The 57,671-nt window shown below is 48.0% G+C and carries 50 protein-coding genes, 2 tRNA genes, 1 other RNA gene and 1 pseudogene (1 of these 54 running past the window's edge); 42 read left to right on the top strand and 12 right to left on the bottom strand.

Translation table 11 applies throughout. The annotated features are described in order from the left end of the window. Both MUB35_RS22160 and MUB35_RS22155 read right to left on the bottom strand, forming a co-directional pair. Positions 1-285, bottom strand: partial view of a hypothetical protein gene (locus tag MUB35_RS22160; protein WP_033142000.1) — the 5' portion only. The gene continues 162 nt to the left of window position 1, outside the view; 285 of the gene's 447 nt are visible here — the first part of the coding sequence; its start codon is at positions 283-285; its stop codon lies off the left edge, out of view. A gap of 15 nt (positions 286-300) precedes the next feature. Further along, the gene (locus MUB35_RS22155) at positions 301-513 is read right to left on the bottom strand and encodes a helix-turn-helix transcriptional regulator (RefSeq protein ID WP_033142001.1); all 213 of its coding nucleotides are present in this window, start codon (positions 511-513) and stop codon (positions 301-303) included. Between the two features lie 289 nt (positions 514-802). Here MUB35_RS22155 and MUB35_RS22150 point away from each other — a divergent pair, with 289 nt between their 5' ends. The 11 genes from MUB35_RS22150 (at position 803) to MUB35_RS22100 (ending at position 16,064) form a co-directional block, all read left to right on the top strand. Then, positions 803-1,303 (top strand): RNA polymerase sigma factor, encoded by a 501-nt coding sequence (locus MUB35_RS22150; RefSeq protein WP_118743647.1) that lies wholly within the window; start codon positions 803-805, stop codon positions 1,301-1,303. Between the two features lie 17 nt (positions 1,304-1,320). Beyond that, positions 1,321-3,561, top strand: a complete 2,241-nt coding sequence (locus MUB35_RS22145; protein ID WP_244806857.1) for a beta-propeller domain-containing protein — start codon at positions 1,321-1,323, stop codon at positions 3,559-3,561. 129 nt (positions 3,562-3,690) lie between these two features. After that, positions 3,691-5,082 carry an asparagine--tRNA ligase gene (gene asnS / locus MUB35_RS22140; RefSeq protein ID WP_033142003.1) on the top strand — a complete coding sequence of 464 codons (1,392 nt, stop codon included), beginning with the start codon at positions 3,691-3,693 and terminating at the stop codon, positions 5,080-5,082. Between the two features lie 12 nt (positions 5,083-5,094). Then, entirely contained in the window at positions 5,095-6,150 is a 1,056-nt protein-coding gene (locus MUB35_RS22135; protein ID WP_033142004.1) for a metallophosphoesterase family protein, read from the top strand. Between the two features lie 6 nt (positions 6,151-6,156). Further along, on the top strand, positions 6,157-7,785 hold the full coding sequence (locus MUB35_RS22130) for an ATP-binding protein (RefSeq protein ID WP_244806856.1): 1,629 nt from the start codon (positions 6,157-6,159) through the stop codon (positions 7,783-7,785). A gap of 134 nt (positions 7,786-7,919) precedes the next feature. Continuing rightward, on the top strand, positions 7,920-9,923 hold the full coding sequence (locus MUB35_RS22125) for an alpha-amylase family protein (RefSeq protein ID WP_244806855.1): 2,004 nt from the start codon (positions 7,920-7,922) through the stop codon (positions 9,921-9,923). Between the two features lie 120 nt (positions 9,924-10,043). Then, positions 10,044-11,810, top strand: a complete 1,767-nt coding sequence (locus tag MUB35_RS22120; protein ID WP_227246574.1) for a sensor histidine kinase — start codon at positions 10,044-10,046, stop codon at positions 11,808-11,810. After that, a complete protein-coding gene (locus MUB35_RS22115; RefSeq protein WP_244806854.1) occupies positions 11,807-12,883 on the top strand; it encodes a response regulator transcription factor in 1,077 nt (358 codons plus the stop codon). Before MUB35_RS22120 ends, MUB35_RS22115 begins: the two co-directional genes overlap by 4 nt. Before the next feature lie 113 nt (positions 12,884-12,996). Beyond that, a complete protein-coding gene (locus MUB35_RS22110) occupies positions 12,997-14,331 on the top strand; it encodes an extracellular solute-binding protein (RefSeq protein ID WP_244806853.1) in 1,335 nt (444 codons plus the stop codon). 17 nt (positions 14,332-14,348) lie between these two features. After that, positions 14,349-15,230 (top strand): carbohydrate ABC transporter permease, encoded by an 882-nt coding sequence (locus MUB35_RS22105; RefSeq protein WP_033142009.1) that lies wholly within the window; start codon positions 14,349-14,351, stop codon positions 15,228-15,230. A 3-nt stretch (positions 15,231-15,233) separates the two neighbouring features. Then, positions 15,234-16,064 (top strand): carbohydrate ABC transporter permease, encoded by an 831-nt coding sequence (locus MUB35_RS22100; protein WP_244806852.1) that lies wholly within the window; start codon positions 15,234-15,236, stop codon positions 16,062-16,064. Between the two features lie 49 nt (positions 16,065-16,113). Here the strand turns inward: MUB35_RS22100 and MUB35_RS22095 are convergent, their stop codons facing one another. The 4 genes from MUB35_RS22095 to murC all read right to left on the bottom strand — a co-directional run bounded on the left by MUB35_RS22095 (position 16,114) and on the right by murC (position 21,272). Then, complete coding sequence (locus MUB35_RS22095) at positions 16,114-17,307, bottom strand: ribose-phosphate pyrophosphokinase (protein ID WP_033142011.1); 1,194 nt, start codon at positions 17,305-17,307, stop codon at positions 16,114-16,116. Positions 17,308-17,310: 3 nt separating this feature from the next. Then, positions 17,311-18,300, bottom strand: a complete 990-nt coding sequence (locus MUB35_RS22090) for an ATP-binding protein (protein ID WP_054353095.1) — start codon at positions 18,298-18,300, stop codon at positions 17,311-17,313. 96 nt (positions 18,301-18,396) lie between these two features. Beyond that, entirely contained in the window at positions 18,397-19,491 is a 1,095-nt protein-coding gene (locus MUB35_RS22085) for a DnaD domain protein (protein ID WP_320070954.1), read from the bottom strand. Positions 19,492-19,892: 401 nt separating this feature from the next. Continuing rightward, positions 19,893-21,272, bottom strand: a complete 1,380-nt coding sequence (gene murC, locus MUB35_RS22080; protein WP_244806851.1) for a UDP-N-acetylmuramate--L-alanine ligase — start codon at positions 21,270-21,272, stop codon at positions 19,893-19,895. 239 nt (positions 21,273-21,511) lie between these two features. Here murC and MUB35_RS22075 point away from each other — a divergent pair, with 239 nt between their 5' ends. The 7 genes from MUB35_RS22075 to MUB35_RS22045 all read left to right on the top strand — a co-directional run bounded on the left by MUB35_RS22075 (position 21,512) and on the right by MUB35_RS22045 (position 26,889). Further along, positions 21,512-22,786 carry a glucose-1-phosphate adenylyltransferase gene (locus MUB35_RS22075; RefSeq protein ID WP_033142015.1) on the top strand — a complete coding sequence of 425 codons (1,275 nt, stop codon included), beginning with the start codon at positions 21,512-21,514 and terminating at the stop codon, positions 22,784-22,786. Beyond that, the gene (gene glgD, locus MUB35_RS22070; RefSeq protein WP_033142016.1) at positions 22,783-23,898 is read left to right on the top strand and encodes a glucose-1-phosphate adenylyltransferase subunit GlgD; all 1,116 of its coding nucleotides are present in this window, start codon (positions 22,783-22,785) and stop codon (positions 23,896-23,898) included. The genes MUB35_RS22075 and glgD overlap by 4 nt, the downstream gene beginning before the upstream one ends. An 87-nt stretch (positions 23,899-23,985) precedes the next feature. Continuing rightward, positions 23,986-24,273 (top strand): septation regulator SpoVG, encoded by a 288-nt coding sequence (spoVG, locus tag MUB35_RS22065; RefSeq protein ID WP_033142017.1) that lies wholly within the window; start codon positions 23,986-23,988, stop codon positions 24,271-24,273. 371 nt (positions 24,274-24,644) lie between these two features. Then, complete coding sequence (locus MUB35_RS22060; protein ID WP_033143854.1) at positions 24,645-25,679, top strand: veratrol--corrinoid protein metyltransferase; 1,035 nt, start codon at positions 24,645-24,647, stop codon at positions 25,677-25,679. Positions 25,680-25,730: 51 nt separating this feature from the next. Beyond that, the gene (locus MUB35_RS22055; RefSeq protein ID WP_244806850.1) at positions 25,731-26,342 is read left to right on the top strand and encodes a GTP-binding protein; all 612 of its coding nucleotides are present in this window, start codon (positions 25,731-25,733) and stop codon (positions 26,340-26,342) included. 2 nt (positions 26,343-26,344) lie between these two features. Beyond that, complete coding sequence (locus MUB35_RS22050) at positions 26,345-26,545, top strand: hypothetical protein (RefSeq protein WP_244806849.1); 201 nt, start codon at positions 26,345-26,347, stop codon at positions 26,543-26,545. A gap of 32 nt (positions 26,546-26,577) precedes the next feature. Then, positions 26,578-26,889 (top strand): hypothetical protein, encoded by a 312-nt coding sequence (locus MUB35_RS22045; protein WP_033143851.1) that lies wholly within the window; start codon positions 26,578-26,580, stop codon positions 26,887-26,889. On the opposite strand, the gene MUB35_RS22040 is transcribed toward MUB35_RS22045, so the two are convergent. After that, entirely contained in the window at positions 26,886-28,265 is a 1,380-nt protein-coding gene (locus MUB35_RS22040) for an RsmF rRNA methyltransferase first C-terminal domain-containing protein (RefSeq protein WP_227246570.1), read from the bottom strand. The genes MUB35_RS22045 and MUB35_RS22040 overlap by 4 nt on opposite strands. A gap of 226 nt (positions 28,266-28,491) precedes the next feature. Between MUB35_RS22040 and MUB35_RS22035 the strand changes: the two genes are divergently transcribed. Further along, positions 28,492-29,514, top strand: a complete 1,023-nt coding sequence (locus MUB35_RS22035; RefSeq protein ID WP_052099732.1) for a LacI family DNA-binding transcriptional regulator — start codon at positions 28,492-28,494, stop codon at positions 29,512-29,514. Between the two features lie 235 nt (positions 29,515-29,749). Beyond that, the gene (locus MUB35_RS22030; protein ID WP_033143850.1) at positions 29,750-30,697 is read left to right on the top strand and encodes an AEC family transporter; all 948 of its coding nucleotides are present in this window, start codon (positions 29,750-29,752) and stop codon (positions 30,695-30,697) included. A gap of 67 nt (positions 30,698-30,764) precedes the next feature. On the opposite strand, the gene MUB35_RS22025 is transcribed toward MUB35_RS22030, so the two are convergent. Then, positions 30,765-30,838, bottom strand: a tRNA-Pro gene (locus MUB35_RS22025). Between the two features lie 175 nt (positions 30,839-31,013). Here MUB35_RS22025 and MUB35_RS22020 point away from each other — a divergent pair. Further along, entirely contained in the window at positions 31,014-33,356 is a 2,343-nt protein-coding gene (locus tag MUB35_RS22020) for a hypothetical protein (RefSeq protein WP_033143849.1), read from the top strand. Here the strand turns inward: MUB35_RS22020 and MUB35_RS22015 are convergent. Next, on the bottom strand, positions 33,315-34,010 hold the full coding sequence (locus tag MUB35_RS22015; protein ID WP_033143848.1) for an anaerobic ribonucleoside-triphosphate reductase activating protein: 696 nt from the start codon (positions 34,008-34,010) through the stop codon (positions 33,315-33,317). The two genes, MUB35_RS22020 and MUB35_RS22015, sit on opposite strands and share 42 nt — an antisense overlap. A gap of 147 nt (positions 34,011-34,157) precedes the next feature. On the opposite strand from MUB35_RS22015, the gene MUB35_RS22010 reads away from it, so the two are divergent. From MUB35_RS22010 to MUB35_RS22000, 3 genes are all read left to right on the top strand, one after another. Further along, a tRNA-Ser gene (locus tag MUB35_RS22010) sits at positions 34,158-34,245 on the top strand. A gap of 649 nt (positions 34,246-34,894) precedes the next feature. Then, positions 34,895-35,392 (top strand): tRNA adenosine(34) deaminase TadA, encoded by a 498-nt coding sequence (gene tadA / locus MUB35_RS22005; protein WP_033143847.1) that lies wholly within the window; start codon positions 34,895-34,897, stop codon positions 35,390-35,392. Beyond that, entirely contained in the window at positions 35,373-36,230 is an 858-nt protein-coding gene (locus MUB35_RS22000) for a homocysteine S-methyltransferase family protein (protein ID WP_033143846.1), read from the top strand. The genes tadA and MUB35_RS22000 overlap by 20 nt, the downstream gene beginning before the upstream one ends. Before the next feature lie 156 nt (positions 36,231-36,386). Here MUB35_RS22000 and MUB35_RS21995 read toward each other — a convergent pair whose 3' ends face one another. Together MUB35_RS21995 and ffs are read right to left on the bottom strand one after the other, a co-directional pair. After that, a complete protein-coding gene (locus MUB35_RS21995; protein ID WP_033143845.1) occupies positions 36,387-37,001 on the bottom strand; it encodes a DedA family protein in 615 nt (204 codons plus the stop codon). A 72-nt stretch (positions 37,002-37,073) separates the two neighbouring features. Next, an RNA gene (gene ffs / locus MUB35_RS21990) (signal recognition particle sRNA large type) lies at positions 37,074-37,336 on the bottom strand. Positions 37,337-37,586: 250 nt separating this feature from the next. Between ffs and MUB35_RS21985 the strand changes: the two genes are divergently transcribed. The 10 genes from MUB35_RS21985 to MUB35_RS30915 all read left to right on the top strand — a co-directional run bounded on the left by MUB35_RS21985 (position 37,587) and on the right by MUB35_RS30915 (position 46,647). Further along, positions 37,587-38,054, top strand: coding sequence for a hypothetical protein (locus MUB35_RS21985; RefSeq protein WP_033143844.1), 468 nt, complete (start codon positions 37,587-37,589; stop codon positions 38,052-38,054). A gap of 168 nt (positions 38,055-38,222) precedes the next feature. Beyond that, a complete protein-coding gene (locus MUB35_RS21980) occupies positions 38,223-39,302 on the top strand; it encodes a 6-phosphofructokinase (protein ID WP_033143843.1) in 1,080 nt (359 codons plus the stop codon). A gap of 19 nt (positions 39,303-39,321) precedes the next feature. Continuing rightward, complete coding sequence (gene dnaX / locus MUB35_RS21975; protein ID WP_033143842.1) at positions 39,322-40,956, top strand: DNA polymerase III subunit gamma/tau; 1,635 nt, start codon at positions 39,322-39,324, stop codon at positions 40,954-40,956. Positions 40,957-40,968: 12 nt separating this feature from the next. Continuing rightward, positions 40,969-41,325 (top strand): YbaB/EbfC family nucleoid-associated protein, encoded by a 357-nt coding sequence (locus tag MUB35_RS21970; protein WP_244806848.1) that lies wholly within the window; start codon positions 40,969-40,971, stop codon positions 41,323-41,325. A gap of 29 nt (positions 41,326-41,354) precedes the next feature. Then, on the top strand, positions 41,355-41,954 hold the full coding sequence (gene recR, locus MUB35_RS21965; protein WP_033143840.1) for a recombination mediator RecR: 600 nt from the start codon (positions 41,355-41,357) through the stop codon (positions 41,952-41,954). A 10-nt stretch (positions 41,955-41,964) separates the two neighbouring features. Further along, positions 41,965-43,071, top strand: coding sequence for a LacI family DNA-binding transcriptional regulator (locus tag MUB35_RS21960; RefSeq protein ID WP_033143839.1), 1,107 nt, complete (start codon positions 41,965-41,967; stop codon positions 43,069-43,071). Between the two features lie 231 nt (positions 43,072-43,302). Further along, the gene (gene fsa / locus MUB35_RS21955) at positions 43,303-43,956 is read left to right on the top strand and encodes a fructose-6-phosphate aldolase (RefSeq protein ID WP_033143838.1); all 654 of its coding nucleotides are present in this window, start codon (positions 43,303-43,305) and stop codon (positions 43,954-43,956) included. Positions 43,957-44,027: 71 nt separating this feature from the next. Beyond that, the gene (locus tag MUB35_RS21950) at positions 44,028-44,867 is read left to right on the top strand and encodes a transketolase (RefSeq protein WP_033143837.1); all 840 of its coding nucleotides are present in this window, start codon (positions 44,028-44,030) and stop codon (positions 44,865-44,867) included. Further along, positions 44,855-45,793: a transketolase family protein gene (locus tag MUB35_RS21945; protein WP_033143836.1), complete on the top strand. Its 939-nt coding sequence runs from the start codon at positions 44,855-44,857 to the stop codon at positions 45,791-45,793. Before MUB35_RS21950 ends, MUB35_RS21945 begins: the two co-directional genes overlap by 13 nt. A 140-nt stretch (positions 45,794-45,933) precedes the next feature. Continuing rightward, complete coding sequence (locus tag MUB35_RS30915) at positions 45,934-46,647, top strand: HD domain-containing protein (RefSeq protein WP_227246554.1); 714 nt, start codon at positions 45,934-45,936, stop codon at positions 46,645-46,647. A 26-nt stretch (positions 46,648-46,673) separates the two neighbouring features. Here MUB35_RS30915 and yyaC read toward each other — a convergent pair. Beyond that, positions 46,674-47,195: pseudogene (yyaC, locus tag MUB35_RS21935) on the bottom strand (spore protease YyaC); the annotation flags it as partial. A gap of 164 nt (positions 47,196-47,359) precedes the next feature. On the opposite strand from yyaC, the gene MUB35_RS21930 reads away from it, so the two are divergent. From MUB35_RS21930 to MUB35_RS21895, 8 genes are all read left to right on the top strand, one after another. After that, the gene (locus tag MUB35_RS21930) at positions 47,360-48,688 is read left to right on the top strand and encodes a LysM peptidoglycan-binding domain-containing protein (RefSeq protein ID WP_244806847.1); all 1,329 of its coding nucleotides are present in this window, start codon (positions 47,360-47,362) and stop codon (positions 48,686-48,688) included. A gap of 53 nt (positions 48,689-48,741) precedes the next feature. Beyond that, entirely contained in the window at positions 48,742-49,905 is a 1,164-nt protein-coding gene (locus tag MUB35_RS21925; RefSeq protein WP_033143832.1) for a DUF5711 family protein, read from the top strand. Positions 49,906-50,013: 108 nt separating this feature from the next. Further along, complete coding sequence (locus MUB35_RS21920) at positions 50,014-50,700, top strand: CvpA family protein (protein ID WP_244806846.1); 687 nt, start codon at positions 50,014-50,016, stop codon at positions 50,698-50,700. 13 nt (positions 50,701-50,713) lie between these two features. Then, entirely contained in the window at positions 50,714-51,724 is a 1,011-nt protein-coding gene (locus MUB35_RS21915; RefSeq protein ID WP_033143830.1) for a LacI family DNA-binding transcriptional regulator, read from the top strand. Positions 51,725-51,879: 155 nt separating this feature from the next. Beyond that, on the top strand, positions 51,880-53,100 hold the full coding sequence (locus tag MUB35_RS21910; protein ID WP_033143829.1) for an ABC transporter substrate-binding protein: 1,221 nt from the start codon (positions 51,880-51,882) through the stop codon (positions 53,098-53,100). A gap of 11 nt (positions 53,101-53,111) precedes the next feature. Beyond that, on the top strand, positions 53,112-53,966 hold the full coding sequence (locus MUB35_RS21905; RefSeq protein ID WP_033143828.1) for a carbohydrate ABC transporter permease: 855 nt from the start codon (positions 53,112-53,114) through the stop codon (positions 53,964-53,966). 3 nt (positions 53,967-53,969) lie between these two features. Continuing rightward, positions 53,970-54,800, top strand: a complete 831-nt coding sequence (locus MUB35_RS21900; RefSeq protein WP_181014557.1) for a carbohydrate ABC transporter permease — start codon at positions 53,970-53,972, stop codon at positions 54,798-54,800. 21 nt (positions 54,801-54,821) lie between these two features. Then, positions 54,822-56,489 (top strand): glycoside hydrolase family 13 protein, encoded by a 1,668-nt coding sequence (locus tag MUB35_RS21895; RefSeq protein ID WP_033143827.1) that lies wholly within the window; start codon positions 54,822-54,824, stop codon positions 56,487-56,489. Positions 56,490-57,671 lie beyond the last annotated feature (1,182 nt).

Here is a 57,671-nt window from a genome sequence, read left to right as displayed (position 1 = left end):
CTTGGAGCGTATGAGAACCATCCGTTCATCGGTTTCCCTGTTGTAGGATTCCCGCAGACTTCGCTCGTCACGGAGAAGTTTGCGGTATTTTATAAGCATGAACAGAGATAAAATGGCAAGGCCCATCAGGAAGCCGGACTGGAAGTCAATGATACTGCTTACATCAGCGGGGATTTTTCCCCTGTCATCCATAATACGCTGGCATATGGACAGGACAGCGTTTAAGAGAATCACAGAGCCAAACAGGGCGATCCTGATTCTTAATGTCTTTTTATATTTTTCCATAATCTTTACTCCTCCTTATTTATCAGCGGCTTCCACATCTGAAAAGTCAAAAACTTCTTCAATGGTCAGGCCGAAGTAATGTGCTATTTTATAGGCCAGGACCAGGGAGGCGGTATATTTGCCCACCTCGATGGATGTGATAGTCTGTCTTGTGGTTCCGACTGCGAAGGCAAGCTCTTCCTGGGAGAGTTTGCGGGCTTTCCGCAGTTCACGTATCTTGGTCTCCAATTTCTGTATCAGCTCCTTTGTCTGGAATGCATAACGTGTGTACAGTCAGCGCAGGGGCGCGCAAAACGGATGGAATTGCTTTTGCATAGTTAACTTTGCAATTTTAGTATAGCTTGCTTTGCATAAAATGTCAAGTGAACTTTGCGAAAAAGATGAATAATATTTTTTGCGGTAAAATGCAACAAAAAGGTGCAAAGGGAACACTAATATTTATATAATAAAAGGGAACAACCGGCATGAGGGATGCCGTGTACGGATAAGAAGGAACATAGGAAAGAGAGGTGGCGGCATGACGGACTGTAAGCAGTTGGCGTATGAGGCAAGGCAGGGAAGCAAAGAAGCGTTTGCCCAGTTATATCAGGCAGTTTACCAGGATTTGTACCGTTTTGCGTTATATGTACTTAAGAACCCGGAAGATGCCCAGGATGCGGTGGCCGAGACAGTGGCAGATGCCTATGCGGAGATCACGAAGCTGAGGGACAGTGAGGCCTTTAAGGGCTGGATTTTTAAGATCCTGTCAAACAAATGCAAACGGAAATTGAAGGAGTATACCAGGAAGACGGAGCCGCTGTACGAACAGGAGGGGAGCGTGCGGGGAGATTTGGACCGGGACATGCAGGTGCGGGAGGCATTTTTCTCCCTCAGCGATGAGGAGCGGTTCATTGTGGCCATGCAGGTCTTCGGAGGGTATAAGAGTAAGGAAATCGGCCTTATCCTACATAAAAACCACAATACCGTGCGCTCAAGGCTTAACAGAGCGCTGAAGAAGATGGAAGAGATATTACAGTGAGAAGGGAGGCGAAGAATATGAAGGATGAGAATTTCAATGACAATCAGATGCAGGACGAGAATAACCGGCATGAAATCATACAGAAGATCAGGGAGTCTGCGGACAAGGAGAAAATCCCCGAGAGCCTGAACCCTGAGAACCTGGACCGCTTGCTGGAGCAGGGGAAAAACTCGAAGGGCAGAAACGGGAAATGGAGAGATGCCGCCGCGGACTTTGCGTTCCGTTACCGGAAGACTGCCGGGGTGGCCGCAGCCTGCGTGATCCTGGTGGTCGCCGCGGTAAACCTTATGCCCCTTATGAATCTGAACTACAGAAGCGAGAACAAAGCGGATAGTGCCCAGTCCATGGATACTTCTTCTGAGGCAGCGAAACAAGATACCGGGGCAGAAGACAGCGCTGCTTCCGGCGGGGATATGGGAGCAGAACCAAAAGACTCCAAAGATATGGCAAAAGCAGATGAGGCGGCTCCGGAGAAGAAATCAGAGGACAAAGAGACGGCAGAGGGATATATTGCCGGGAGTAGCTACGAAGAGCTGTATGAACAAATATATACGGAGACAGAAAATGCCAGGAAGGAATGGGAGCAGAAGCGGATGGTGGACACCGGAGGTTATGTGGAAGAGTCTGGCGGCAGCAGTGCTTCAAAAAATGATGCAGCAGCAAGTACGGAGGCGGCTGTCGCGGAGGATACCGCAGGCACTGCAGCGGGCTACGCAGCAGGCGGGGAGACGGATTTCTCTTCCACCAACGTCCGCACAGAAGGCGTGGACGAGGGGGATATTGTGAAGACGGACGGCTCCTATATCTATACACTGACCGGTTCCGGTACCCTTCGCATTGTATCTGCCGATGGGGGCAGTTTGTCAGTCGTAGGCCAGACATCACTGGATGACCTGACGGATTCCATACAGGAGATGTATGTGGACGGCAATACCCTCTGTGTAGTCACCAGCGGATATGATTCGGGCCTGGAATGGCAGGGGGATGAGACGTATATGGTGAACAGCAGGGATTTTATCCGTCTGTATACATATGATATCACGGATAAGAGCAAAATAACCCTGAAGGGCATGGTGGAGCAGGACGGAGGATATTATTCCACCAGAAAGGTGGGGAATTATGTGTATCTCCTCTCCCAGTTCTATCCTGTGTACAGAGAGGACGCGGAGGAAGCGCAGCCCAGGCTCTATGTGCCTTCCGTGAACAATGAACTTCTGGACAGCAGTGATGTGCTCTATCCGGCTGTGCCGCAGATGGAGAACGGACAATTGGTGATCTCCTCTGTGAACCTGGAGAAACCGGATAAGATACAGGAGAGCAAATCCCTGATCGGGGCATCAGGCAGGTGTTATGTGAGCAGGGAGAGCATTTACATTTTCGGGGAGGATTACAGGGGTGAGGAGATGCGGACCCGAATCGTGCGGTTCTCCTATAAAGACGGTGAGATACAGGCAAGGGCAGCAGGCGAAGTGAACGGGAGTATTAACGATACATTTTCTATGGATGAATATGATGGCTATCTGAGGGTGGTGGCTACCAGATACAAGGACGGATGGTGGGGAGGCAGCATGAGCAACAGCCTGTATGTGCTGGATGATAAGCTGAAGATGACAGGAAAGGTGGAAGACCTGGCAAAAGGGGAGCAGATATATTCTGCCAGGTTTATGGGGAACACCGGATACTTTGTCACATACCGGCAGATGGACCCCCTGTTTTCCGTTGACCTTTCAGACCCGGCAGATCCGAAGATCCTGGGTGAGCTGAAGATCACGGGATTCTCCGAATACCTGCACTTTTACGGGGAGAATAAGCTGCTGGGAATCGGCTGGGAGACGGACCCGGATACAGGAGAACGGAAAGGGCTGAAGCTCTCCATGTTCGATATTTCCAATCCGGCAGACGTTAAGGAGATTGACAAGATGGTGCTGAAAAATGTGGATTTCTGCCAGGCTATGGAGGACTACAGGTCAATTCTCATTGACCCTGAAGAGAATATTCTGGGGTTCAGTGCGGGAGTATATGACAGAAATTACTATGAACTGCAGGGATATTACGGAGTCTTCACCTATAATCCGGAGGAGGGATTCCAGAAGCTTTTGTATCAGAGCATAAGTAAATGGATGGACAGTTCCGGGGACGAACTGGCGTGTGTGCGCGGTATTTATATCGGCAATACATTCTACTTGTGCGGCAGCAGCGGAATCAGTGCTTTTGACCGGGAAAAAGAGTACGAAAACTGCGGAAATCTGGAGTGGTAGAGCGCCAAATACCCCTTGCATAGCAGGAAACAATGAGATATACTAATGTGGAGTGGATAAAAAATCCACTCCGCTTTTTATAAATTGATACTTTACGGTCACCGGACCGGCAAATAAAGGAGAATAAATATGCAGCTTACAACAGTAAAAGAAATTTACAGGGACAAAGAGCAGTACCTGGACAAACAGGTGACTGTGGGCGGATGGGTAAGAAGTGTCCGCGATTCCAAGACATTCGGCTTTATTGTACTCCATGACGGAAGCTTTTTCGAGACACTTCAGGTAGTTTACCATGACAGCATGGATAATTTCCAGGATATCAGCAAGTTAAATGTAGGCGCTGCCATTATCGTAAAAGGTACCCTGGTTGCAACACCCCAGGCAAAGCAGCCTTTTGAGATCCAGGCAGAGGAGATCACTGTGGAAGGGGATTCCGCTGCAGACTATCCGCTGCAGAAAAAGCGCCACTCCATGGAATACCTGCGCACCATTTCCCATCTGCGTCCGAGAACCAATACCTTCCAGGCAGTGTTCCGTGTGCGCTCCATGATCGCGTATGCCATTCATCAGTTCTTCCAGGAGAGGGGCTTTGTCTATGTGCACACCCCATTGATCACAGGCAGCGACTGTGAAGGTGCCGGTGAAATGTTCCGCGTCACCACTCTGGATATGGAAAACCTTCCGAGAACCCCGGAGGGAAAAGTGGATTACAGCAAGGATTTCTTCAAAAAAGAGACCAGCCTGACAGTAAGCGGTCAGCTCAACGGTGAGACCTATGCCCAGGCATTCCGCAATATTTATACATTCGGACCTACCTTCCGCGCGGAGAATTCCAACACCACACGCCATGCGGCAGAATTCTGGATGATCGAGCCGGAGATGGCATTTGCTGACCTGGATGACAACATGGCACTGGCTGAGTCCATGCTGAAATATATCATCCAGTATGTGCTCGAGAATGCTCCCGAGGAGATGGCGTTTTTCAACTCCTTTATCGACAAAGGACTGCTGGACCGCCTGAAACATGTACTGAACTCTGAATTCGGACATGTTACCTATACAGAGGCAATTGAAATCCTGGAGAAGGTAAATGACAAGTTTGAGTACAAAGTGTTCTGGGGCTGTGATCTGCAGACCGAGCATGAGCGTTATCTGACAGAGCAGGTGTACAAACGCCCTGTATTTGTTACAGATTACCCGAAGGAGATCAAAGCCTTCTATATGAAACAGAACGATGACAACAAGACAGTGGCAGCTATGGACTGCCTGGTTCCCGGCATCGGCGAGATCATCGGCGGAAGCCAGAGGGAGGATTCCTATGACAAGCTGAAAGCCCGCATGGCGGAACTGAACCTGAATGAGGCGGATTATGACTTCTATCTGGACCTGCGCAAATACGGTTCCACCCGTCATTCCGGATTCGGCCTGGGATTTGAGCGCTGCGTCATGTATCTGACAGGTATGCAGAACATCCGTGACGTCCTTCCGTTCCCGAGAACTGTAAACAACTGTGATTTATAAAAAGGAGAACCCATGAAATTTTTTCATGCCGCTGACATACATCTGGGCGCAGAACCTGACAAAGGTTTTCCCTGGAGTAAAGAAAGAGGCCGTGAGATATGGGACAGTTTCCGAAGATTGATAAGACAGGTCGGCGAAGAAAAAGCCGGCCTGTTTCTGATTGCAGGGGACTTGTTTCACAGACAGCCTCTGATGAAAGAATTAAAGGAAGTAAATTATCTGTTTTCAACGATACCGGATACCAAGGTGGTACTGATAGCGGGAAACCATGACTATCTGAAGCGGGAATCCTGTTATCGGCGCTTTTCGTGGGCAGAGAATGTGTTCTGTCTGTGGGGAGAGCAGGAGCCATGTGTGGAATTTCCGGATCTTGGGGCTGCGGTTTACGGGATAAGTTATGACAGGAAAGAGATCACTGACCCCTTATATCACCATATCAGGCCCCAGAGACGCCAGCCCCTGGAAATCCTGCTGGCACATGGGGGGGACAGGACACATATACCCTTTGACAGATCCGTACTGGAACGGTCCGGATTTTCTTACATTGCCCTGGGGCATATACACAAACCGGAGGTTCTGGCAAAGGATAAAATAGCCTATGCCGGGGCATTGGAACCCATAGATAAAAACGATCTGGGACCCCATGGCTATATAAAAGGCGTATATGGAAACGGGGGGATCAGAATAGAATTCGTCCCCGCAGCCGTCCGTTCTTATATCCCTCTGCCTGTAAAGGTAAAGGAGAGTACCACACAGTTTTCTCTTGAACAGGCACTGGTCAGACTCATGGAGGAGAAGGGCAGGAACAACCTGTACCGGATCCTGATAAAGGGCGAACACGCCATGGGCACAGAGTTTGATATGGAACGAATTATGAAGCTGGGAAATGTGCGTGAGGCAGTGGACCAAAGCCATACCGTCTATGACAGGGAATCTCTTATGCGCCAGTACCGCGGCAGCCTGATCGAGTCCTATGTAAAGCGGTTTGACGGCAGGGAGCTTTCAGCCACGGAAGAGAAGGCCTTTGTGTATGGCATGGAGGCTCTGATGGCGTCAAGGGAGGAATAGCGTTCTATGATCATCCGTGAACTTATTTTAAAAAATTTCGGCAGATTCCGGAACCGTTCCATACGGCTGGAGGAAGGCATCAATATTATATACGGGGAAAATGAAAGCGGGAAGAGTACGCTCCACGCATTTATCCAGGGCATGTTATTCGGTCTCAGAAAAATGAGGGGCCGGGCAGCCAGGACAGACTCCTACACCCGCTATACCCCCTGGGACAATCCATCCTGGTATGAAGGAAGTCTGCGCTTTTCCTGCGGCGGCAAAGAATTCAGGTTGGAGCGGGATTTCAGGAGAGGGGAAGAGGGGGCAAAACTGGTCTGCGAAAGCGACGGGGAACTTTTGTCTGTAAAGGACGGTGACCTGGAGATGCTGCTGGGCGGCATAAGTGAAGCTGTATACGAAAATACAGTATCCATAGGACAGATGAAGAGCCGTACCGGGGACGCCCTGCTTCTGGAACTGCGGAATTATCTGAGCAGCTATCAGGAGAGCGGTGACGGAAAGCTGAATCTTGACAGGGCGCTTTTGCTTCTGAAGGAGAAAAAGAAAGAGTGGCAGAGCCGTATGCAGATAAGGGAACAGCAGCAGGAAGCAGAGGAGAAGAAGATAAAGTTTGAAATCGCTTATCTGGAGCGGGAGACAGAAGAACTGCAGCAAAAGCTTTTGGAGGAGCAAAAGCGGGAGAAGGCAGGAGAGGAAGAACTGAGGCGGGAAGAACAGAGACAGGAAGAGCTGAGGCGGGAACAACAGAGACGGGAAGAAGCGAGACGAAAAGAACTGCATCAGGAAAACATGCCGGGAACAGGAGGAACACTGAACTGGAAAAAGGTGATTCCGGCACTCCTTGTGGGCGATGTTATCGTCTGGGGAATCCTTTTCTTTACAGCCGGGTGGAAAGCGGCATGTATATCCGCTGTATGTATACTCATAGCGGAGTTCCTGTTCATGGCATATACCTCAACTGCCTTAAAGAAAGCAGGGAAAAAAGAGGAAACAAAACATGCCGGACAGTCCATGCCGGACAATACTTCCGGCAGTCTTCCGAAAAGAAAGATCACCGGTGACAGTATCCGACTGCTCACAGCCCAGATACAGGAAAAAAGGACCAGGTTATCCAACCTGCAGGAAGAACTCTCAGAGCTTCAGATGACAGGAATCTCTGACCGACCGGAGATGGAGGAGATACGCAGCTTAGAACTTGCGGCAGAGACCATACAGAGTCTGTCCGTATCCGCACAGGAGTCTGTGGGGGAAGCTTTGAAGAACCGCATCTCAGATATTTTCTGCACCATGACCGGAGGAAAATATAAGAAGGTATCCATAGATGAGGAGCTGAAGATCGACTTGTTTACAGAAGAGCGCCATGTGCCTCTTTTTATGGCAAGCCAGGGAACCATAGAACAGGTATATCTGGCTCTGCGTATTGCTGTGGGAGATATCTTCTGCTGTGAGGAGACTATGCCGCTTCTGCTCGATGAGGTATTTGCCATGTACGATGAAGAGCGCATGAAAGAGACGCTTGGATGGCTGTACAAAGAGAAAGAACAGGTCATTATTTTTACCTGTAACAGAAGGGAGACAGAGGTTCTGAAAAGAGCAGGCATCCCCTTTCATATGGTACATCTGCAGCCATAAAGAAGGAAAATTTTGCAAAAATAAGTAAAAAATTTACCATATTTTAAATTTGATTGGAACTAATTGACTTATTTTCAAGACAATTCTATAATCAAGAAAAGATACCGAAAGCTATGAAGACAAAGGAGAAGTGTATGGAGAGAAAAGGAATTCCCTTTCGGCAGATACATCTTGATTTTCACACATCCCCTATGATCGGGGAAATCGGGGCAGAGTTTGACGCAGAGGAATTTGCGGAAACTTTAAAAAAAGCCCATGTCAATTCCATCAATCTTTTTACAAAATGCCACCATGGAATGTTTTATTATCCCACAGCGATAGGCACCATGCATCCGGGGCTGACATTCGATTTATTCGGCGCCCAGATGCAGGCGTGCCGGGAGCATGATATCCGGGCACTGGCCTACACCTGCGTGTCATGGAACGAGGACTGGGCTGCCAGGCACCCGGAATGGCTCATGGTGAATGCGGAGGGGATATGGGGGAATAAAAAGCCCTTTGACAGTTCTTATTATTCCTGGAAATGTATCTGCTATAACAACAAAGATTACCAGGAAATTTTAAAGGCGGAAATGAAAGAAGTATACGACCGGTATCATCCGGACGGATTCTGGATCGATATTGTACAGGGAAGGGGATGTGTATGTACCACCTGTTCCCGTGACATGAGAGCGCTGGGACTTGATCCTGAAAACGCAAAAGACGTGCGCCGTTTTGACAAGATATCGGAGACACGCTTTTGTGAGGTGTTTTACCGTTATTTAAAATCCCTGGACGGGAAGCTTGAAATATATTTCAACTCATTTCCCTATGAGCTGGATGACGGTTCTGACAAGCAGTGTTCATCCATTGAAAAAAGAAAATATTTTGATTTTCTGGATATTGAGTCTCTTCCGAGTGAACAGTGGGGGTATACGCATTTTCCTGTGGCAGCAAATTATCTGAACAAATATGAGAAAGACATCTGCATGATGAACGGGAAGTTTCACACTGCGTGGGGAGACTTTGGTTCTCTGCGCCATGAAAACGCCCTGGAATATGAATGCTTCCGTGCCATTGCCAACGGGGCAAGGGTATGTGTGGGCGATCAGATGCATCCCTGCGGAAAGCTGGATCCTACGGTGTATGAACGGATCGGCAGAATCTTTGGGCAGATAGAGCGTATGGAGCCGTGGCTGTACGGTACTGCAAAAGTCAGGGAGATCGCCGTACTGATCCCAACCAGGGCGGGGACAGAAGACCCCTCTTTGGGAGGAATGACTGAGGAGGGCGTATATCGTGTGCTCTCAGAGCTGCACCTTCCCTTTGATTTTGTCAATAAGGAGGATTCCCTTGAGGACTACAGGCTCCTGATCCTGCCGGACCACGCCGAGCTTGACGGGCAGTATGCAGAAACGATAGAGGCATTTGTAAAACGGGGAGGAAAACTTCTGGTATCCGGCACATCAGGGTTAGAGGACGGTAGATCCATAATACCCGGCATGCCTTTGGAACATTTGGGCAGAAGCGGGTACGATGTGCGCTACCTGAGGATGAAGGACAGCGGGATATTCCCAAAAGTCCCGGAGACGGACCATGTCCTGTATGAAGCCGGGGAGCAGGTAAGCGGAGACGGTACTGTGCTGGCAGAGATCATAAATCCATACTTTTCCCGTACATACGAACACTTTTGTTCACACAGACAGACACCGCCCAAAAGAGAGAGCGATGGGGAACCGGCTATTCTGGAGACGGCGTCAGGCATCTATATGGCATTTCCTGTTTTCCGTATGTATACGGACAGCGGTTATACAGTCTACAGGGATCTGACAGAGGGGTGCATCCGGCGTCTTCTGGAAAGGCCCCTGATTGAGACAGACCTGCCCGCCATAACAGAGCTGAGCCTCCGGTGCCAGGGAAATGATCTTATTCTGCATATGCTGAATTACGTGGTGACAGGCAAAGCGAAAATGCTGGATACCATAGAAGAAAAGTATATGGTAAAAGACAAAGCTGTCAGGATCAGAACCGCACACAGCCCGGCAGGTGTAATAAGGCTGCCGTCATGTGAAGCGGTACAGTTTCATTATGAGGACGGCTATACAGAGATTAAAATGGACTGCTTGAGCGGATACGAGGCATTTTTAATTAAACAATAACAGGGAAACAGCGTTTTGTGTTGCACAGTGTGAAGTCATCCTTTGGTATAAGGTGATTTTTACGGGCTTCACCAAACGCTGTTTTGCTTTCATAATGGAAATATTTAACAGGAGGCAGATATGAGAGGGGCAGAAAGATTTTCATACAGGAATTTAAAGCTAAACATGAAGATATTACTCATATATTTTATCGTACTTGCAGTGTTCATCCTGTTTTCTTTCTGGCTGTATAACGATTATACATGGAATATTTCAAAAAATAAAGCCAGAGAGTATACAGAACAGGTGCTGTCTGTGCAGGAGTCCTCCATTGAAAATACGATCAACAGTCTGAATAATATTTCGAGGATCATCATTGCCAACTCGTCGGTACAGAACTTTCTGAAGTCTGTGGATGAGAGTTATACAGTGCAGTCAAAAGAAGTATTCTCCCAGATCATGACTTATATGGATATATATCCGGTAGCAAAATCCATAACCATCTATGACCGTTATCAGAACAGATATGGCATCAACAACAATAAGAAGAATACCTTTGAGGGGACAGATATCTTCAGCCAGGAGTGGTTTGATGAGGTCGAAGCACTGAAAGGCGGGTTCAAGCTTATAGCCAATCTATATTACTATAATGAATACCCGGGGGAGTCCGTAATATCCCTTGTGAGGATCATCAATGATATAGAGACGCAGAAACCCATCGGTGTACTGGTGCTGGATATTCTGGAGCGCCAGTTTTTGGGAGGACAGACAAAGCCCTATGATAATATCCCCTTTCTGATCCTGGACGCTGACGATCATATCATTATATCAAGCGCGGAACGGACAGAACTTCCCCGGGAAATCCTTGATTATAACGGAAGTGAAGAGATCCATTCTGTATTAGAACTGACCAGGGGCGAGGAGTACGTCTATTCCGGCTCTAAAATGGAGAAATACGGATGGAAAATAGTGAATACAGCCTCCCTGCAGAATGTCGAGGCAGAGAGTAAGACTGCAAAATCCACAATCCTTATTATGAGTGTGTTCTGTTCCCTTATTTTTATAGCAGCATCCTTTTTCATTTCACGGTCGATCACCCATCCAGTCCAGAAACTGATAAAATCCATGAATAAGGTAAAAATGGGCAGTCTCAAAAAAGTGGATCTGGATACAGGCAAAGATGAGATCGGAATCCTGAAGGACAAATATAATGAGATGATAGAGGAGATAGATTCTCTTATCAAACGGGGTATCCAGACAGAGAAGGACAAGAGAACGTACGAACTCAGCGTCCTGTATGAACAGATAAAACCTCATTTTTTGTATAATACACTGGATACGATCGGATATCTCGTGCTGTCCGGCGATAAGGAGCGGGCCTATACGGCCATTGAAAATCTGGGGAGTTATTATCACGGCAGCCTGAGCCATGGGTCCACGGTTGTCACAGTGGAAGAAGAGATAAAGATTGTGACAGACTACCTGGAACTGCAGAGGCTGAGATATGGGGATATATTTGACTACAGAACAGAGATCCAGCCCGAGCTCAGGAAGAAAAAGGTGCTGAAACTGATTCTGCAGCCAATCGTGGAGAATTCTCTCTACCATGGAATCCGGCCCGGGGGAATGAAAGGGAGCATCTATATTAAAGTCTGCAGAGTGGATGAGGAGATGCATTTGATCGTGGAGGACACAGGTGTGGGAATGGAGCCGGAGAAGGTGGAAGAACTCTACTCCGGTGACAAACAGGAGAAGAGCTTCGGGCTGTGCGGGACTATGGAAAGAATCCGCATTTATTATTCCTATGATGACTGCTGTGAAATAAAGAGCATCAGGGGGATGGGGACTGTAATCACATTTAAGCTGCCCCTGCAGTTATGCGGGGAGAGCCAGGGGGATTTGAAATGAATGAACAGAAGATAAAAGTTATGATTGTAGACGATGAGGCGAATACCCGCAATCTGCTGAGAATCTGCCTGGATTGGGCGGCGATTGGCTGTGAGATCGCCTGGGAGGCGGAGAGCGGACAGGAGGCGCTGGATTTACTGGGGGAGAACGAAGCGGATATTCTTATCACGGATATTAAAATGCCTTTTATGGATGGGCTGGAGCTGTCCCGCCGGGTGGCTGAGGAGTATCCGGATATTAAGATCATTATGCTGACCGCATATGAGATATTTGAGTATGCCAGAGAGGGCATCCGCATGGGGGTGGCGGATTACATTGTGAAACCTGTCAGAAGGGAAGCGCTGAGACAGAGCGTATGCAAGGTAAGGGACAGCATTCTGGAGAAAAGAAATCTTCTGAAGGCACAGCAGGAATATCAGGAGAAGGTGGACGAGTGCATGGAAGAAATCTGTCTGGCTATGAAGGCGGGAGAGGAGGAGCAGGCATATCGCTATATAAACAGGATGTTTGAATGCTATCAGGGGAATTCTCCGCTGGAGATCAACGCGGCCAGGATGGATACGGTAAATTGTATCACCCGGTTAATGCGCCTGATCTGTGATTATGGTTTTGATGTATCCCAGTTTTTTCAAACGAACAGCGTACCCTTTAAGTATGTGATAAGAATGGAAGAGAAGGAGCAGATGCGGAATTATCTGCTGAATTTTACCGGCTATATTATTGCAGGATGTACAAACAGAAGGGAACTGCCGGAAAATCATGTGATCCGCCAGGTGTGCAGGGACTTGGAGGATAACTACAGGGACAGCGGAATCACACTGGCCGGGATGGCTAAAAAATATTATGTAAACTCAAGCTTTCTATGCCGGCTCTTCAAACAGGAGACGGGAGTAAATTTTTCCAATTATTTAATGCGCATCCGAATCGACAGGGCAACAGAGCTTTTAAAGGAGGGACATTATAAGATATATGAGATCGCGGAGCTGGTGGGCATACCGGATGCCAATTATTTTTCCAAGTGTTTTAAGAAGATCACAGGGGTTTCCGTGCGCGATTATCAGGAATCCATATAGTAAGTATTTTCCTTGTTTCGGTAAATTTTCTCTCTCTACATTTTTGAGGGCAGATGATAGGATAAGACTATAAAACCCGGCCGGTTAAAAATGAGATGAGAGAGGTACGGAATATGAAGAAAAGATGGAAAAAGGTGTTATGCTTTACCACGGCTGCAGCGATGGCATTGACAGCAGCAGGATGCGGAGGGGGAAGCAGCGAGGAGAAAAAAGAGGATACAAAGACCACAGCCAGCCAGGACAAGAGCCAGGACAAAGAGGAGAAGGTGCAGCTTACAGTCTGGTCGCTATACGGAACGAATCCTGATGATAAGTCAGCAGTTGCGTTCCAGGAATCCATTAAGGAGATCATGGAGGAAGACCCGACCCTGGATATACAGCTTGACTACGCAGAAAATGAGGCATATAAGACAAAGATCAAGGCAGCCGTGGCAGCCAATGAAGCCCCTGATATTTACGGCACATGGGGCGGCGGCTTTACCAAGCCCTTTGTGGAGGCGGATAAGGTACTTCAGATTGATGAATATATGACAGAGGATATTAAAGGACAGCTTCTTCCCGGGGTTCTGGATTACTTTACTTTTGATGATAAGCTTTACGGACTTCCGACTAAGATGTCGACCTGCCATCTGTTCATAAATAAGAAGATTATGGAAGAGAACAATGTGGAGATCCCCACAACCTATTCGGAACTGCTGGAAGCCTGCAAAACCTTAAGGGAAAATGGTGTGACGCCCATCTCTCTGGGGGCAAAAGACAGATGGGCCATCGGCAAGGTGTTTGATATGATGGGAGTCCGCGCATGCGGAATTGAGAATGTAACAAAGATTCTTTCGGGAGAGAGTACCTTTACAGACCCTGATTTTGAAAATGCGGCAAAGAAATTTGAGGAGATGTCAAAAGCCGGAGCTTTTACAGAGAACGCAGTGGCTATCAGCAACGACGAAGCGCTTGCGGATTTTACGCTTGGAAAAGCAGCCATGTTCTATAACGGTTCCTGGTCCTGCGGTTTCATTAACGGGGAATCCTCAACCGTAAAAGATGACGTGATCACCATACCGTTTCCTGTTATGGAGGACGGCAAGGGTACGGTGAATGAGTATGTCGGCGGCGCATCGGACGGTTTTGTCATCAATAAGGAGACAAAATATCCGGAAAAAGCATTTGAAGTGCTTCAGAAAATTTCCTATAAAATGTCTCTGAAATCCTACCAGGCGAGTCTTGACATGCCGGTTTGGGATGTAAAGGACCAGGTGAATGAAAGTAAGATAGATCCGCTGTTTAAGACCATCGCGGAGGACGCGCAGAATGCTACAGGATATATCGCATGGTGGGATACATTCTTTGAGGGCAGTGCAGCCCAGGATTACCTCTATGCTCTGATCGATTTATCCATGGGAGATATCTCTGCTGAGGAATTCTGTGAGAAGATGGATACCCTGAATTAACCGAATGGAGGGGTTATATGAACCGGTTGCTGAAAAATAAACAGGCTATATTTCTGTTTATGCTGCCTGTGGTGATACTTTTTCTGATGATCGTAGCTGCGCCGGTATTCCTGTCAGGGTATTACAGCCTGTTGGAATGGGATGGAATGGGAAAGCAGGAGTTTGTAGGGCTTGCCAATTATGTAAGGCTGTTTACGGACCAGAGCGATAAATTTTTACTGGCCCTGCGCAACAGTCTGATCATAGCAGTCCTGTCACTGCTGATCCAGCTTCCCGCCGGAATGGCATTTGCGCTGCTGTTGTCAGGGGGGATAAAGGGAGAACGGGCATACATTACCATTTTCTTTATTCCTGTCATAATTTCCGGTGTGGCAATCGGGCAGCTTTGGGGGAAAATCTACCATCCTGATTACGGACTGCTGAATACCCTTTTAAGGGGGATTGGGCTGGACGGGCTTACAAGGGCATGGCTGGGAGACAAAAAAACAGTCCTGGGGGCAGTTATCGTGCCTATTATCTGGCAGTACATAGGGTATTATATGCTGTTATTTTACTCTTCCATAAAGTCTGTATCCGCGGATATTTTCGATGCTGCGAAAATAGACGGTGCGTCAAGGGTCAAGACAGCTTTCTGTGTGACCATTCCGCTTGTGAAGCCTATGATACGAACCTGTATCATCTTTTCTCTGGTGGGGTCATTTAAAACCTTTGATATGGTCTATGTCCTGACAGAGGGCGGCCCTGCCCATGCCAGCGAAGTCCCTACAACATTGATGGTATGGACAATTTTCAAACGGAACCAGTATGGTTACGGAAGCGCTATGGCGGTCATCATTGTACTTATATGCTTCTTTCTGTATATTGGGGTTCAAAAGCTTTTCAGAGCAGAGGAGGAATAAAGGGTGAAAAGGATAAGAAAGAATAAGCCATTGATTCAGATCCTGCTGATCGTATGGGCATTGATCCAGCTTTTTCCTCTCTACTGGCTGTTTGCGTTTTCCCTGAAGAGCAATGAGGAGATATTTGGGGCAAATGTCATAGGGCTGCCGAAGGAATTTATATGGGAAAACTATCAGGTAGCCATAGTCGGCGCCAACATCGGAAGATTTTTCCTAAACAGTGTGATCGTTGTGGGAGCCAGTATTCTGATCACCAGCGCAGTTTCCCTGTTTGCTTCCTATGCCTTAAACAGAATGAGATGGAAGATGAGTAAGAACGTGTATGCGGTACTTATGCTTGGGCTTATGATTCCCATGCATGCCGCACTGCTGCCCGTTATGCTGATGCTGAAAAATTTTCATCTTCTGGGGGGATATGTGTCCCTGATCCTGCCCTATACCGCCTTTGCCGTTCCCATGACTATACTGATCTTTTCCGGTTTTATCTCGGGGATACCGGGAGAATTGGAGGAGTCGGCCTGTATAGACGGATGTAACATCTACCAGATGGTCATCAGGATCATTTTTCCGCTTATGAAACCGGCTGTTGCTACAGCCAGCATCTTTACTTTTATGAATACATGGAATGAGCTGATGTTTGCCACAACCTTTGTCAATTCCACGGAGTTTAAGACGCTGACAGCAGGTATCCAGACACTGGCAGGGCAGTACAATACAAAATGGGGGCCTATCGGGGCAGCGCTTGTGTTGGCTACATTTCCAACTATTTTTCTGTATGTACTGCTGTCAAAAGAGGTGCAGAAGAGTCTGATAGTAGGAGCAGTCAAGGGATAAAGAGAACAGGGATGGAAACCGCATCTTGCGGCCCCATCCCTGTTTCTTTTTATGCTTCTTTGTTTTCCAGTTGTTTTTTATGCTTTACCATCAGCTTATTGATCCTCTCAACCGGATTCAGCAGCTTGCTGATAGAGGCATCGTGGTTCAGAGTATCAATGAGCAGGGCAATGTATTTGCTCATATCGCAGTTTACATAATATTCCTTCTGCAGAAGCTCATCGGGCTGGTACACCAGATTGGTGGTGAGCAGTCTGTCAAAATCACCTCTCTCGAAGGCTTTGTCGAATTTTTCCATTCCGTTTGTGAAGAGTCCGAAGGTGGAGCACATGAAAATCTTACCTGCCCCTTTACTCTTCAGAAGTGCGGCAACTTCCAGCATGCTGTCGCCGGAGGAGATCATGTCATCAATAATGATCATATTCTTGCCCGCAACATCGGTTCCCAGAAACTCATGGGCAACGATAGGATTGCGGCCGTCAATGATAGTGGAGTAATCACGGCGTTTGTAGAACATACCCATATCCACGCCCAGTACGTTGGCCAGATAGATGGCACGTCCGGTACCGCCGGCATCGGGGCTGATCACCATGGTGTTGTCACTGGTTATCTCAAGGTCAGGTTCTGCCTTGAAAAGACCTTTGATAAACTGGTAGGACGGCTGTACCGTCTCAAAGCCGTGCAGAGGGATGGAATTCTGCACGCGGGGGTCATGGGCATCAAAGGTAATGATATTGTCCACACCCATGTTCACTAACTCCTGCAGAGCAATGGCACAGTCCAGGGATTCCCTGCCTGAGCGCTTGTGCTGGCGGCTCTCGTAGAGAAAGGGCATAATGACATTGATACGTCTGGCCTTTCCGCCGATGGCAGCAATGACGCGCTTGAGGTCCTGGAAGTGGTCATCCGGTGACATGTGGTTTGTGTGGCCGCAGAGGGAATAGGTGAGGCTGTGGTTGCACACATCCACCATGACATAGATATCATCGCCGCGTACGGACTCGCCCAGAATGCCCTTTGCCTCTCCGCTTCCAAAGCGGGGGGTCTGTGCTTTGACCAGGTAAGAGTCCCGTTCATAGCCTTCAAACTCCAGGTTCTTTTGCTCCTGATGTTCACGGTCCCTGCGCCATTTTACAATGTAGTCATCGACCCTGGAGCCCAGTTTTTCACAGCTTTTCAGCGGTATGATGCCAAGGCGGCCTACGGGAAGGGAATCTAAGGGAGTTGCATCTTTTGGTGACATGTTTTACTTTCCTCCTAAAAGTTTTTTTTGGATTCTTATATCATTTCCGACCAGCTTCAGCATGGTGTAATTGCTGGAAATCCTGGAGAAGATACGCTCGGAATATGTCTCCAGAAAATCATCCATGGCAAGGTTGGTGGAAATGATAGTAGATTTATGGTTCATGATGCGTTCATTGATGCAGCAGAAAAGCTGGCTTGCCACGAAATTATTGGTAAGCTCGGTTCCCAGATCGTCAATGATGAGCAGGTCGCAGTCATAGATGAACCCGGCCACATCAGAGGCGGCTGCATCCTTCTGGAAGGTATTCTTCGCCAACAGGTCGAAGAGGTCAAAGGATGAAAAATACAGCACAAAATACGCCCTGTCAATGAGTTCCTTGGCAATACAGTGGGAGAGGTAGGTCTTTCCCACACCTGTGTCGCCGTAGAAGAACAGGCCGCACGGATGCTCCTGAAAACGGTCAATAAAATCCCAGGCCTTATCCACTGCGTCCTGAGCCGTCTCCAGTGCACTGAGGCCGGTGGCGGGGTTGGTGATGTCCTGAGGATAATATTCAAAGGAAAAGTTCTCAAAGTTCTCTGTTTCAAGTATTTCCCTGATATTGGACTGTATATACAGTAAATCTACAGCGGCTTTCTTAAAACAGGAACATTTCTGATTCTCTACATAGCCGGTGTCTTTACAGAACGGGCAGTCATACTTCAGTTCCAGATAGTCAGGCGGATAGCCGTGGATCTGCAGAAGGGCGGTCCGCTCTTCGGACAGCTCCGCAATGGCGGCGGAGAGGTCAAAGTCATCCTTGGGTGAGGGGAGCAGCAGAGCCCTTGCCTTTTTCAGACTCAGGGATGCAATCTCTCCGTCGATTTCCTGGAGACGTGGAATCTTATCATAAGCCTGCCGGATGTGTTCATCCTGCTCATGCTTGTGATTCAGTTGTTTCTCATTGTATGCGCGCATCAGCGCATCGTATTGGAAATTATTCAGCGACACAGTACTCTCCTTAATTGCGTTCCGTTGTGTAACTGTTCAGTATTCTTACAGCCAGCGCAGTAAATGCGCAGACCTGCCTGCTGAATCGTTACTCCGCTATTTCAGTAATTGCTTTTCCAGTTCGTCCACATTGTAGGTGCGTTGGTGGAAGTTGTTGAATTTATTTTTGGATGGTGCCGGTTTCGGACGTGCAGCGCTGTTCTCGGCCTTGGCGGCCTTCTGCTGACGGCGGTCCTCGTCCAGCTTGTCTATATCAGACAGGTGCTTGACGCCCTTTTTCTGCCAGTTGTGCAGAATAGAATCCGCGTAGGCGAAATTGGGCTGTCCTGTGGCAATGACAGTACGGCTGCAGGCCGCGGATATGACATCCAGCGTAAAGGCGTACTCATTGAGCCAGAGGTTCATATAACGGATCTCCTCGTCCACGGGGTTCCGGTTCTTGATGCCGAAAGCCTTGAGGATAGCAAAGAAATTCCTGTTATAGGTATTGGTCTCCTGCTTGGCCTGTTCTACAGTAGTGATCTTCTGCTCTGCCCAGGCAAGGGCCACGGTTTCAATATAGCGGATACTGCGGCTTCCCTTGGAGACACAGTATTCGATCAGATACTCCATCAGATCCTTTGAGAAATGCAGCTCTTCATAAAAGTACAGGAGCTTGTTGATCTCTGTGGGAGTCAGGGTCTTCCCCAGATATTGTTCCGCAATAAACAGAAGTTCAATTACGTCTTCCCGGCCGGACAGTTCTTTTACTTTGTCGGGAGACAGGGCCTTCTGCCCGGAAGGCTGTACTTTTTCCCTGGAGGCTGCCGCCTCGGGCACAGCCGGAGACAGAGCTTTGGCCGTTGGAGCCGTATTAGGCCTGGCCGGCGCAGCTTTAGCTCCGCCCGTGAGGGAACACAGCCGGAGTTCTTTTAAATTACCGCGTCCGTCGAAGGTCACATCAAGGACGCCTGTATTTTTCCAGTATTTTAATGCGCGGAGCACATCATTTTCCGTACAGTTAAAGATATCGGCAATAGATGACAGCTCCAGAGCGGTGCCGGATACAGAAGCACTGCGCAGAAGCCAGAGATATATTTTGACAAATTCTCCGTTGGCCTGCGGCATATAAGTATCCAGAAAATAGTTGGAGACAAAAGTAAAGTCTCCGGGAAAATCATTATGTATGATGAACTGTCCCATGTCTAACATCCTTTTCTATCCTGAAATCCAGTTAGCCGAAAAGATTCCGGCACGACAAACAGGAAAACAACTTTTCATGTACGCCCGGCGCAGACATGTAAAAAAGGTCCGCCCAAGCAAGTGTTTCCCCGTCTTTTGTAAGTATAACATATAATTTTTGAAAAGAGAATATGCATTTTTTAGGAGAGGCGTCTGCTTAGATGTGTTGAAAACTTTGTGGGAAATGTGGATAATGTGGATAAAAAAGTGGAGTATTTTTATTGGCAACCGAAAAATGTCGAAAAGATAGGGATTTTAAAGGTTTACATCAAATTATGTAACATTATTATGTTAACTGGCTTATACCCAAAAAAATCCACATGCTTATTCTGGAGTAAATGTGTATAAGCATGTGGATAATGTGGATAACTTTACATTCCTAACAGGTTTTCGCCGATTTTATACACATCTCCGGCACCCATAGTTATCAACAAATCGTCGTGGATACAATTTTTTAATAAAAATTCTTCTATCTCATCAAATGTGGAAAAATAATACGCATCTGTACCAAGGGAGGCCACCAGATCCCGCAGATTTAGGGATGAGATTCCCAGGTTGTCGGTTTCCCGCGCAGCGTATATGTCAGCCAGAACCACTTTGTCGGCCAGTGTCAGGGCCTCCGCAAACTCGTGCATCAGGGCTTTTGTCCTGGTATACGTATGCGGCTGGAAGACACACCAGGTTGTTCTGTGCGGATAATTCTTGGCTGTGCGCAGTGTGGCGGCGATTTCTGTCGGATGATGGGCATAGTCGTCGATGATGGTGACGCCGCCCACTTTGCCCTTGTACTGGAAACGCCTGTCAGTGCCGCCGAAGTGCAGAAGTCCTTTCTGAATATCCTCCATGGAAAGGCCGAGCTTTTCACCAAGGGCTATGGCGGACAGGGCATTGGCAGCGTTGTGGACTCCGGGAACAGACAGAGAGAACCGGCCAAGCACCTCATCACCTTTTACGCAGTCAAAGGAAGCGTGGGCAAATTCATCAAAGATAATGTTTTTGGCCATGTAATCAGCCGTGTGCTCCAGTCCGCAGGTGATGATCTCACAGGAAAGGTCTTTGGTGATCTCCTCATAATCCGGAATATCGCTGCTGATGATCAGGGTTCCGTCAGCGGGCAGCTTCTCTGCAAACAGCTTAAAGGAATGGCGGATATCGTCCAGGTCCTTGAAGAAATCCAGATGGTCCGCGTCAATATTCAGGATGATGCTGATCTTGGGGAAAAAGCTCAGAAAGCTGTTGGTGTACTCACAGGCCTCTGTGACAAAGGTCTCTGACCGGCCCACACGGATATTGCCGTGAATGGCAGGCAGTATTCCGCCCACAGAGATCGTAGGGTCGGCATCAGCCTCCAGCAGGATGTGTGAAATCATGGAAGTGGTGGTGGTTTTGCCGTGTGTGCCTGATACAGCCACAGGTATTTCATAGTTCTTCATGATCTGTCCCAGAAGCTCCGCTCTTGTGAGCATGGGGAGCCCTTTTTGGCGGGCACATGCAAACTCCGGATTGTCCTCGTGGATGGCGGCTGTATAGACAACCAGTTCAATGTCATCTGTGATATTGGAAGCGCGCTGGCCAATGCGGACAGTGGCGCCAAGGCTCTCCAGATGGGCAGTCAGTTCCGACTTTCTGGAGTCTGAACCTGATATGGGGAAATTTTCTTTTAAAAGGATTTCAGCCAGGCCGCTCATGCTGATGCCGCCGATGCCGATGAAATGAATGTGCAGCGGCTTATTAAAATCTATCTGATACATAAGGTTGTGCTTCCTTTCTCTTCTTTATTATTATATGGGGCAGTGTCAATGGAACACTGTTTGCGTTTATTATACCTAAAAAGAGTAGAAAATGAAACCCCCAGTTACAGAATTGGTAACAGGCAGGTAAAATGTCACAAAAACTAAAGTAAAGTCGAAAAAAAATTGTTAAAATTGTTCACAATTATGATTTAATGTGGTATAATAGAAAAATCATAGAATATACAAGAGGTGATTGCATGATTAAGAAAGAGATGATTGCAATGTTGCTCGCAGGTGGACAAGGCAGCAGATTAGGCGTACTGACTGCAAAAGTCGCAAAACCCGCAGTAACATTCGGGGGAAAATACAGAATAATTGATTTCCCGCTGAGCAACTGCATTAATTCAGGAGTTGATACCGTAGGTGTACTTACACAGTACCAGCCGCTTCGCCTGAATACTCATATCGGCATCGGTATTCCGTGGGATCTCGATAAGAATGTTGGGGGCGTATCCATTCTTCCGCCATACGAGAAGAAGACGGATACGGAATGGTATACAGGAACTGCAAACGCTATCTACCAGAACATGGCATATATGGAGGAGTTCAATCCCGATTATGTGCTGATCCTGGGCGGCGACCACATTTATAAAATGGACTATGAGGTAATGTTGGATTACCACAAAGCAAACAAAGCTGATGTCACACTGGCATGTATGCCTGTTCCGTGGGAGGAGGCAAGCCGCTTTGGTCTTGCTATCACAGATGAGTCAGGACGCGTTACGGATTTTGAGGAGAAACCGGAGCATCCGAAGAGCAATCTGGCATCCATGGGTATTTACATTTTCAGCTGGCCGGTACTGAAGGAAGCCCTTCTCGCACTGAAAGACCAGCCCGGATGTGACTTTGGCAAACATATCCTTCCGTACTGCAAGGAAAAAGGCCAGCGCCTCTTTGCCTATGAGTACAACGGATACTGGAAAGATGTCGGAACACTGGGGTCCTATTGGGAAGCCAATATGGAGCTGATCGATATCATTCCTGAATTTAATTTATATGAAGAGTTCTGGAAGATTTATACCAAGAGTGATATTATTCCTCCGCAGTATATTTCCGCTGACGCTGTGGTGGAGAGAAGTATAGTGGGAGAGGGAACTGAGATATACGGCGAGGTACATAATTCCGTTATTGGTGCAGGCGTCGTTATTAAAAAGGGCGCAGTTGTGCGCGATTCCATTATCATGAAACAGTCCTTTATCGGTGAAAACTGTGTGATAGACAAGGCCATCATTGCTGAGAATGTCACAGTGGGGGACAATGTAGTCATGGGTATCGGCGAGGAGGTTCCGAACAAGGAAAAACCGGGCGTTTACTCCTTTGGCCTTGTAACTGTGGGAGAGAACACAGTAATTCCGTCTGATGTGAAGATCGGCAAGAATACAGCCATTGTTGGCGAGACAACCGGCGAAGACTATCCGGACGGCATACTGGAGAGCGGCGAAACATTGAATAAGGAAGGTGAGACAGCATGAGAGCAATAGGTATTATTCTTGCCGGCGGCAATAACAATAAAATGAGAGAGTTATCACAGAAAAGAGCGATTGCGGCAATGCCCATCGCCGGAAGTTACCGCAGCATAGACTTTGCGCTTAGCAACATGTCAAATTCCCATATTCAAAAAGTTGCGGTTCTGACACAGTATAATGCCCGTTCCCTGAATGAGCATCTGAGCTCATCCAAATGGTGGGATTTCGGCAGAAAGCAGGGAGGTCTCTACACCTTCACACCGACCATTACTGCTGACAACAGCTTCTGGTACAGAGGCACAGCAGATGCCATGATCCAGAACCTGAATTTCCTCAAATCAAGCCACGAGCCTTATGTGGTGATCGCATCCGGCGACGGTGTGTACAAGCTGGATTTCAATAAAGTTCTGGAGTACCATATTGCAAAGCGCGCGGACATTACAGTTGTCTGTACAGATGTGTATGGGGATGACACTACCAGATTCGGCTGCCTGAAAATGAATGAGGACAGCAGAATCGAAGAATTTGAAGAGAAACCCATGGTTACACGCACCAATACTGTCTCCACCGGTATCTACGTGATCAGAAGAAGACAGCTTATTGAGCTTCTGGAAAAATGTGCACAGGAAGACAGATATGATTTTGTAAAAGATATTCTCATCCGTTATAAGAACCTGAAGAGAATCTATGGCTATAAGATCAATACTTACTGGAGCAACATTTCCACTGTGGAATCTTACTATAGAACCAATATGGACTTCCTGAAACCAAAAGTAAGAGATTACTTCTTCAATCAGTACCCTGGAGTACAGTCCAAGATTGATGATTTGCCTCCGGCAAAATATAATCCCGGTTCAGATGTGAAGAACAGTCTGGTTTCCAGCGGATGTATCATCAACGGACAGGTTGAAAACTCTGTTCTGTTTAAGAAAGTATTTGTAGGCAATAACTGCGTGATCAAGAATTCCATTATTCTCAACGACGTGTATCTGGGGGATAATACCCACATTGAGAACTGTATCGTGGAGAGCCGTGATACGATCCGTGCCAATTCCTACTATTGCGGTGAGGACGGCATTAAGATCGTAGTGGAGAAGAACGAGCGTTATGTACTATAAGAAAATACACAAGTAAAAAGTGTGCAGGGTGCAGTGACATCATAAGCAGGACTTTTTAAGAATGGCATATGAAAGGGGAAGGTTTTTATGAACATCACAGATGTAAGAGTAAGAAGAGTTGCGAAGGAAGGTAAGATGAAAGCTGTTGTCTCCATTACAATCGATGAAGAATTTGTAGTGCATGACATCAAGGTTATCGAAGGGGAGAAAGGTTTGTTCATTGCCATGCCCAGCCGTAAAGCAACCGACGGTGAGTACAGGGACATCGCACATCCGATTAACTCTGAAACCCGTGAAAGAATCCAGGGCATTATTTTGGAAAAATACGAACAGGTGCTCGCCGAGGAACCTGTGGAAGCTGAAGCTGAAGCATAGAAAGTATAAAAAGCCGTTTGCATTCTGCAGGCGGCTTTTTTTGCGCTGTGCAAAGGAAAATGAAAAGTACAAAAGTGGCAGGAGCAGAAAGTCATTTTTTGTACCCCGCAGACGTAGTGAAGAGTCAGGAGAAAAGATACAATAGAATCAGAAAAGGTAACTATTCAGCCAGCTGAATCGTTACGGGTATTCGCCCATTAAAAATCGCTTCGCGATGGGGCGAATACCTGCCACCACTACTCTTTTGCACGGTCAGCGCAGTAAATGCGCAGACCTGACTGAACAGTTACCAGAAAAGTTCATTGTTCTGTCCGGCCGCATATGTGATTTTGATGCCGGGCAGCATCTGATCACAAGAAGGAGGATACAATATGGCAAAAATGACAGAGAAGACCAATTATCTCATGACTCTGCGGGGAGAACAGCCGGAGTGGGTTCCGACCTATAGTTTCGGCCCTATGCCCAATATGACCAGACCCTGTACATCCTGTATGCTGGAGCCTGAAATCGTGGCGTATTTCCGTTTTCAGGGAGGCGGCAAGGACTGCTGGGGTGTTACCTATGTCCCCACAAGAGAGACCGGAAATGCCCTGCTTCCAAAACCCGGCGAATTTATCCTGGATGACATTACGAAGTGGCGGGATGTGATCAAAGCACCCTCCCTGGAAGGTGTAGACTGGGAAGCCATGGCGAAAAAACAACTGGAGGGTTTTTACCGCCAGGGGGTAAACCGGGAGGATACAGCCATAGCCCTGAATCTTCACGTGGGATATTTCCAGAACCTGATGGCTTTCATGGGATTTACGGAAGGTCTCTGTGCCATGGCGGAGGAACCGGAGGAGGTATACGCGCTTTTTGATTACATGTGTGATTTTTATACGGAGATCACACGGCAGATCATCGGCTATGTGAAGCCTGATGTGCTGACCCTTATGGATGACACGGCTGCCTGGAGAGCTCCTTTTATCTCCCAGCAGATGTATCATGACCTGGTACTGCCCTTCCACAACAGACAGGCAAAATTCGGGCGTGATCTGGGAATCCCCATTACCATGCATAACTGCGGCAAGGCAGAACCTTTCATTGAGGATTGGCTCTCCATCGGCGTCAATGCCTGGGACCCGGCGCAGACTTGTAATGACCTGACGGGAATCAAAGAGAAGTACGGCAACAAACTGGTGATCATGGGTGGATTCGACCCGCGCGACCATCTGGCTGACCCGAATGTGACAGAAGAAGAAATACGGCAGGCTGTAAGGGATACCATGGACCGCCTGGCACCGGGCGGCGGTTTCTGCTGGTGCGGCGGATATCTGGGGGCGATCGATGATCCCGAAGTAATAAGAAAAAATGGTATCTTGTTTGATGAAGTATTCCGTTACGGTGATGCGTTCTATAAAAAGTGATGCATCGCATGAAAAGTGATACGGCAGTGATGCAGGAAGAAGTGATGATAAATGAAGGTATTGATATTAGGCGGTTTTCTGGGATCAGGTAAGACAACGCTCCTCCTCCAGCTTGCCCGCTATCTGGTGGACAGTTCCGGGTCAGGCAGTGCCTATAAAGTGGTGATCCTGGAAAATGAGGTGGGAAGAGAAGGGATAGATGACAAGCTTCTGCGGGGAAACGGATTTGACGTGGAGAATCTCTTCAATGGCTGTGCCTGCTGTACTCTGGCGGGGGAACTGGTCTCCGCTGCCTATGAGATTGAAAAGCAGTATACTCCTGACTGGCTGATCGTGGAGACAACGGGTCTGGCATATCCGGGGCTGATACAGGATAACCTGGCGGCAGGGATCGGGATGGAATCACGTGTCTGTACGGTGGTGGATGTATCCAGATGGAAACGGCTTCTGAATGCCATGCGGGAACTTTTTGTGGGGCAGACAGAGCGTGCAGACGTAGTTCTCATGAATAAGGCAGATCTGGTGTCCGAGGATGTGCTCAGGACTGTGGAGAAGGATATTGCGGAGATGAACCCGAATGCCGCGCGGATCGCTACCTCAGCAGTCGGCCATGTGGAGGAACATGTGTGGGATATGGTGATGGGAGTGACGGATAATGATTGAAGATGAAAAAAATATGCAGAGGCAGCATGAACATGGACATGACCATGGAGCAGAAGGTCACCAAATGTGCGGACATGATCATACAGCGGAAGGTCACGGAACGTGCGGTCACGACCATGCCGGAGACGGTCATCATGTACACGAACATCATCATGACGAAGCATGTCAATGCCCTTCATGTACGCAGAAAAAAGAAAAACTGAAAGTAACGTCCCTTCTGCAGGACAATGCTGTTGTGGTTTCGGCAGAGTACCACACAGCAGCGGACAGGGGCAGGGCCGGAAAACTGCTCACAGAGTATATGGAGGCGCTGGCAGGTGAGATAGACAGCCGCGGCGGTATTATCGGGCATATTAAGACCTCAGTGGAAATCAGGTACGTGGAAATGTATTCCCTGACAGACAGGACCGTAATGAAAAAAGAATCCGATCTGCCTGAGCTGATTCTTTACATGGCTGCCATTGTATTTGCTGTGAAAGAGGAGGAACTGCTCAGTCTTGTCCGGGATATGTTCGGGGACATGGACAGGCAGCTCCATGAAAATTAATGTATACGCCATCCGGCGGGATATTTATTTTTTAATGTGCCGTTTACCAGCTTTCCAAAACCCAGGGGGAAGTCATCCACACAGATGAGCTGCCACCCTTTCTCCTTTGTGCACTCCCCTTTTTCCACCAGAAGGGTTTCTCCCTTCAGATAACGTCCAATGCGGTCGTCCTGCGGGGAAAGGCTGAGGCAGGAGGGAAATTCATGGGCTTTCAGGGCCAGTGCCAGCGGCTGGGATGGTTCAAAACGGTTTTTCTTTAACTCACCCAGAAACAGTCCGTTTCTGAGAAAGCGGATTCCCCTGAAGCGGTTATCCGCAGGCGGCAGACAATATACATTGCTGCTGCGCACTTCTATGCGATTGGCGGGGAAAGGAATATCTTTCTCCGCGAAAAATTCAGACAGCAGCTTCTGTGCCTCTTTATCCGGTTTTGTACCGAAGTCGGATATGGTCTGCCGGGAGCTGCCTTTCTTTCTCATAAGTGCCATAAAATGTCCTTCCCCGTCCATTTTGTGAGGGAAAATACGAAGGCATTTGGCAAGTTCGGGATTTTTATTTCCCCATTCCGGATTGCCGGGGGAAAATCCCTCATATCCGTCAATCTCCAAAAGTTCCATTTCCGGATACTCTTCCAGGATAAAGGAAACCGTCCCTTCATTTTCAACCGGCGCAAAGGTACAGGTGGAGTAGAGCATCAGCCCGCCGGGCTTCAGCATGGAAATGGCGGCAGAGACACATTCCCGCTGCAGCTTTGCAAAGAAGTCGGGTCTGTCCTCATCCCATGTTTTTGCAACCGCAGGTTCTTTTCTGAACATTCCCTCCCCGGAACAGGGAGCGTCGACCAGGATCTTATCAAAGAATTCCGGCATGGCTTTAGCCAGTGATGCGGGTATTTCATTGGTGATAAACGAGTTGGTGATGCCGCACAGTTCAATATTTCGCTGCAGGGCTTTCGCACGGGAATTGCTGATATCATTGGCAACCAGCATACCCTCCTTCTTTAACTTTGCGCCCAGTTCTGTGGCCTTGCCTCCGGGGGCTGCGCAGAGGTCCAGTACATAGTCCCCCGGCGTGACGGGAAGAAGCGCGGCGGGAGCCATTGCGCTGGGCTCCTGCAGATAGTACAGGCCGGCGGCATAGTAGGGATGCTTTGCCGGGTGGTCTGCCTCCTCATAGTAAAAGCCGTTTTCTGTCCATGGAACAGGTGTCAGATGAAACGGATTTATTTTGAGAAATTCCTCCACGGAAATTTTCAGTGTATTGACTCTGAGGCCGAAATGTCTTGGATTTTCATAGCTTTTTATAAACGCAGTATATTCATCCTGAAGCATGTCCTCCATGCGGCTGAGGAAAGCTTTTGGGAGCTGTTCGATCATAGCTGTCTCCTTTTTCGCAGAATGCGTGGTTTTGGCCTTATTATAGCATGAAGGATTTTATTGCGCCACTGGAAAATCCCTGACGGCATTGTTGTGTAATATGCTGATTCCTGCCAGTCTGCTCGTATTTTCTTGTAAATAAAAGGTAAAAATGATATGATTTAAATTAAGTAAAAGGCAAGGGCAAAACAAGTAAAATTACCATAAGATAAGCGGAGTGAGTGATATGGCTACACTAAAAGAAATCTCTGAGCTGACCGGTTATTCTATAGCTACGATTTCCAGAGTGCTGAATCATGATGTCTCCCTCAGTGTGACTGACAGTACCAGAGAAGAAATCCTGAGGGTAGCCGGCAAACTGGACTACGAAAGTAAGAGTGTCAGAAGCAGCCGTAAGAAAGCAGCACAGCTCAGAATCGGAATGATTGAAATGATGGATTCCCAGATGAAGCTGGAGGACCCTTATTATCTGTATCTAAAAAGCAGCCTGGATAAAAGCTGTTTTGAGGAGGGATTTGAGACGGTCACCCTTCAGTACGATGAGGAGGAGGAATGCTATAAGAGCAACAGCCAGTCAGGGCTGAACGGAATTATAGCAGTGGGGCAGTTTGGCGCAAGGCAGATTCATGCCATGGAGCAGTGGACGAACCAGATCGTTTTTCTGGACTCTTCACCGTATGAGGAGCGGTTCAGCTCTGTGGTGCCGAATTTCCAGGTGGGGATTCATCAAGGGGTGAACTATTTGGCTGAAATGGGCCACAAAACCATTGCATTTGTGGGTCCTTTGATGTCAACGGACTCCATGGGCAATGACGCGCCGGAAAAACGAAGAAAAATATTCGGGGAGTACATGAAGTATTACAGAAAAGACTTAAAGGCGGTTTATCTGGACACTGACAGGGAGGCAGCCAATGTGCTGGAGAAGACAAGTGCTTACCTGAAAGAAGAAAAAAATCCTGCCACAGCATTTTTTACTTTTAATGAGGCCACAGCTATTGGTGTAATGCAGGGGGTGCAGCAGATGGGGTACCGGGTACCTGAGGACTTCAGCATTTTGAGTTACAACGACACAGTACTTGCAACCCTGATGCAGCCACAGCTTTCCAGTATCAGCATTCATCTGGAAGAGATGGCCCAGGAGGCAGTGAAACTTTTGAGGCGGGGACTGCTGGAGAGCGGAACGCCGCATATGAAGATCGCCATACCTTCCAGTTTAAGTGAAAGGGAAAGTGTGAAGAGGCTTGAATGATTTTATTCAGGCCTCTGTTTTTTAGCCCTTTTCCGTATGGGTAAAAAAGAGGTGAAAGAAAGTAAAAGCGCTGTCTCACTGATCGTAAGACATAATGAAGCAATGAATCGTCACGGAAGTGGGGCACAGGGTGACAGCAAAAATATTTAAAACCGTGCGGGAAGGGAATTGTGCAGGCAGAGAGAAGAGCGTATAATAGACAATCATGCGGATAAAACCGCCGGGAGGAACAGAAATGGAAAATATCATATTGTCTTTTAATGTCATCGCCCCATTATTTTTCCTGATGGTGATAGGCTACGCAATAGCTAATTATACGGATCTTGCAGACAAAGACCTGCTGAAAAAAGCAAATTCCCTTGTATTTAAAGTATTTTTGCCCTGTATGCTGTTTAAAAATATATATCAGAGCAACATCAGGGAGCAGATGCAGGGCGGGCTTTGTTTTTTTGCGGCAGGTAGTCTGCTTCTTTTATTTGTTCTTTTATGTCTCATTGTACCTAAAGTTGTGAAAAAGGAAAACCAGCAGGGCGTGGTGATCCAGGGGATTTTCAGGAGCAACTACGTCATATTCGGAGTGGCGGTGGTGGAGAATATGTATGGTTCGGCCAATACGGTGACTGCCGCTATTTTAAGCGCGGTTCTGGTGCCAATGTATAATTTTCTGGCAGTGATCGCGCTGTCCTTTTTCGGAGGAAAGAGGGAGCGGGACTTTAAGAAGGTTCTTGTGGGGATTCTGAAAAATCCGCTGATCATCGCATCGGTTCTGGGAATCATTGCCTCGCTTCTGGGCTTTAAACTTCCCAAGGCTGCAGACACCACGCTGAATGATCTGGCAAAACTGGCGACACCCATTGCGTTTTTGATCCTGGGAGGAGACTTTGATTTCTCTAAAGTGAGGGGGAACTTGAAAATTGCCGGAGGGGTAGTTGCGGTCAAGATGGTGATTCTGCCACTTATCTTTATTCCTATGGTTGTTGCAATGGGATATCGTAATTCAGACCTGCTGGCGGCACTGCTGGCTTACCAGACACCGGTCGCGGTGTCAAGCTATATCATGGCCCAGCAGGCGGGAGCAGATGAACAGCTTGCAGGGCAGCTTGTGGTTTTCAGCAGTGCTGTTTCTATATTTACATTGTTTGTTACTATATTTATACTGAGACAGATGGGGCTTCTCAATTGAGAGGTCCTTGTTTTTGGGCAAGAAAAAAGCACCGGAAACTTTACGTTTCCGATGCTTCTGCTGAAAGTCGAAGCGACGTGATTCGAACACGCGACCTCTGCGTCCCGAACGCAGCGCTCTACCAAACTGAGCCACGCTTCGTTATTTTGTTTCGGCTGTGTCATTCAGCATTTGTTATTATATATAATGGCGGCAGAAATGTCAACATATTTTTGCATTTTTTTCAAAAACTTTTTCATCCGGGTTTTATGCAGAGTTCTAAATGTTTTTTTCGCTCATATACTTTACGGAATAATTGGTATTGGAGAAAGAAAATTTGGCTGGATATCGGCGATTTGTTGCGTATGTATATGAGTACCCGGATGGAAAGAAAGGAAATGGGAAGGGATTTATCAAAGTAGAGGCCCGGGATGGTAAGTGCCGCATGAACTATCGGCTTCAAGGAATCTATGGAAAAGAGGAGGCACCCTGTAAAATTTACGGGTTTGTGAGAAAAAGCGACGGATGTGAAGGCATTTATCTTGGAGAATGTGACCTGGCAGGTGATACGGTCCAGTTTCAGACGGAAGTACCGGATCAGGGAATGGGAGGCACTGCGTACGGACTGAACGACCTGAGCGGTCTGGTCATGCTGACCGGAGATGGAATCATGTATGGTACAGGGTGGGATGATCGTCCTGTGCGCCTGGAAGAAATCAGGCTCCCGAGAATGCAGGAGGACAGATCCCGGAATGCGGACAGAGCCCCTGAGACAAATAATAATATGCAGAAAGAGGAGCTAGAGACAGGACCGGAGGCTGTGCAGGATGAACTGCCGGAGGGTGTTGCAGCAGCGGAGGCGCTCATGGAAGCAGAGGGGCCAGTTGCTCTGGACGATGAAGAGGGTTCCCTGCCGTTAGCGGAGCATTCTGAAGAGACAGTTAATCTGTTCAGCGGGGAGAGCCCGGATGATAATCTGGAGGAAATGGATTACCGCACAGACACAACAGTGGAAATAGAAACGGATTCAACGGATGCTGGCCGTGCAGAGAGAGGAAATACTATGGAAGGAAACCGTGCAGAGGCAGGGAACGCCATGGAAGGAAACCGTGCAGAGGCAGGGAACGCCATGGAAGGAAACCGTGCAGAAGCAGGGAATGCCATGGAAAGAAACCGTGCAGAAGCAGGGAATGCCATGGAAAGAAACCGTGCAGAGACAGGCAATGCCATGGAGGGAAATCGTGCAGACGGGAACAATGCCATGGGAGGAAACCGTACGGAAAGAGAAAATGCCATGGAGGCAGACTGGGAAGCGGGAAACAATGCCGTGGGAGGAAACCGCGCAGAGAGGGAGAATGCCATAGAGGCGGACTGGGAAGCGGGAAATAATGCTGTGGATGGTAACCGAGCCGGAAGGAATAATTCCATGGATGACACTCCTTGGCAGGGCAGATATCCGTCCAATACATTCAGACAGGGAGGTATGAATACTCCTGATAGAAACCGGGAAGAGAGGAGTAATTCCTCGAATGCAGGCCACCGGGATTGGGGCTATCCACCAGTCATAGGACGGGATAATGAGACTTCCGCGCCGGACAGACGCATGGAGGAGAACCGTTCCAATGAATCTTCTGAAACAGAGGAAAGAAGGCAGGCAATGCCGTCCCGGACAGAGGGGGACCCTTACATGCCGCCTCGTATAAATGAGAGGGGAACTTATTTTCCACAGCATTATGAGGAGGATGAGCCGGAAACAGGACAGGAGGAACGATCTGAGCAGAGAATGGAGCCGGTCGCCCCTTCACGGACAGAAAATACAGTACAGCCGGTTATGGAACCGTCACGGTCGGATATGGGCCAGAACCGGAACACAGCAGTACCGAATATGGGCCAGAACTGGGACGCAGCAGTACCGAATATGGACCAGGACCGGAATGCCGCAATGCCGGATATGAACCAGAACCGGAATACTGCAATGCCGGACACAGACCGGAATCCGGACACCACAGCCCCGGACATGGAGAGGCCTCCATACACAGAAGAAGAATTGTACCGGGAAACGATTGATCATGAAATCTTCGGAAGGGACCAGTATCCGGACAGTGAAATGCGGATCGAAGCATCCGGCAGTACGGATGCAGCAGAGCAGTCTACGTGGAACCCGGCAGGTGACCGTGAGGAGGATGCAGTGAACCTTCTGGAAGAACTGGACCAGGATGAGGATGCCATCCGCAACATGAGGCAGATGGAAAAAGAAGTGACAGAGAAGACGGTACAGAGTCCGGAGGAAGGTGAGCTTCACGGGCAGTCCGCACAGGCCGCCAGACAGCCTGCCGTATTTGCTCCGTTTTCAGACGGGGAGATTGTGGACTGCAGACAGATAACACCTGCGGAGCTGCGGATACTTGCCAGAAGAGACAGGGGGCTGATGAACAACAATTTTCTGAGACATGGATATTACCGTTATCATTACCTGCTCCTGGGCAGAAGAAGAGATGACGGCCGGTACATACTGGGTGTTCCGGGTGTTTATGACCGGCAGGAATGTCTCATGGCAGGTATGTTCGGCTTCCCCAACTTCAAGGCAGCCAAAACGCAGGGCAAAGCTGCCATGCCGCGCTTTGGCTACTGGTACCGTTTAATCGATACCCCGGATATAAACCGCAGGAATCGTTCTTGACAGGATAAGACAGAAATAATCCAAATCCCTTTTGGAATAACTGCTGAATCCAGGCCTTATGACTTCAGGGGAGTCCTTATAGGCCTGGAGGTAGTAGGCTCTGCACCCGGCAAGCCAGTTTCCGATGGAACGGAAATCTTCCTGGGTATGCAGCTCCCTGACTACGGTTGTCCTGAATTCATAGGGGACACTGCCGGACATAAGGAAATCCACGGATTCACAGATTGGTTTTAAGTCCAGATGCTTGCTGCCTGCAACTCTGGCATAAGATTCTTTGGAGGATTTGATGTCCATGGCGACCATGTCTATCATCTTATTGTTGATTAGTTTTTTCAGAATCCAGGGATGAGAGCCGTTGGTATCCAGCTTGACCGGGTAGCCAAGCTCCTTTATCCTGTCTATAAGGCAGAAGATATCTTTGTCCAGGGTGGGTTCTCCTCCTGTGATGCAGACCCCCTCCAGAATGCCCTGGCGTTTTTTCAGAACTTTAAGCACATCCTCCGTGGGAATGACCGGCTGTTCTCCGGGTGAGAGGACAAGCCCGCTGTTATGGCAGAAGGGACACCTGAAATTGCAGCTTCCCAGAAAAATGGTGGCAGCTATTTTGCCGGGGTAATCCAGAAGCGTTGTTTTGTTGAAACCATTGATTGGCATAAAAATCCCCCTTTAGGTATCGTTTGGGCAGGACCGTAAGTCCTTTGCTGATACTTTATATTTTACTATACACAGTGGGCTTTTACCAGGGAAAACTCACATTTGTACTTGACCGGAAAGCAGGCTGGCTTTATAATGAACAGGTATGGAGACGTATCGAAGCGGCCATAACGAGCTTGACTCGAAATCAAGTTGCCGGGTAACCGGCACGTGGGTTCGAATCCCACCGTCTCCGCTGTCTTAAACCCGCATAACCAGCGGGTTTTTTGTTTACCTTTTCCAACAGCTGAAAAGTGCCGGTACCTTGGCGAGTACCGGCAAAAGAGGGGGAAAAGAAAAATCTATGTAAATAGGTCAGTTGGCTTTATTAGGCGAAGCCCGGCAGCCACATATATCACTGTAATGCAGCTGCTGTCTTCTTCAACAACAATTAAAGTATAACCTGCAAATGTGAGGATTCTGTGACAAGGATATAAAGCTTTTCTGAAGCATTTTAAAAATATTTAAAAAGAATCTGAAGAAGAAACGAAAGACTCTTTTCGGACAGGAAAAAGCCGGTACTCTGCGAAGTACCGGCAAAAGAGGGAGGGAAAAGAAAAATCTATATAAATAAGTCAGTTGGCTTTTTTGTGAGGTCCGGCTCCTGCTGCCGTCCTCCTTGCTGACAATTACAGTATATCCAAGAAATGTGAGGAATTTATGACAGCACAATAAAGCTTTTCTGAAATTTTTGAAGAATTTATGAAAGAAATGGGAAAGACTTTTATACTGGGCCGTTCTTGGCTATTGCATTACAAAAGCGGAGTGTAGTATAATTCAGAAACAACGGCCAGGGCCCGTTGCCCGCAATGCGGACGGAATCATACAGGAAGGTGGATCGTGAAATGGATACACAGGAAAAGTTTATGAAGGAAGCCATAAAGCAGGCGAAAAAAGCGTACGCCCTTAGGGAAGTTCCCATTGGCTGTGTGATCGTATATGAAGGGAAAATAATAGCCAGAGGCTATAACCGAAGAAATACAGATAAAAATACCACCTCCCACGCAGAGATGAATGCCATCCGGAAAGCCAGCAAAAAGCTGGGGGACTGGAGGCTTGAGGGATGCACGCTCTATGTCACCCTGGAACCCTGTCAGATGTGCGCAGGAGCCATCATACAGGCCAGAATTGATAAAGTGGTCATCGGCAGTATGAACCCCAAGGCCGGGTGTGCAGGTTCTGTCCTGAACCTGCTGGAGATGGAGGGGTTTAACCATAAGGCAGAAGTGGAACGCGGCGTGCTGGAAGCGGAGTGCAGTGATATGCTGAGCGGATTCTTCCGGGAATTGAGAAAAGAGAAAGCAAAAGCAAAGGAGAAATGTCATGACAAAACAGGAATTTAGGGAACTGGTACAGGCCAAAACATTGCTTTTAGACGGGGCCACAGGCTCGAATCTCATGAAGGAAGGGATGCCCAGAGGTGTCTGCTCCGAACAGTGGGTTTACGAGAACCCCCAGGTGCTGCAGAAACTGCAGAAGGAGTATTGTGAGGCGGGTTCTAAAATTGTCTACGCCTCCACATTTTCAGCGAACAGAATAAGTCTTGCCAATCATGGGCTGGAGGATAAGGTTGAGGAATTGAATCGGGGACTTGTGCGCGTTTCCAGGGATGCAGTCGGGGATGCGTGTTACATTGCAGGCGACCTGACCACCACCGGCAAACAGGATGTGCCCTATGAAATCTTGTTTGAGGCGTACAGGGAGCAGATCGCTGTCCTGGCAGATGCGGGCGTGGATCTGCTCATTGCGGAAACCATGCTGGGTGTGGATGAAGTGATGGCAGTCATAGATGCCGCTGCCGCAGTGTGCGAACTGCCGGTTATGTGTACTCTGACCGTGGAGTCTGACGGCAGCTTATTCTTTGGCGGAAATATTTATGATGCAGTGGAGACACTGGAACAGATGGGCGCAGATGCTGTCGGCATCAATTGTTCCACAGGCCCGGACCAGTTGGTTTCCGTAGTGAAAAATATAAGGGAAAAGGTCAGCATTCCTGTCATTGTAAAGCCAAACGCCGGAATGCCCGTGATCGATGATAAAGGTAATGCGGTCTATTCCATGGGAGCCGGGGAATTTGCAGAGCACATGAAGGTGCTTGTGGAAGCCGGCGCGAATATTGTGGGCGGCTGCTGCGGAACGACACCGGAATATATCAGGAGATTGGCTGACATTTTGAAATAAAAAGGTAACTGTTCAGTCAGGTCTGCGCATTTACTGCGCTGACCGTGCAAAAGAGTAGTGGCGGCAGGTATTTGCCCCATCGCGAAGCGATTTTTAATGGGCGAATACCCGTAACGATTCAGCTGGTTGAATCGTTACATAAAAAGAACGTTCCCCTCATTTCTGAAGGAAACGCCTTTTTATGTAAACCAAAATACCGACCAGCGCGAAGACCAGGATAACGACACGGGCCACCTGGGTATAAGTGCCGAGACATTCGGCGGCCTTCTGCCAGGAGGTTCCGGCGATGGCTCCCAGGGTGACGAGTACCAGGTTCCAGATAAAACTCCCGATCGTGGTCAGGGACAGAAAGGTGCCCAGGTTCATATGGGCCATTCCGGCGGGAATGGAGATCAGGCTTCGCACAATGGGAATAAAGCGGCAGAAGAGAACCGTATAGTTTCCCTTGCTGTCAAACCATTCCATGGCGCTCCCCACATCTTCCGGTTTAAAATGCAGTATTTTCCCAATCCTGCCCTCCAGAAGAGATTCCAGCTTTTCCCGGGGGACCAGGTGGCCGATCTGGTATAGGAGGATGGCTCCGAACACACTGCCCACAGTGGAGGAGAGCACAACACCGATAATGTTCATCTTCGTATATGTAGTCATAAAGCCGCCGAAGGTCAGTATGACTTCGGAGGGAATAGGGGGGAACAGGTTCTCAACCAGAATGAGGAGGGCTATCCCCAGATACCCGTAGGCATCCATTATATGCATCATCCAATAACTCATCAAAAAAACCTCCGCTGCAATCGTCTCTTTCATCTTATGACGATACAGTGGAGGTTATTCTATTCTTTTTCACCGTGCGCCGCACCTCGAAACCCCTTCACGGACGTTACCTCTACAGTTAACTCGGCCCAGGCACCCTCGCGGCACACAGAAGATTCTACTTAGTGCTGCTTCATTCCTGACCTGACACGGTTCATAGAGTTCTGTTGCGCAAGACCCAGACGTCAGCGCCACTTATAAAGGGCAGCTCCGCAAAGAAAGCCCCTCAGATTTGGCATCACCCCTGCTGTAGCGGATTGCAGGTACAGGGCACCGCTATCTCCCCGGCTGCACGGTATCTAAAAGTATATCGGTTTTTAGACGTTTTGTCAATGAAAAAGAGAGCTGAAATGAAAAAGAGAGAAAAAAATGATTCTGCACTTTACAAAAGCAGAGGAGTATAGTATAATAAATATCGACCATAAATGTGTTAATGTAATTTGAATTCCTCAACGAAAGAAAACGGACAGGCCGCATACCTGTCCGTTTTCTTTTTATGCAATAAAGTGCCTCCTTATGCATAAAATATAAGAGGAGGACAAGCATATGAAAAGAAAAATGATGATTTTATGGCTTCTGTGCGCCGCTGTGAGCCGATTTACATACAGTACAGCCGCAGAAAACCTTCCGGAAACCGGCCGGATGGAAAATGAAACAGAAAAGATGGATACCGCCCAGCCCGAATTTGTCATCACAGAGCGGCCTTTCCTGTCTTTTGAAGATATGGAGCCGGACGAGGAGCGAAGCCAGGTGTTTTCCATCCGGAATACCGGGGCGGAGGAAGAGGCATACTATCTTACCATACAGGCACCGGAGGAGATTACATGGGAACTGACAAAGGCCGGTGATCCGTACGACAGCGGCAGGGCCTCCGGGACGCCCTTAAAGCTTGGAGTGCTGCAGCCGGGCGAACATGTGGTTTTTCAGCTTACAGTGAAAAATGCAGGGGATACCTTCTGTTCGGCCTTTCCCGCATTTTCCGAAAAGAAAATTTTAAGTTGTGGTACAAAATAAAATAAGCTATAATGGATGCAGGTGAGTAAATTTATTCGCCGAAATATGCGTGGAGGCTCCCAGCCGCAATATGTGGGAGCAGAACCGCGGAAACTGACTGGGTCTGTATTCCAAACCCAGAATGGGGACTGAAGTAAATACTATATCATAAGATGGGATGTGAAATATATGAAGAGAATCGGTTTGTTAACAAGCGGCGGTGACTGTCAGGCGCTCAATGCCACCATGCGCGGTGTTGTGAAAGGTTTGGCTTCCAATCTGGATGAACTGGAGGTCTATGGCTTTGATGACGGGTATAAAGGATTGATATACGGAGACTACAGAATGCTCTCAGCCAAGGATTTCTCAGGAATCCTCACAAGAGGCGGTACGATCCTGGGCACATCACGCCAGCCCTTCAAATTAATGCGCGTGCCGGATGACAGAGGCCTTGACAAGGTTGAGGCCATGAAGCAGACGTACTACAAGCTGCGCCTTGACTGTCTGGTGATCCTGGGCGGCAACGGTACCCAGAAGACAGCCAATATGCTGAGAGAAGAGGGACTGAACATCATCCACCTTCCCAAGACCATAGACAATGATATCTGGGGAACGGATATGACATTTGGTTTCCAGAGTGCGGTGAATATTGCCACAGAAGCGATTGACTGCATCCATACAACGGCAGCATCCCACAGCCGTATCTTTATTGTGGAAGTCATGGGGCATAAAGTGGGATGGCTGACCCTGCACGCCGGTATTGCAGGCGGCGCGGACATTATCCTGATTCCTGAAATCCCATATGATATTGATAAGATAGCTGACGCAGTCAGGAAGAGGAACAGAGCCGGAAAAGGCTTTACCATCCTGGCCGTGGCGGAGGGCGCGGTTTCCAAAGAGGACGCAGCGCTTCCCAAGAAAGAGCTGAAGAAGAAAATGGAAGAAAATGCGAAGAAATATCCATCCGTTTCCTATAAGCTGGAGGCAGAGCTGAAGGAGAAACTGGATCTGGATATCCGTATCACCATTCCGGGACATATGCAGAGGGGCGGAAGCCCATGTCCGTATGACCGTGTGCTCTCCACCCATATGGGTTCCGCAGCCGCAGGCCTGATCTTAAAAGATGAATACGGCTACATGGTGGGAATCGTCAACGGCAAGATCAAGAAAGTCCCGCTTCAGGAATGCGCCGGCAAACTGAAGATGGTATCTCCGGACGACCAGCTGATCAAGGCGGCAAAGAGGATTGGCATCAGCTTCGGGGATTAACTGAAAAAGGAGAATTTTCATGAGCTATACTGCTCTATATCGGAAGTTCCGCCCTCAGGATTTTGAAGATGTAAAGGGGCAGGAACACATTGTAACCACATTGAAGAACCAGATGAAGGCAGACAGGATCGGCCATGCCTATCTTTTCTGCGGCACCCGTGGTACAGGTAAGACTACCATTGCCAAGATTCTGGCAAAGGCGGTAAACTGCGAACATCCGGTAGACGGAAGCCCCTGCAATGAATGCGAGACATGCCAGGCGATCAATGCGGGGACCTCCATGAATGTCATAGAGATTGACGCCGCTTCCAACAACGGCGTCGATAACATTCGTGAGATCCGCGAGGAAGTGGCCTACCGTCCGGCAAAAGGACGTTATAAAGTATATATCATAGATGAGGTTCATATGCTGTCCACAGGAGCGTTTAATGCACTGTTAAAGACGCTTGAGGAACCTCCTTCTTATGTTATCTTCATTCTTGCCACCACGGAGGCCCACAAGATCCCTATCACCATTTTGTCCAGATGCCAGCGCTACGATTTCAAACGCATTACCGTGGATACCATAGCGGCAAGGCTGACGGAGCTGATGGATAAAGAGGGAACAGACGTGGAGGAGAAGGCCATCCGCTACATTGCAAAGGCAGCGGACGGTTCCATGCGTGATGCACTCTCCCTGCTGGACCAGTGTATCGCCTTTTATCTGGGTGAGACATTGACCTATGAAAAGGCCCTTGAGGTGCTGGGGGCTGTGGATACACAGGTGTTCAGCAGGCTTCTGCGGCTGATCGTAAAGCAGGATACCGCAGGCGCTATCAGGACCCTGGAGGATCTGATCATCCAGGGAAGGGAACTGGGGCAGTTTGTGGCGGATTTTATCTGGTATCTGCGCAATCTGCTGCTGGTGAAGACTTCAGATGCACCGGAGGAGGCTGTGGATGTCTCTGCGGAGAATATGGCGCTTCTCAGGGAGGAGAGCCGGATGCTGGATGCGGAGACACTGATGCGCTACATCCGCATTTTTTCAGAGCTTTCCAACCAGATCCGCTATGCATCCCAGAAGAGGGTGCTGGTGGAGATCGCGCTGATAAAACTCTGTCAGCCTGTTATGGAGACCAACCTGGATTCCCTGTTTGACAGAATCCGGGTGCTGGAGGAAAAGCTGGAGAACGGTGTCGTGATGGCAGGACCGGCACAGGCAGGTGAATACGGTTCACCGGCATACGGCGGGGTACCGGATGCCGCAGCGGAGGAAAAACCTTCAGAGCCGGAGGCAAAGCCTGAGAAGGCAGCTCCTGAGGATCTGCAGTATATTAAGAAGAACTGGAATTCCATAGTGCGGGAGACAAGAGGCTTTCTGCAGCAGATGCTCCTGACTTCCACGCCGAAATACAACGGCAGTACAGGAGAACCTGTCCTGTATGTGGAGTTTGGAAATTTCCAGGCGAAAATCTGCATGGACAATCCGGATACCATACCCATGCTTAAAGAAATCATCCGGAAGAAAACAGGAAAGAGCGTGGAGATCGAGCTTTTACTGGCGGGCGGGGAGCATAAAGGCCCTGCGGGGCTGGCCTCGATTTCCGTAGATGATTTGATCGAACAGAACATCCGCATGGATGTAGTAGTAGAAGAAATGGAAGAGGAAGAATAGGAGGATTTGAATATGGCTAAAAAAGGAGGATTTCCGGGAATGGGAATGCCCGGAAACATGAATAATCTGATGAAGCAGGCGCAGAAGATGCAGCGTCAGGCAGAGGAAAACCAGAGGGCACTGGAGGAGAAGGAATTTACCGCCACAGCAGGCGGCGGAGCCGTTGAAGTGACCGTCTCCGGCAAGAAGGAGATCACAAAGGTGAAGCTGGCCGAGGAAGTGGTTGACCCGGATGATATTGAAATGCTGGAGGACCTTATTATGGCAGCTACCAATGAGGCGCTCCGCAAGATGGAAGAGGAGTCAGCGGCGCTTATGTCTAAGCTCACAGGCGGGCTTGGAGGCCTTGGCGGCGGATTCCCGTTCTAAGCGGCCGTATACCGCAGAGGTGAAAAATATTGGAATACTACAGCAGTCATATCAACAAATTAATTGAGCAGCTTTCCCGTCTGCCGGGCATTGGGGCAAAATCTGCCCAGCGCCTGGCATTCCACATTCTGAATATGCCAAAGGACCAGGTGGAGCAGCTTTCCGCGTCCATTGTGAATGCCAAGGCCAATGTACAGTATTGTAAGAACTGCTACACCCTGACAGACCAGGAAATCTGCCCGATTTGCAATAACCCCAGAAGAAACAGGAAGGTCATCATGGTGGTGGAGAATACCAGGGACCTGGCAGCATACGAGAAGACCGGAAAATATGACGGTGTGTATCACGTGCTGCACGGCGCGATCTCTCCCATGCTGGGCATCGGTCCGGATGACATTAAGTTAAAGGAACTCATGCAGCGCCTTTCCCAGGATGATATTGAGGAGGTGATCATCGCCACCAATTCCAGCCTGGAAGGAGAGACCACCGCCATGTACATCAGCAAACTGGTGAAGCCTACCGGTATCCGGGTGAGCCGTATCGCCAGCGGGGTTCCTGTGGGCGGCGATCTGGAATATATTGATGAAGTTACCCTTCTTCGTGCGCTGGAGGGAAGGGTAGAACTATAGGAGCTTTAACATGAAGAAGAAAGTGACGTCCACGGATATCGCGAAAGCAGCGGGAGTATCCCAGGCAACGGTATCCATGGTGCTGAATAAAAAGTACAATGTTTCCTTCTCGAAAGAGACGATACAGAAGGTGGAGCAGGCTGCCCGGGAAATGGGATACAACATACCGAAGAGACGTCCGAGAAAGGATGCCGGTAACAGCAGGCTGATCATAGTCTTCTGCCCCACCCTTACCAACCCTTATTATGTCATGCTTCTGCAGGGAATTGAAAAAGTAGCCAAGGAAAAGGGATATGCGGTCTTCACCTGTGACACACAGAGGGAGCTGAAGCTGGAGGAGCAGTACCTGAAGATGATGCACACGGTTATCCCGGCGGGCATCATCTACACCTTCAACCCAAGTCCTGTGTACATGCAGCAGGTGGAGGAGCTGGCGAAGAAGATTCCGCTGGTCATCATAAGCAACAGGGAACGTGTGGAAGTAGATGCCATCAACCAGGACAATACTAAGGTGGGCAGCCTTATGGCCAGGCATCTGCTGGATCTGGGCCACCGGGACGTGGCGTTTATCGCGCCGCCGCTTACAAAAAGGCAGCAGCAGCGCTCCAAACGTGTGGCAGGATTTGTGGAGGAGTATGAGAAGGAGGGCCTGGGCGGCCATGTGATCATCAAAGCGGCGGATGACGCCCTGGATGACCAGCTCCCAAGCATTGACTCGGAATACCGGATGGGATATAACCTGACAAAGGAAATTCTGGCGGGGCCGAGGAAAGTGACCGCGTTTGCGGGACTGAACGACATGATGGCCTTTGGCATCATGGATGCCCTCCAGGAAGAAAAATATAAGATTCCCGGTGATGTGTCTGTACTTGGCTGCGACAACATCATATTTTCCGGTATGTCACATATGTCCCTCACCACCATAGAGCACTTTGTACCTCTGAAAGGGCGGGATGCCTGCGATATTATCATGCGCAAGATTGAATCCTTCATGAATACATATTCTGACAGTGAGCCCACCAGCATCTATCATATTGAGTATGAACCGAAGCTGATTGTACGCAAGACCACAGGTTATGTAAAACAAAAGCAGAAAAAGAAGAAAAAAACAAAATAAATTAAATGAAATCCATTTTATTATTAGTAATAAAATAAAGACAAAATCCTGAAAATTATAGGATTGGGCAAAAGGGATTTTATAAAACTACCGAAAATAGTTAATAAAAATCCGGTTTATTAATAAGTTAAATTATTTATAAAATCGATAGCTCTTGCGAAGGTATGTTTTATGGGGTAAACTGAGTGTATCAAATGACAAAGCAAAGGTTTTGAACGGGAGGAAAAAATTATGAGATTTTTTATCGACACTGCAAATGTAGAAGACATCCGCAAGGCAAATGACATGGGAATCATCTGTGGAGTGACCACAAACCCATCCCTGATCGCAAAAGAGGGACGTGACTTCAATGAGGTTATCAAAGAGATCACTTCCATCGTAGACGGACCGATCAGCGGTGAGGTGAAAGCCACCACAACAGATGCAGAAGGCATGATCAAAGAGGGCCGCGAGATCGCAGCTATCCATCCGAACATGATCGTTAAGATTCCAATGACAACAGAGGGATTAAAAGCAGTTAAAGTTCTGAACGCAGAAGGTATCAAAACCAACGTTACACTGGTATTTACATCCAACCAGGCACTGCTGGCAGCAAGAGCAGGCGCAACCTATGTTTCTCCGTTCCTGGGCAGACTGGATGACATCTCTGTATGCGGAACAGATCTGATCCGTGAGATCGTAGAGATCTTCCAGGTTGCAGGCATTGACACAGAGATCATTGCAGCAAGCGTACGCCATCCGATGCACGTGACAGAGTGTGCTCTGGCAGGCGCGGATATTGCGACTGTACCTTACAAGGTTCTGGAGCAGATGACAAAACATCCACTGACAGACCAGGGTATTGAGAAATTCCAGAAAGATTATATTGCAGTTTTCGGCGAATAATAGAACTGTATAGAGGCAGACGGGAAGTCGGACAGGCTCCCGTTCACAGAACAAACCATCAGGAGGAAGAAATGAACAAGTTAGAACTTCAGAAGACAGCTAACGAAGTCCGCAAAGGCATCGTGACTGCTGTTCATTCCGCAAAAGCCGGACACCCGGGCGGCTCATTATCAGCAGCAGATTTATTTACGTATCTGTATTTCCAGGAAATGAATATTGACCCGAAAGAGCCGAAGAAGGCAGACCGTGACCGTTTTGTCCTCTCAAAAGGACATACAGCACCGGGCCTTTATTCCACTCTGGCACAGAGAGGATATTTCCCCACAGAGGATTTGAAAACTCTGCGTCATCTCGGCTCTTATCTGCAGGGACATCCGGATATGAAACATATCCCGGGCGTTGATATGTCCAGCGGTTCCCTGGGACAGGGTATCTCCGCAGCAGTCGGAATGGCATTGTCCGCTAAGATGGACGGCGCGGATTACCGTGTTTACACCCTGCTGGGTGACGGCGAGATCCAGGAAGGCCAGGTCTGGGAGGCATCTATGTTTGCCGGATTCAGAAAACTGGACAATCTGGTAGTGATCGTGGACAACAACGGACTTCAGATTGACGGAAGCATTGAAGATGTTTGTTCTCCGTACCCTATTGACAAGAAATTTGAAGCCTTCAACTTCCACGTGATCAACGTGGCAGACGGCAACGACTTTGACCAGCTTGAGGCAGCTTTTAAAGAGGCCAGAGAGACAAAGGGAATGCCCACTGCCATTATCATGAAAACAGTGAAGGGCAAAGGCGTTTCCTTCATGGAAAATGAAGCCGGATGGCACGGAAAAGCTCCGAATGATGCAGAATATGAAATCGCTATGGCAGATTTGGAAAAGGCAGGTGAAGCATTATGTCAGAAGTAAAGAAGATCGCAACCAGAGAAAGCTATGGAAATGCATTAGTAGAATTAGGAAAGAAATACGACAACCTGGTAGTTCTGGACGCGGACCTGGCAGGTGCAACCAAGACCGGTACCTTCCAGAAAGCATTTCCGGAACGTCACATTGACTGCGGTATCGCAGAGTGTGATATGATGGGTATTGCGGCAGGTATGTCCACCACCGGAAAAGTTCCTTTTGCCAGCACATTTGCCATGTTTGCTGCCGGACGTGCCTACGAGCAGGTGCGCAACTCCATCGGATATCCTCATCTGAATGTAAAGATCGGCGCGACCCATGCAGGTATTTCCGTAGGTGAGGACGGCGCCACCCATCAGTGCAACGAGGATATGGCTCTGATGCGCACAATTCCGGGAATGGTTATCTTAAACCCTTCCGATGATGTTGAGGCAAAAGCGGCAGTTGAAGCTGCTTACCAGCATGAAGGCCCTGTATACCTCAGATTCGGACGTCTCGCTGTTCCGGTGATCAATGACAAACCGGATTATAAATTTGAGATCGGAAAAGGTATTGTTTTGAGAGAAGGCAAGGATGTGACTATTTTTGCCACAGGTCTCTGTGTAAGTGAGACTCTGGCTGCCGCAGATAAACTGGCTGCAGACGGAATCGACGCCAAAGTGGTCAATATCCACACCATCAAACCTCTGGATGAGGAGCTGGTTGTGAAGGCAGCAAAGGAGACCGGCAAAGTGGTTACCGTTGAGGAGCATTCCGTGATCGGAGGTCTGGGCGGAGCTGTTGCAGAAGTCCTGAGCGAGAAAGCGCCGACAAAAATGCTGAGAATCGGTATCAATGATGTATTCGGTGAATCAGGCCCTGCAGTGAAGCTGCTGGAAAAATACGGCATTGACGCAAACGGTATCTATGCCAAAGTAAAAGCATTTGTATAAGAGAGATATGCAGGTACTTGTATAGGCCTTTACAAAAAATAACATATGTTTTAAAATCAGGTTAGAAACCTGGTTAAAGTGAGGGATGTCACCAACAGGCGGCATCCCTTTTTCTAAGGACATAAAGGAGCATGACAGATATGAAGCGTAAGGGGTTGTTCAGAAGAAAGCATTCCCGTGTGAGTACAGTGAAGGATGAGGGGAATGAAGAGTTTTATGAGTGCATAAAGGATCTGGTACATCATCCTTATGTGCTCAGGATGAAGGAGTATCCGCATCACTGTGAGACAAGCTGCTACCAGCACTGCCTGAATGTGGCCTACTATAATTTCCGTATCTGTAAGTTCTTCGGCCTGGATGCCAGGTCAGCGGCCAGAGCAGGAATGCTGCACGATCTGTTCCTGTATGACTGGAGAGGGCATAGGAAGAAGACCGGTGACCCGGTCCACGCCATGACCCATCCCCACACAGCTCTGCATAATGCAAAAAAATACTTCCAGCTCAACAAGCTGGAAGAAGAGATGATTCTCAAGCACATGTTTCCGGTGACCCCGGTTCCGCCCATGCACAGAGAGACATGGATCATTACCCTGACGGATAAATACTGCGGAACCTGTGAGATCGGCAGGTATTACTACCGTGCCTGGTTCCCAAGGGGGATTTATTATATGGCAGTGCGGCTGATGAAAAAGGTGTTTGGGGAGGATTACCATTACCAGGATTATCAGCTCCCCTTTGGTCTGGCAGCAGCGGATTCCGCGGACAGCGGAGTCAATTTCGTCAAGCTGCGCCGGCGTTCCTCCTCCGGATGGAAGAAGGCGAGAAGAGAAGGGCGGCGTGTGCCGAAGTATTGACGGTGTGCGACCAGAATCCCTGAGACGATGGCATCCGCCAGCTCCATGACTGTGGACAGGCGTGTTGTCTGCAGAAGAAAATGCTCAAATGCTCCCGACAGGTTGACGATGCCCGTAATGGATATGTCACCTACCGGGGGCAGTTTCTTTTTTACGCCCAGGCCCGGTTCCAGAGAACCTTGTCCCACTGTGACAAAGCCTTGGTGCTTTTTAGAGCCGAGGGAGGCGTCAATGGCCACGGTCAGGCTGTTGGGGTGTTCTTTTTTTACAGATTCCACGGTCTCCTGGAGGTTCAGGGCATGGACAGGATTGGCAAGGGTGCCGTATATACAGCAGCGGTTCAGATGTTCTTTTGCCAGGCGGTGGCCTATGAGAGGTCCAAGGCTGTCGCCGGTGATGCGGTCGCTTCCAATACAGAGGAAGACAAGTTCTTCAAAATTGCTGTCGGATTTGGCGTATAGTTCGGTAAGCAGAGAGCCGATTTTGTTGCCGGCTCTGTCTGTGCGGCCTTCAATATAGTAAACGGGCGTATCAAGGTGTGTGTCCATATTTTTATCCATCCTTTCTTTCCCCTATTTTGTCCGTTTTTACCTCTCTTTATCCTGTCTTTTTAACGGGATGTTTGTCGTTAAAAAAAGGCATGTACCTTTCTTAATCCGCTAAATTTCGCAGAAGATCCGTGCTATCCTGTTGCCCAAAGGGGTGAATCTTTATGATAGAAATAGTCTACGAAAAAGAAAAACAAAAGCCTGAGGGAAACGAAGGATTCTTCCGCATCCCCAACAACATACGCCAGATAGGAGAAGTCAACGAAACACAAAAAATCTATATAGAAGATTATGCGTACACTTACCTTTGTAGAATCTCTTCCGGGAATTCTTCAAAAGGAAAAGCTGCAATTCTTCTGGGACAGGCCAACTGGAAAGACGGTATTTCCTACCTTTTTGTGAAAAGCGCTGTTGTACTTCCTGACATGGAAATTACTGAAGAACACCTTTCCTTTACCAGGGAAATCTGGAACCACGTGTATGAGAAGAACAAGGAATATTTTCCGGATCAGGAAATTGTGGGATGGTATCTGTCCATTCCCGGATGCTCCATGGAGCTTCACGAAGTCATCTGCCGGACCCATCTGGATCATTTCGGCGGCAATGACAAGGTGCTCATGGTGATGGAACCCATTGAAAAAGAAGAAGCATTTTACCGATATGAGGACGGAGAACTGTCCAGACAGCCGGGCTTTTATATCTATTATGAAAAAAATGAGCCCATGCAGAATTTCCTCGTGGCCCAGAATGACAAGGCCGAGACGAAAAGTGAGCAGGTCAGCGATCAGGCAGTGAAGACATTCCGGAAAAAGGTGGAGACAAAGTCTGAGGGCAAAAAGCAGACAAAGAACACCTCCGTGTTCCGGACTGCCAGCGTGTGCATGATGGTGGCTGTGCTGGCTGTGGGAGTCCTGTACTTAAATGATTATCACAAGCTGAAAAAGACAGAGACAGTCATCTCAAAGCTGGATGATAAGAACAGCGGCAAGGAGCTTGTGGAGACAAAACCGGTCAATGGACTGGTATCCGAGAACCGGAAAAAGGACAGTCAGGATGCGGCAGACGGGGAGGCGGCGGGAACAGACACCGAAGAAACCGATGCCGGCACAGACGGGGCAGCCACCTCCGGATCATCGGATGGAACTTCTGATGGACAGAAGGATACAGACGGAAAAAAAGACGATGCAAAGGAGCCGGATGCGGATGACGGAGCTTCAGAGAAAAAGACGGACAGCGGCAGCGATGCATCAGGGACAGATGCAGAGGATGACAGCAAAAACAGTCCTGCCGGTGCGAAGGACAGCGATGACGGGGAATCCGGCCAGACAGCAGGCTCCACACACCAGTCCTACACCATTCACGAGGGCGACACCATAACAAGTATCAGCATGAGATATTATGGCAACAGCTCTAAGATCAAGGAAATCTGTGCGCTGAACGGCCTGTCACCGGAAGATTTTATTTTCCCGGGACAAAAAATTTTACTCCCGTAGAATTTTGTGCTATAATAGCCGAAAACAGTTACAGATTCGATAAGGAAGAGTGAATGGAAGACAATAAGACAAACGAAAAAAGAAAAAAGAAATCCCGCAGGCGCAGACGACAGCAGTTAAAACGCATACTGATCGCTGCCCTGGTGGTCATAGCAGTTATTATTATCGCTGTAGTGGTGATACAGCGCAGGACTTATCACAAGTATTCCGTACTGTCCTCAGCCAAGAACGAGGACGTGCAGTCAGCCGGATATGTAAAGCTGGGGGACTGTGTTCTCAAGTACGCGTCAGACGGTGCGTCCCTGCTGAATCAGAAGCAGGAGACAGTCTGGAAGCAGAGCTATGAGATGACAGACCCTGTGGCGGATGTCCGGGATGAGACAGCGGTTGTGGCGGACAAGGAAGGCACGCTGATGTATATTTTCAGGAAGGACGCCCCTGTGGGAGCTGTGGAGACCAGCATGCCCATTCTAAAGGCAAGGGTGGCCCAGAGCGGTGTGGTGGCAGCCATTCTCCGAGATGGAGAGAAGACATGGATTGATTTCTATGCCACGGACGGCAGCCTGATCGCAGAAAACCAGACCAGAATAGACAGCCCCGGATATCCGGTGGATTTGGCAGTTTCCCCTGACGGAAAGCTGATCATGATCTCCTATCTCTATGTGGAGAACGGGCAGACGACTAGCTACGTGGCCTTTTATAATTTCGGGGACGAAGGGCAGGGTGAGATTGACAATATAGTCGCCGGATTTACATATGAGGGCGTGGTGGTTCCCCAGGTGGCATATCTGGGAGGCAGCGTTTCAGTGGCTTTCAGGGATGACGGTTTTTCCATATACGAGGGAAGCAGCGTCCCCAGGGAGAAGACGAAAAAGAAGATCAAAACAGACATAGTCAGCACATTCTTCAATGACAAATATGTGGGACTTGTTTTCAAAAGTGATGGCAAGGACGACAAATACACCATGACATTGTATGACCTTACCGGAAAAGAAAAGTTCAGCCGCAGCTTCAATATGGAATATAAGAATATCCGCATCAGCGATGATATGATCATCATGAACAATGACAGCCAGGTATCCATGTATTCCCTCAGCGGAATCGAGAAGTTCAATGGAAATATGGATGAGGGTGTCATCAAAGATATTTTTAAAATCGGCTCCAACCGCTACATTCTCGTGTCTGAGAATGGCATCAAGACAATTAAATTAAAATAGCAGAAATAATGTGGAGCTGCCGGCGGTTACGCGGCAGCTTCGTTTGTTGCCGGGCATGCAGTGAAAAGTAACCATCGTTTATCTTAAAGATTTACACAGGAGAAAATTATGAATTGGCTTAATATTATTGTACTTGCCGTATTTGTTCTATGTATTATGAATGGTATACGCAGAGGGTTTATCAGGACGATTGCAGCTATGTTCTCTATTCTTGTGAGCATGGTACTGGTTTATTTCCTGAACCCCTATGTGGTGGATTTTGTGGAAGAGAAGACACCGATCTATGACACCATCGAGGAAAAATGCAGTGAATCCATAGCCGCAGGGCTGGAGGGAGAACTTGGGGAACAGAGTCAGACCGCGTTCATTGAAGAACTTCCTCTCCCGGAGAGTATAAAAAGTATGTTAAAGGAGAGCGGGGGATCCTACGGGGATTCACTGGCAGACGCCTTTGCCGGTTATCTCTCCGCCTCCATTGCCCATATGATCGTCAACAGCCTGTCCTTTCTGGTCACGTTTTTTGTGGTGTCCCTGATCCTGCGGTTTGCGATGGCAGCTCTTGACAGCATTTTCAGTCTGCCGGTGCTGAGCCTGTTAAACCGCACGGCCGGAGCGGCTGCCGGATGTGTGCAGGGGCTTCTCATTGTCTGGGTGTTCTTCCTGGTGATCACCCTGTTCTGGAGCACTGACTGGGGACGGACAGCCGTGGAGATGGCAAAGGAGAATCCCATTACAAAATGGCTCTACGATTCCAATCTGCTTCTCAAATTCGTGTCAGGATTTTTGAAAATATAAAGGAGTTTTACATATGGTCAGGATAAAGGATATTGCAAAAGAGGCCGGGGTGAGCCCAACCACAGTCTCCAATGTTATTCACGGAAATACAAAAAAAGTCTCCAAAGCCAATATTGATAAGATTCAGAGGATTCTGGAAAAAAACCAGTACATTCCAAGTATGAGTGCCCTTATGCTGGCGGAGAACCGTTCCAGGCTCATAGGCGTGCTGATCGGGGAGCGGGAAGGAAAGCGCAGAAGCATTGCCTCTGACCCTTTTACCAGCGTTATCCTCAACTCTCTGGAGCTGGAGATATACAGACAGAATTATTATATGCTTTTCCATCTGGCAAATTCCCAGGAGGAAAGCTGGAAACTGGCTGCCACCTGGAAAGTGGAGGGGCTGATCACTCTGGGCCTGTCCTCAGAGGAGAACTTGGAGTTAAGTGAGAAGTGCCAGATCCCTCTTGTGAGCATTGACAATTATTACGGGGAGAAAAAGGTTGCCAACATCGGCCTGCAGGACTTTGAAGGGGGGTATGCCATGGGGAAATTCCTGGCAGAACAGGGACATAAGAATATCCTCTTTCTGGCAGACAATGATGTGGGCGTGGATCATGAGCGTTGGCTGGGCGTTCAAAAGGCAGTGGAAGAGCACGGGGCAGAAGGCGCCGCGGCAGGGCGCAGAATCATGCCGGAGAACCGGGAACTGCGGAAAGCGTGGCTGGAAGACAGCCTGGAGGATTTAAAGAGCCGTGATGTACTCTTTTTTGCATCTGATTTTTATGCTCTGGAGGCCATTCATTTCCTCCAGGATAAGGGTGTGGATATTCCGGGGGATGTGTCTGTGGCCGGATTTGACGACAGCCCCTATGCGGAGATCTGCAGACCGGAGATAACCACTGTCCGGCAGAATATCATGAAGAAGGGCCAGGAGGCTGTAAAAAGGCTGATATGCCTGATCCAGGAGGAGGAATTTAAGGGGCAGGAGAGGCTTCCCGTGGAGGTTGTGGTCCGGGATTCCGTGAAACAAAAGCCCTTATAGTAAAATTCTACAAAAAAAGTATATGCCAGTTGTCTAAAAAGACGTTTTGCGCAAAACCTATTGTACTGTTTCCGTCTTGTTGCTATAATTTGTGACAGATAGAAAAGGTTTTGCGCAAAACGTCTTTTGTTTTTGTTGAGTGAAAGGAGAAACATATGAAAAACAGATTGTTAGCCGCCGCCGCTCTTGCGGGCTGTGCTCTGCTGATGACAGGCTGCGGACAGAAGGAAGAAAACCACCTGGAAATTTTCTCTACCAAGATGGAGAATCAGGCGATTCTGCAGTCTTTTATTGATGAATACACACAGGAACACCCTGATGTGACCATTGAATTCAACTCTCCGCCGGACGCGTCCACTGTGCTTAGGACCAAGCTTACCAAGAACCGTGTACCGGATATTATTTTCATGGGAGGAGACATGACTTTCCGCGATATGTCCGAGGCGGAAATCCTCATGGATCTAAGTGATATGGAAGAGGCTGACCGGATCAAGGATGCCTACAAAGAGCAGGTCTATAACCTGAATCCTGACCAGGAGGAAAAGCTCTATGGTCTGCCCTATGCCACAAACGCAGAGGGGATCATCTACAATGTGGATATTTTCAAGGAACAGGGGCTTGAGATCCCCGAGACCTGGGATGAGCTGATGGATGTGTGCGAAAAGCTTGAAAGCGCGGGAATCCAGCCCTTTTATTTCACTTTAAAGGATTCCTGGACAGGCGGCCCGCTGTGGATTCCCATGACATATGACCTGGCGGGAATGGACTTTTTCCTGGACAGAAGAGAGGGAAAGACCACATTTCTGGGTACTCACGAGGAGGCGGCTGAGAAGATTCTGACACTCACCGGGTACGGACAGAAGGACCTTCTGGGTAAGGGCTATGATGACGGAAATATTGACTTTGCCAACGGCAAGGCAGCCATGATGTTCCAGGGAAACTGGGCGATACCCAATATCCAGAAAGCCAATCCTGATGTGAATCTGGACATGTTTGCCCTTCCGGTCACAAACGATGAGAGCAAAAACGCCATTATTTCCGGTATTGATGTAATGCCGACCATCTATAAGGAAACCAAGGAGGAAGAGCTGGCGAAAGATTTCATAAGCTTTATCTTCCGGGATGACAAAGTAAAGGCATATATTGAAGATCAGTTTGCATTTCCCTCTGTGGACACGGTAGTGCAGGATAATGCAAGCGTGGCAGGTGTTGCAGAGAAATTCGCTCAGGGAAATATCGGAGATTTCGCGGACCATTATTACCCCACCGGCTTTGATTTTACGGTGACACTGCAGACCTTTGTGAGCAAGCAGGGAGATGTGGAAGAATTTTTAAAGAAACTGGATAAAGAATACGACAAATACAACAGTTTTTAGGGGGATGAATCATGAAAAAGAACAGAGCTTATATGGTGATCATCATACCAATGCTGGTACTGTTTTTCACCTTTCACACATTTTCCTTTTTAAAAGGAATTTTCTACAGCTTTACAGACTGGAAGGGGTACGGAACCTGGGATTTCGTAGGTCTTACCAACTATCTGAAACTGTGGGGGGACGAGGCTATCGGAGATGCCTACAAGTTTACCTTTAAATACGCCATCTGTGCAACCATCCTGGTCAATATCATAAGCCTTTTGCTGGCACTTGCGCTCAATGCGAAAATTAAATGCAAGAATGCACTGAAGGCCATATATTTCCTTCCTTATATGCTCAGTGCACTGATCGTCAGCTTTGTATTTAACTTTATTTTCTCCAATGTTCTGCCGGATCTGGGACAAAAGATGGGAATTGGATTTTTGAGCAGTAATATTCTGGGGCAGGAGAATCTGGCCTGGATCGGTATTCTGGTGGTAGGTGTATGGCAGGCAGTGGCCTTTAATACCATCATCTATATGTCAGGACTGCAGACGGTCGACACGGATATCTATGAGGCCAGCAGCATTGACGGGGCAGGCAGATGGACGACCTTCTGGAAGATGACTTTCCCGCTGATCGCACCGTTTTTCACCATCAACATGGTACTCTGTGTGAAGAACTTCCTCATGGTATTTGACCAGATTATCGCCATGACAAACGGCGGGCCGGGTACCTCCACACAGTCCATTTCCGTGCTTATTTACAAGCAGGGATTTTCAGGTGCCCAGTATGCATACCAGTCAGCCAATGCGGTGATTTTCTTCATTGTCATAGCTGTGATTTCACTGTTCCAGACAAGAGTTTTAGAGAAGAGGGAGGCGTAAGATATGTTGAAGAACAAGAAAAGCAGTACCATACTCACAATCGTTCTGTTTGCGCTTGCGGCGGTTACGATTCTGTTTCCGCTCTATATCACAGTAGTCATCGCTCTGAAAACACCGGAGCAGATCGCCCAGTCTGTGCTGGCATTCCCCAACAAGCTGCATTTTGAGAACTTTCTGACAGCTATTGAGAAGACAAATTTTTTCGTTACATTTAGAAATACACTGATCATTACAGTGGTATCAGTTGCCGGGACCATTGTGACAAACTCCTTTATGGCGTTTGCCATTACAAGGAACAGGGGCAGGAAGTTATATGATTTTATTTACTATTTCCTGATCAGTGCCATGTTTATTCCGTTTAATATTATCATGCTGCCGCTGGTTAAGCAGGTGAGTTTTTTCCATATGGATAATGTGCCGGGGCTGATCATACTGTACATTGTCATGGGCCTTCCCATGAATATTTTCCTGTATTCCGGCTATATCAAGTCCATTCCAACGGCGCTTGATGAAGCGGCGACCATTGACGGTGCCAATACCTTCCAGATGTTTTACAAGGTCATTTTCCCAACCCTGAAGCCCATGAATGCCACAGTGGCAATCCTTACCTTCCTGTGGTGCTGGAATGACTTTACCATGCCCCTGGTCATCATCAGCGACCAGAAGAACCAGACGCTGCAGCTTGCGCAGTATGTGTTCAAGGGCGAATTTGCAACTGACTACAGCCTGGCCTTTGCGTCATACCTGTTGGCTCTTCTGCCCATCGTGATCTTCTATCTCTTTGCGCAGAAACAGGTTATCAGCGGTGTTACCAACGGTGCGGTGAAAGCATAAAATGAAAAAGGAGACTGAACAATGAAAAAAGCATGGTGGAAAGAAAGCGTAGTTTATCAGGTATATCCAAGGAGTTTCTGCGACAGCAATGGAGACGGAATCGGAGATATCAATGGTATTACAAGTAAACTGGATTATTTGAAGGAGCTGGGGATCAATGTGATCTGGCTCTCCCCGGTGTACCAGTCACCAAATGATGACAATGGCTATGATATCAGTGACTATCAGGCAATCATGAAAGAATTCGGTACCATGGAGGATTTCGACAGGATGCTGGAGGAAGCTCACGCCAGGGGTATCAAGATTGTTATGGACCTGGTGGTGAACCATACTTCGGATGAACACGAATGGTTTATGGAGAGCAGAAAGTCTAAGGATAATCCGTACCGTGATTATTATATCTGGCGTGAAGGAAAAGACGGAAAAGAACCAAACAACTGGGGATCTGTCTTCAATGGCCCTGCCTGGGAATATGACGGAAACACAGATATGTACTATTTACATATGTTCTCCAAAAAGCAGCCGGACCTGAACTGGGAGAACCCCAAAGTGCGCGATGAAGTATTTTCCATGATGAACTGGTGGTGCCAGAAGGGCATTGACGGTTTCCGTATGGATGTTATCAGCATGATCTCCAAGGCAGAGGGGCTTCCTGACGGGGAGGTACGTGACGGCCTCCACGGAGACGCGTCCCCATATGTACAGAATGGTCCTCATGTCCACGAATATCTGCAGGAGATGAACCGGAAGGTACTGTCAAAATATGATCTGCTCACCGTTGGGGAGTGTGCCGGCGTTACTGTTGAGGAAGCAAAGAAATATGCCTCAGAAAAAGGTACAGAGTTAAGTATGGTATTCCAGTTTGAACATATGGGACTGGACGGCGGAGAATTTTCCAAATGGAGCGATAGAAAGATAAAGCTCACAGAACTGAAAGAAAACCTAACGAAATGGCAGAATGAACTGGAGGGATCAGCCTGGAACAGTCTGTTTTGGTCCAATCATGACCAGCCCAGAATCGTTTCCAGATTTGGAAATGACAGTGTGCGTTACCGCGAGGTTTCTGCTAAAATGCTGGCTACCTGTCTGCACATGATGCAGGGAACCCCATATGTGTACCAGGGCGAAGAACTGGGTATGACAAATATGGAGTTTAACACGGTAGAGGATTTCTGCGATATTGAGAGTATCAATGCATATCACGAATATGTGGACAGCGGTAAAATAGACGGGGAGACCATGATGCGGTATCTGCGTTATAAGAGCAGGGATAACTCAAGAACACCCATGCAGTGGAACGCAGATGTGAATGCAGGATTTTCCACAGGTACTCCCTGGATGAGGGTGAACCCGAACTATGAGGATATCAATGCGGAGGAGCAGGTGAAACGCGCAGATTCTGTATTCTCCTATTATAAGGAATTGATCCGCCTGAGAAGGGAAAAGGAGATCATTGTCTACGGCCACTATGAATTGTTGATGCCGGAAGATGAAAAGCTTTTTGTGTATACGCGCAGCCTGGACAATGAGAAGCTTCTTGTTATCTGCAATTTCTCAGAAGAGGAAACCGTTTACTGTGTACCGGAAGAATTTGCAGGCAAAAAGGTGCTGATCGGCAACTATGAGGGGCAGGAAGCTGCCCACAGCATCAGGCTGAGACCTTACGAAGCTTTGGTGATTGAAAAATAAGGGATGGATCTGTAATCCATACAGACAGAACAGCGGAGATTTCGGTGCATATACGCAGCCGGAACCTCCGCTCTTTATATATCACCGGACAGCCCAGAGTGTGTTTGAAAATTACTTTCGGCAAAGTGTGGCGCACAGCATGCCGAAAGCAATTCTCATATACATCGTTGGCAGGCAGAGATAAACATACGCTGAAATATCTCTTTGCACGCGTTAAAGCTGCAGGTTCATGTGCAGAACGTTATTTCTACTTTATAACACCTCCATAGCCTTTCTGTTTCATTATAGGCAGCAAATCGGCGTCATATACGATATGGGAATGCATGTGACCATCTTTTTATGCGGCAGCATAGGGGCACATCTGAATTTTAGATGTATCCAGGGGGGGCGGTTTTGAAGACGGAGAAGAACAGGGGCACAGCAATGATAAGAAGAGGAATGTGGATGCCAATGCGAGTTTTCGATTTTCGAATAGCAGCTTGGGTTCTGATCCGGATGTTTCTGCAGAAGCGAACATGAGAAAGGGATTGGAATTATCGGCATTCTTTTCGGGTCAATCCAGTCACAAGAACAGTGATGGGGCTGCAGAAAGTATTCCTGGCGGCAGATATTAAGGCGGAGTATCTGCCAAGCCACAGGTAAATTGACTCCTTTTTTGGAAAAATAGGAAGTATTATGGAATGGAGTGGAAAAACATGGAAATTACCTGAAAAAATTGTTGTTTAGTTATTGACATATTTGACAGATAATGCTATTATAAAAGCCTACCGGCGAGCTCCGGTGGCTATTTTTACTGGTTTTAGAAATAAAAGTAAAAATATGTTGACAAGAGATAGAAGATATGATATTCTATCAAAGTTGCCGCTGAGACAGATGGTTAACAACTTCAAAGGAATTTGAAAAAGTTGTTGACAGACAGCGAAAGATGTGATAATCTATTATAGCTGTCGCGAGAAAAAAGTGACAACAACTGCTGGAAACATTAGTTTTCAGAAAGCTACTGATTTCAAAACATTTAATTAAAAAGTTTTGAAAAAAGTTAAAAAAGTTCTTGACAAGCTCAAAACGATATGATAAAATATCAAAGCTGTCAAAAACTGACAGGAACCTTGATAACTGAACAGTGAAACACATGAATCGAAAATTCTTTTACATTCAATTTTAAGAACGGTTCTAACGAAC

Origin of the sequence: Blautia sp. NSJ-175 (assembly GCF_022867815.1) — a bacterium.
Taxonomy (GTDB): domain Bacteria; phylum Bacillota; class Clostridia; order Lachnospirales; family Lachnospiraceae; genus Blautia; species Blautia celeris.
Note: the sequence above shows the minus strand (reverse complement) of the source record. Positions and strands in the feature narration are given on the sequence as shown.

Bases quoted from the DNA above. Each gene is read 5' to 3' on its own strand.
- MUB35_RS21915 (WP_033143830.1), top strand. From the start codon at position 50,714: ATGGTCAGGATAAAGGATATTGCAAAAGAGGCCGGGGTGAGCCCAACC.
- MUB35_RS22040 (WP_227246570.1), bottom strand. From the start codon at position 28,265: ATGATCGAACAGCTCCCAAAAGCTTTCCTCAGCCGCATGGAGGACATG.
- MUB35_RS22145 (WP_244806857.1), top strand. From the start codon at position 1,321: ATGAAGGATGAGAATTTCAATGACAATCAGATGCAGGACGAGAATAAC.
- MUB35_RS22030 (WP_033143850.1), top strand. From the start codon at position 29,750: ATGGAAAATATCATATTGTCTTTTAATGTCATCGCCCCATTATTTTTC.
- MUB35_RS21895 (WP_033143827.1), top strand. From the start codon at position 54,822: ATGAAAAAAGCATGGTGGAAAGAAAGCGTAGTTTATCAGGTATATCCA.
- MUB35_RS22105 (WP_033142009.1), top strand. From the start codon at position 14,349: ATGAACCGGTTGCTGAAAAATAAACAGGCTATATTTCTGTTTATGCTG.
- MUB35_RS22135 (WP_033142004.1), top strand. From the start codon at position 5,095: ATGAAATTTTTTCATGCCGCTGACATACATCTGGGCGCAGAACCTGAC.
- asnS (WP_033142003.1), top strand. From the start codon at position 3,691: ATGCAGCTTACAACAGTAAAAGAAATTTACAGGGACAAAGAGCAGTAC.
- tadA (WP_033143847.1), top strand. From the start codon at position 34,895: ATGGATACACAGGAAAAGTTTATGAAGGAAGCCATAAAGCAGGCGAAA.
- MUB35_RS22110 (WP_244806853.1), top strand. From the start codon at position 12,997: ATGAAGAAAAGATGGAAAAAGGTGTTATGCTTTACCACGGCTGCAGCG.
- MUB35_RS21930 (WP_244806847.1), top strand. From the start codon at position 47,360: ATGATAGAAATAGTCTACGAAAAAGAAAAACAAAAGCCTGAGGGAAAC.
- MUB35_RS21985 (WP_033143844.1), top strand. From the start codon at position 37,587: ATGAAAAGAAAAATGATGATTTTATGGCTTCTGTGCGCCGCTGTGAGC.
- MUB35_RS22050 (WP_244806849.1), top strand. From the start codon at position 26,345: ATGAAAAAAATATGCAGAGGCAGCATGAACATGGACATGACCATGGAG.
- MUB35_RS22115 (WP_244806854.1), top strand. From the start codon at position 11,807: ATGAATGAACAGAAGATAAAAGTTATGATTGTAGACGATGAGGCGAAT.
- glgD (WP_033142016.1), top strand. From the start codon at position 22,783: ATGAGAGCAATAGGTATTATTCTTGCCGGCGGCAATAACAATAAAATG.
- murC (WP_244806851.1), bottom strand. From the start codon at position 21,272: ATGTATCAGATAGATTTTAATAAGCCGCTGCACATTCATTTCATCGGC.
- MUB35_RS21925 (WP_033143832.1), top strand. From the start codon at position 48,742: ATGGAAGACAATAAGACAAACGAAAAAAGAAAAAAGAAATCCCGCAGG.
- MUB35_RS21910 (WP_033143829.1), top strand. From the start codon at position 51,880: ATGAAAAACAGATTGTTAGCCGCCGCCGCTCTTGCGGGCTGTGCTCTG.
- fsa (WP_033143838.1), top strand. From the start codon at position 43,303: ATGAGATTTTTTATCGACACTGCAAATGTAGAAGACATCCGCAAGGCA.
- MUB35_RS22130 (WP_244806856.1), top strand. From the start codon at position 6,157: ATGATCATCCGTGAACTTATTTTAAAAAATTTCGGCAGATTCCGGAAC.
- dnaX (WP_033143842.1), top strand. From the start codon at position 39,322: ATGAGCTATACTGCTCTATATCGGAAGTTCCGCCCTCAGGATTTTGAA.
- MUB35_RS22095 (WP_033142011.1), bottom strand. From the start codon at position 17,307: ATGTCACCAAAAGATGCAACTCCCTTAGATTCCCTTCCCGTAGGCCGC.
- MUB35_RS21905 (WP_033143828.1), top strand. From the start codon at position 53,112: ATGAAAAAGAACAGAGCTTATATGGTGATCATCATACCAATGCTGGTA.
- MUB35_RS22085 (WP_320070954.1), bottom strand. From the start codon at position 19,491: ATGTTAGACATGGGACAGTTCATCATACATAATGATTTTCCCGGAGAC.
- MUB35_RS22150 (WP_118743647.1), top strand. From the start codon at position 803: ATGACGGACTGTAAGCAGTTGGCGTATGAGGCAAGGCAGGGAAGCAAA.
- MUB35_RS30915 (WP_227246554.1), top strand. From the start codon at position 45,934: ATGAAGCGTAAGGGGTTGTTCAGAAGAAAGCATTCCCGTGTGAGTACA.
- MUB35_RS21970 (WP_244806848.1), top strand. From the start codon at position 40,969: ATGGCTAAAAAAGGAGGATTTCCGGGAATGGGAATGCCCGGAAACATG.
- MUB35_RS21920 (WP_244806846.1), top strand. From the start codon at position 50,014: ATGAATTGGCTTAATATTATTGTACTTGCCGTATTTGTTCTATGTATT.
- MUB35_RS22075 (WP_033142015.1), top strand. From the start codon at position 21,512: ATGATTAAGAAAGAGATGATTGCAATGTTGCTCGCAGGTGGACAAGGC.
- MUB35_RS21900 (WP_181014557.1), top strand. From the start codon at position 53,970: ATGTTGAAGAACAAGAAAAGCAGTACCATACTCACAATCGTTCTGTTT.
- MUB35_RS22120 (WP_227246574.1), top strand. From the start codon at position 10,044: ATGAGAGGGGCAGAAAGATTTTCATACAGGAATTTAAAGCTAAACATG.
- MUB35_RS21945 (WP_033143836.1), top strand. From the start codon at position 44,855: ATGTCAGAAGTAAAGAAGATCGCAACCAGAGAAAGCTATGGAAATGCA.
- MUB35_RS21980 (WP_033143843.1), top strand. From the start codon at position 38,223: ATGAAGAGAATCGGTTTGTTAACAAGCGGCGGTGACTGTCAGGCGCTC.
- MUB35_RS22035 (WP_052099732.1), top strand. From the start codon at position 28,492: ATGGCTACACTAAAAGAAATCTCTGAGCTGACCGGTTATTCTATAGCT.
- MUB35_RS22015 (WP_033143848.1), bottom strand. From the start codon at position 34,010: ATGCCAATCAATGGTTTCAACAAAACAACGCTTCTGGATTACCCCGGC.
- MUB35_RS22125 (WP_244806855.1), top strand. From the start codon at position 7,920: ATGGAGAGAAAAGGAATTCCCTTTCGGCAGATACATCTTGATTTTCAC.
- MUB35_RS22000 (WP_033143846.1), top strand. From the start codon at position 35,373: ATGACAAAACAGGAATTTAGGGAACTGGTACAGGCCAAAACATTGCTT.
- spoVG (WP_033142017.1), top strand. From the start codon at position 23,986: ATGAACATCACAGATGTAAGAGTAAGAAGAGTTGCGAAGGAAGGTAAG.
- MUB35_RS21995 (WP_033143845.1), bottom strand. From the start codon at position 37,001: ATGAGTTATTGGATGATGCATATAATGGATGCCTACGGGTATCTGGGG.
- MUB35_RS21950 (WP_033143837.1), top strand. From the start codon at position 44,028: ATGAACAAGTTAGAACTTCAGAAGACAGCTAACGAAGTCCGCAAAGGC.
- MUB35_RS21960 (WP_033143839.1), top strand. From the start codon at position 41,965: ATGAAGAAGAAAGTGACGTCCACGGATATCGCGAAAGCAGCGGGAGTA.
- MUB35_RS22055 (WP_244806850.1), top strand. From the start codon at position 25,731: ATGAAGGTATTGATATTAGGCGGTTTTCTGGGATCAGGTAAGACAACG.
- MUB35_RS22060 (WP_033143854.1), top strand. From the start codon at position 24,645: ATGGCAAAAATGACAGAGAAGACCAATTATCTCATGACTCTGCGGGGA.